The following is a 56,720-nucleotide window of genomic DNA, read 5'->3' on the forward strand; positions in this document are numbered from 1 at the left end:
CAGCCCGGCGGCGGGACCCGGGTAGTCGAGGCCGGCCAGCGGCTCGCCCCGAAGGGTGATCAACTCGCCGTCCACGGCGCGTACGACGTCCAGCAGTGTGATGTCGTCGGCGGACCGGCCGAGCCAGTAGCCGCCTTCGCAGCCTCGCTGGCTGCGGACCAGGCCGGCCCGTCGCAACTCGCCCACGACGGACTTCAGGAAGCGGAACGGGACGTGCTGCGAGGAGGCGATGGCCTCGCACGTGAGCGGGCGGGCGGGTTCGCGGGCGAGCTCCAGAAGGGCCCGGGTGGCGTAGTCCGCCTTCGCGGAGATATGCATGCGCTCATGATGCCCGACACGCTGTGCACCGACAGGGCCTCCACCGGTTCCTCACCTACATTGCGGGAACATTGCCGCAGGTGAAGCGCAATGGACACCTCTTGACATCCTTTTCCGGACCGCTCTAGCGTCCCCACCCATGAGCGAGCCGTTGACGACCCCCGGCGAAGGTTTCCACCCCCATCTCCCGGACGCCGGAGGGCAGTCCGAACGCCCCCTGCGCACCCGCCTGCACCACATCCGCGCCGACGCCCTCGACGGCGACACGGCGCAGACGGGAGGCATGCGCAGATTCGCCGCCGTCAGCGGCACCACCGTCGGCTCCGAGAAGCTGTGGATGGGACAGACCCATGTCGCCCCCTCCACCGCCTCCTCGGACCACCACCACGGAGAGTCCGAGACGGCGATCTATGTGGTGAGCGGACACCCCGAGTTCGTCTTCCTCGACGACTCGGGGGAACAGCCCGAGGAAGTGCGCCTGCGCACCTCACCCGGTGACTACATCTTCGTACCGCCGTTCGTCCCGCACCGCGAGGAGAACCCGGACCCCTCCGACGAGGCCGTCGTCGTCATCGCCCGCAGCACCCAGGAGGCGATCGTGGTCAATCTGCCGAGGCTGTACGTGCTGGGAGACGGGGAAGAGGCCTGACGGGCCGGGCCGGGCCGTTCGGTCGCGCGTCCTTGTGCGGCGCGGCGCCATCGGCCCCGGGGGCCCGGTGGCGCACCGTGCTCCGCGCTCCGCACCCGCGCGGGGGCGGCGGCCCCCGGTGGGTACGGTAGCCGGAAGATCGTCGCGACCCGCACCCCGCGAGTCCGCCGGACCCCGGAAGGAACCAACGAGATCATGCGCGTCATCGTGGCCCGCGGCCTGACGGAGCCGTTCTGATGAACGGCACCGAGACACCCGGCGCCGAGGAATCCGTCCTGGTGCACATCGACGGACGGGCCGCCCACCTCGTCCTCAACCGGCCGAAGGCCCTGAACGCCCTGAACCACGCGATGGTGCGCCGGATCGACCGGGCCCTCGCCGCCTGGGAGCACGATCCGTCGGTCGAGACGGTGGTCATCACCGGGGCGGGCGAGCGCGGCCTGTGCGCGGGTGGCGACATCCGGGTCGTCCACGACGACGCGCGCGACGGGGACGGCACCGCGTCCGCGGCGTTCTGGCGCGACGAGTACCACCTCAACGCCCGTATCGCCCGCTGTCCCAAGCCGTACGTCGCGGTGATGGACGGCATCGTCATGGGCGGCGGTGTCGGCATCTCCGCGCACGGCAGCGCGAGGGTCGTCACCGAGCGATCGCGCATCGCCATGCCCGAGACCGGCATCGGCTTCGTCCCCGACGTCGGCGGCACCCACCTGCTCGCCCTCGCCCCGGGCGAACTGGGTACCCATCTCGCCCTGACCGGTGCCTCCATCGGCGCCGGCGACGCACTGCTCTGCGGCCTCGCCGACCACTACCTGCCGTCCTCTTCGCTCCCGCGGTTCGTGGCCGACCTCGCGGATCTCCCGGTACCGGAGGCGCTGGCCCGCCACGCGCGGCCCGCGCCCCCGGGCGAGCTGGCGGAGCGGCGGGAGTGGATCGACGCCTGCTACACCGCCGACACGGTCGAGGAGATCATCCAGCGACTGCTCGCGGTCGGCGACCCGGCGGCGAAGGAGACCGCGGAGCTCCTCCTCGGGAAGTCGCCCACCGCCCTGAAGGTCACGCTGGTCGCCGTGCGCCGCGCACGGCGGCTCGGATCGCTGGAACGCGTACTGGACCAGGAGTACCGCGTCTCCTGCGCGGCCCTGTCCGCCCCCGACCTGGTGGAGGGCGTCCGCGCGCAGATCATCGACAAGGACCGCGACCCGCGCTGGTCCCCGGCCACGCTCGCCGAGGTCACCGACGCCGACGTCGAGCGCTTCTTCGCGCCCCTGGGCGAACGTGAACTCGGGCTCGCCGGACCCGGCACCGCTACGGAGAAGCACTGAGGTTCGGCCCGCGGGCGCGTCGCGTCCACACTCGGGCATACGGCCGAACCCGTCCGCAGGTTGCGTGCCGCAGGCCGAGTGTGAGCCGAACTCGACCCGCGGGCAGTCGAGTTGTGCGTCGCGAACGTCGAACCGCGTACGCCACCCACGTCCGGACGCACCCGAACGCGACGGCGCCGGCGGGTACTTCTCCGGGCGTCGGCCGAAACGGCACCGGTGCCCCGCCGTTCACGGAGGACCCGCCACCTGGGACGAGAGGAAGATCACGCCAGGTGGTGCGGTCTTGGCCAGGTACCCGGCACGCGGTACGGTCGGGTCCGATATTGATGACGTCAAGACGGAAGCCGGCGGAAATCCGGCACGGTCGCGCCACTGTGAACGAGACGCTCCAGCCATGCTGAGCGCCCCGTGAGTCAGACCCGTAGGCGTCATCCTGTGCACCACCGAGATGGGACGCGAACTCCCGAGGAGGTCCTGCCATGGCGCAGACCGTCGCTCCGCCGACAGCCACCACCCCCGCACTTCCCGCCAAGCTGCCGCTGAAGGCGATCGCTCCCTGGGCGGTCTTCTTCGGCATCCTGATGCTGGTCCTGCTGTACTTCGTCGGCGCCGAACAGGGCGCCACCTCCGTCGTCTCCGGCGAGGACGTCCACGAGTGGGTGCACGACGCCCGCCACCTGCTCGGTTTCCCCTGCCACTGACGCGAGGGACAGCACACACCCATGAACTCCGCAACGGTAAGAAACCTGCTCGTGCGCGGCATGCTCGCCGGGCTCGCCGCCGGTGTACTCGCCCTGGTCGTCGCCTACTTGCTCGGTGAACCGACCGTCGACAGCGCGATCGGCTTCGAAGAGGCCCACGCCCCCGCGCACGGGCACGAGGTCGAACTCGTCTCCCGCAGCCTCCAGTCCACCGCCGGCCTCGCCACCGGTGTCCTGATCTACGGCATCTCCTTCGGCGGCATCGCCGCGCTCGCCTACTGCTTCGCACTCGGCCGCGTGGGCCGCTTCAGCGCCCGCGCGACCGCGCTCCTGCTGTCCGGGACCGCGCTCCTCGCCGTGTACGTCGTGCCGTTCCTGAAGTACCCGGCCAACCCGCCGTCGGTCGGTGACCCGGACACCATCGGCAAGCGGACCACCCTGTACTTCCTGATGATGGTGCTCAGCGTGCTCCTGGCGGTCGGGGCCACCATCCTCGGCAAGCGCCTCGCGCCCGGTCTGGGCACCTGGTACGCCACCGTGGTCGCGGTGGCCGCGTTCGCCGTGGTGATCGGCCTGGCCTACGAGTTCCTGCCCGTGATCAACGAGGTTCCGGGTGACTTCCCGGCCACCCTGTTGTGGCGGTTCAGGCTCTCGGCTCTGGCCATCCAGGCCGTCCTGTGGGGCGGATTCGGGCTGGTCTTCGGCGAGTTGGCCGAGCGACTGCTGAACCCGAAGCCCGCGGCGGTCGCCGCCGGGCGAACGGCTCCGGCCGCGAGCTGAATCCCCCAGCACGCGAGAGAAGCGAGCCCCTCGGAACCATCCGGGGGGCTCGCTCGCGTCCTCGCGTCCTCGCGGACACCGGAGCGAGGGATGTCGTCAGGATCGACAGGTGTCCCGAACGCGGTGAGGCAGGCCCGAGGCCGGAATCACTCACCGAGCAGTCGTGCGACCTGTGCTGCATCCGGTCACAGCCGCTCGGCCGGCCGCGCGCAAAGCGGCACCGCCCGGCCGCGGCCGACGATTCCTTGAAAGGACAGCCTGAAGCGTCAATCGTTCGGTGGGTCAGACCCCCGAGCGATGCCGCAACCAATCCTCACAGTCGTTCTTACAGTGGCGCGCTCCACCTTGACGCCCTGAACCACGCCCGGAGCGCGCGCACCTCCTCAACGAGCGCGAGCATTTCCTGCCGGACGTCGTCGGTCGGTAGTTCCGCCGTGACCTCGACGGCGAGCTCCTCGAACCGTGCCTGTGCATAAGGCTCCCTTGTGATCCACAGGGGTGGCGCGGTAGAGAAGGAAGCCGGGATCGCGTGCAGGCCTATGGACAACGCCGCCAGCCCGTCCCTGGGGTGCCGATTGCGGGCGTCAGTAGCCAGTACCGCGCTTGACCTGGGCCCGCTCGGTCCCGTGGGTCGCACCCTTGGCGTCCAGAGTGCGGCACGCGTCGGCGATGTCCTGACCCAGGCGGTCGATCTGCTCGCGGCTCAGGGTCTCCTTGACCAGGGCGCGCATGATCTTCACCTTCTCCGCGTTGGGCGGGAGCGTGTACGCCGGCACCATCCAGCCGCGCTCGGCCGAGAGCTGCCAGGCCACGTCGGACTCGTCGTAGGAGTGCTTGCCGGCGAGACGGAAGGCGACCAGCGGCAGCTGCTCGAGGTCACTGCCGATCACTTCGAAGCGGCCGCCACTGCGCAGATTGTCCGCCAGGGCATGGGCGTTCTCCTGCATCATCTTCATGACGTAGGTGTAGCCCTGACGGCCAAGCCGGATGAAGTTGTAGTACTGCGCGAGCACCATCGACGCGCCGGTGGAGAAGTTCAGCGTGAACGTCGCGTCGGTCTTGCCCAGGTAGTTCTCCTGGAATACGAGGTGCTTGGGCAGGTCGGACTCCTCACGGAAGATCAGCCAGCCGATGCCGGGGTAGACCAGGCCGTACTTGTGTCCCGAGACGTTGATGGACCGGACCTGCTCGAGCCGGAAGTCCCATTTCGAGTCCGGGTAGAGGAAGGGCCACACGAAGGCGCCGCTGGCGCCGTCGACGTGGATCGGGATGTCGAGGTCCCGCTCCTTGCGGACGTCCCGCAGGAGCTTGTCGATCCCGACGACGTCGTCCTTGTGGCCGGTGAACGTGGTGCCGAGGACGGCGACGACGCCGATCGTGTTCTCGTCGAGGTGGGGCTCCACGTCCTCCGGGCCGATCGTGTACTTGCCCTCGGCGAGCGGGATGATCCGCGGTTCGACGTCGAAGTAGCGGCAGAACTTCTCCCACACGACGTGGACGTCTCCGCCGAAGACCAGGTTGGGCCGCTCGACGGACAGGTTGGCCGCCTGGCGGCGCTCGCGCCACTTCCACTTCAGCGACAGCGCGCCAAGCATGATCGCCTCGGACGATCCCTGGGTCCGACACCCGGTTGTCCTGCCCGGCGCGTTGAAGAGGTCGGCGAGCATGCGCACGCAACGCTGCTCGATCTCGGCGGAGATCGGGTACTCCGCATGGTCGATGAAATTGCGGTGGAGGTTCTCGGCGATCAGCCGTTGCGCCTCCGGCTCCATCCAGGTGGTGACGAACGTGGCGAGGTTGCGCTGCGGGTCACCCTCCATGGCGAGATCCACATCCACGAGCCTCATCGCGTCCGTCGCGGTCATGCCTTCCTCGGGGAAAGTCTCCGAGGGAGCGGGCGCGGTCAGGAAACGGTTACCGAACAGAGTTGCAGCGTCGCTCTTGGCCATGCCGGCGACTCAACCACGGCCGGCGAGGGAGCCATGCTCAGGACCTGTGGATGGGGCTCGGGATACACGCGAACGGCGTACCTTCGCGAGCGATCGACGACGTTCGCCAGCCGCGCGGAAGCCCGCGTTCCGATGGATGGACGGTGGAGAAAGCCGCAGGAGCCACCTCTTGAGGGTCTGAGCAACAGGTCGGAGTCGGATCGCGGATCCGGATTACGCAGCCAAATGCCGAACCAGCCCGACAAGGGTGATCACCCAGGCGACGACGGCGATCCAGAGCAGTGCCTGGCCCGGCGTCCGCAGCCAACCGACGGCCGCGGCGTCGGCGACGGCGACTGACAGGGTGGCGACGGCTGTCGTGCCCATCGGGAAGACCGTCGCCCAGCGCCCCATGTCGTAGTGCGGACGCAGCCGACGCACCCGTTCCAGCAGTTCGTCGGACGCGCCGGCCGGCGTCAGGCGCGGCGAGCGGACTTCGACGTTCAGCGGCGGATAGGTGTGGGCCACGCCTGGACGGTCGCCAGCCCGGCCGGCCGCCGCATCCGGATTTCCCCGGCACGGGTGGGAGCCGCGGTGGAGCACCCTGCCGTGAACGTGAACGCGGGCGGCGGCCGGGCTCCCGGCCCTCGACGCCCGTGCGCGTCAGCGGCGTTCGCCCCGCCATCGTCCCGTGCGTGTCAGCGGTCCTCGCCGCCGAACACCTTCAGAATGCGCTCCGCCGCGAGGGTGGCCGTCAACCCGCCCTCCCGTACCTGCCGTTCGAGGTCGGGGGTGACGGCCCGTACGGCCCGGTCGTTGTGCAGGCGGCCGAGGAGCTCGTCGCGGACCATCGTCCACGTCCAGTCGACCTGCTGGTCACGGCGCTTGTCGGCGAGGCGGCCCGTCGAGTCGAGCAGGGTGCGGTGCTGTTCCAGGCGGTCCCAGACGGTGTCCAGACCGGCCGACTCGCGGGCGCTGCAACTCAGCACCGGGGGAGTCCAGGCCGCGTCCCTGCCGTGCATCAGCCGCAGGGCGCCCGCCAGTTCACGCGCGGCGGACTGCGCGTCGCGCGCGTGCGGGCCGTCCGCCTTGTTGACGGCGATCACGTCGGCCAGCTCCAGGACGCCCTTCTTGATGCCCTGCAACTGGTCCCCGGTCCGGGCCAGCGTGAGCAGCAGGAAGGAGTCCACCATGTTCGCGACCGCGGTCTCCGACTGGCCCACCCCGACCGTCTCCACCAGCACCACGTCGTAGCCGGCCGCTTCCATCACCACGATCGACTCGCGGGTCGCCTTGGCCACCCCGCCCAGCGTGCCCGCGGTGGGGGAGGGGCGGATGAAGGCCGCCGGGTCCACGGCGAGGCGCTCCATACGGGTCTTGTCGCCGAGGATCGAGCCGCCGGTACGGCTGGAGGACGGGTCGACGGCGAGCACCGCGACCCGGTACCCCAGCGAGGTCAGCATGGTGCCGAAGGCGTCGATGAACGTCGACTTGCCCACGCCCGGCACCCCGCTGATGCCGATCCGCCGCGCCTTCCCGCTGTGCGGGAGCAGTTCGGTCAGCAACTCCTGCGCCAGCGCCCGGTGCTGGGGCCGGGTGGACTCGACGAGTGTGATGGCGCGGGCGATGAGCGCCCGCTTCCCGTCGAGTACACCCTTGACGTACGTGTCGAGTTCGATCACAGGTCGTGCCCGAGGCCGGCAGAGAGCCGCTGGACGAGGTCGTGGGCCGCGTCCGGGATCACCGTCCCGGGCGGGAACACGGCCGCGGCGCCCATCTCCAGGAGCGTCGGTACGTCCTGGGGCGGGATCACCCCGCCGACCACGATCATGATGTCCTCGCGGCCCTCCGCCGCCAGTTCCTCGCGCAGCGCCGGTACGAGGGTCAGGTGCCCCGCGGCCAGCGACGAGACGCCCACGATGTGCACGTCCGCCTCCACCGCCTGGCGGGCCACCTCGCCGGGCGTCTGGAACAGCGGGCCGACGTCGACGTCGAAGCCGAGGTCGGCGAACGCGGTCGCGATCACCTTCTGGCCGCGGTCGTGACCGTCCTGGCCCATCTTGGCGACCAGGATGCGCGGGCGCCGGCCCTCGGCCTCCTCGAACGCGTCCACCAGCGTGCGGGTGCGGTCCACGGACGGGGACTCCCCTGCCTCGTTGCGGTACACACCGGAGATCGTACGGATCTGGCCCGCGTGCCGCCCGTACACCTTCTCCAGGGCGTCGGAGATCTCCCCGACGGTGGCCATCGCGCGGGCCGCGCGCACCGCCAGCTCCAGCAGGTTGCCCTCACCGTCGGCCGCCCGCGTCAGGTCGTCCAGCGCCTCCTGGCACGCCCGCTCGTCGCGCTCCGCGCGCAGCCGCCGCAGCTTCTCGATCTGCTGGGTGCGTACGGAGGAGTTGTCGACCTTGAGGACGTCGATCTTCTCGTCGGTCTCGACGCGGTACTTGTTGACGCCGATGACCGGCTGGCGGCCGGAGTCGATGCGGGCCTGGGTACGGGCCGCCGCCTCCTCGATCCGGAGCTTGGGGATGCCGGCGTCGATGGCCTGAGCCATGCCGCCCGCCGCCTCGACCTCCTCGATGTGCTGCCAGGCGCGGCGCGCGAGGTCGTACGTCAGCTTCTCGATGTACGCGCTGCCGCCCCACGGGTCGATGACCCGGGTCGTGCCGGACTCCTGCTGGAGCAGCAACTGCGTGTTGCGGGCGATCCGCGCGGAGAAGTCGGTGGGCAGCGCGAGCGCCTCGTCCAGGGCGTTGGTGTGCAGCGACTGGGTGTGGCCCTGGGTGGCGGCCATGGCCTCCACACACGTACGCGTCACGTTGTTGAAGACGTCCTGCGCGGTCAGCGACCAGCCGGAGGTCTGCGAATGGGTGCGCAGGGAAAGCGACTTGGCGTTCTGCGGGTCGAACTGCTTCACCAGCTTCGCCCACAGCAGGCGCGCCGCCCGCAGCTTGGCGACCTCCATGAAGAAGTTCATGCCGATCGCCCAGAAGAAGGACAGCCGCGGCGCGAACGCGTCCACGTCCAGGCCCGCCTCGCGGCCCGCCCGGATGTACTCCACGCCGTCCGCGAGCGTGTACGCCAGCTCCAGGTCGGCCGTCGCGCCCGCCTCCTGGATGTGGTACCCGGAGATCGAGATGGAGTTGTAGCGCGGCATCCGCTGCGAGGTGTACGCGAAGATGTCGGAGATGATCCGCATCGACGGCTTCGGCGGATAGATGTAGGTGTTGCGGACCATGAACTCCTTCAGAATGTCGTTCTGAATGGTCCCGGCCAGCTTCTCGGGCGGCACGCCCTGCTCCTCGGCCGCCACGATGTACAGCGCGAGGACGGGCAGCACGGCGCCGTTCATCGTCATCGACACGGTCATCTTGTCCAGCGGGATGCCGTCGAAGAGCTGGCGCATGTCGTAGATGGAGTCGATGGCCACGCCCGCCATGCCGACGTCGCCCGTCACCCGCGGGTGGTCGCTGTCGTAACCCCGGTGCGTGGGCAGGTCGAAGGCGATCGACAGGCCCTTCTGGCCGGCCGCGAGGTTGCGGCGGTAGAAGGCGTTGGACTCCTCGGCGGTGGAGAATCCCGCGTACTGGCGGATCGTCCAGGGCTGGTTGACGTACATCGTCGGGTACGGACCGCGCAGATACGGAGCCATGCCCGGGTACGTGTCCAGGAAGTCCAGGCCTTCCGTGTCACGGCCGGTGTACAGCGGCTTGACCGCGATGCCCTCCGGGGTCTCCCAGACGGCCTCGCTCCCGCCCGTGGCCTTCTCTGCGGCGGCACTCCACTCGTCGGCGCTGCCTTCGGTGGTGGGCGTCCCCAGTTCGATTCCGGAGAAGTCGGGGATTCCCATCAGGACACTCCCATGCGGTCGAGGGTGGCGGAGAGGACGGCGACGGCGTCGCAGCCCGCGAAGACATAGGCGTCCACACCGGCGTACTGCCCGGGACGGCCCGCCAGGAACACATGCCGGGCACCCGCGGCCGTGAGGGCCGCGGCCGTGCTCGCGGCCTGCTCCTCGTACAGGGCGTCACTGGAGCACAGACAGGCCTCGGTGGCGCCGCTGTCCTCGAACGTGCCGTCCGTGACCGGCTCGATGCCGCCGGCCTGGAACAGGTTCGCGACGAACGTCGACCGTGCGGTGTGCGCGGCGGCGGGGCCGATCGTGGCCAGGTAGATCCGGGGACGGGCCCCGGTGGCGGCGAGGTGCGCGTCGGAGCGGGCCCGCAGCTCCTCGTACGCCTCGTCGCGCCGCACGCGCGGCAGGCCGCCGGACGGTGACTCGGGGGCGGGCAGGCGCTCCACCGGGCGCTCGGCCAGGTTCGGGAACTCGCTGACGCCGGTGATCGGTTCGCGCCGCTTGGCGAGCTTCACCGAGCGCGCCGCCCAGGTGTCCGCCAGGTCCTGGCCAAGACGCCCCGAGCGGAGTGCGGCGGCCTGGCCGCCGCTCTGCTCGATCCCCTGGAAGAACTCCCAGCCCGCGTGGGCGAGTTCGTCGGTGAGCTTCTCGACGTACCAGGAGCCGCCCGCCGGGTCGATCACCCGGGACAGGTGCGACTCCTCGATCAGGATCGTCGAGGTGTTGCGGGCGATGCGCCGCGCGAAGGCGTCCGGCAGGCCGAGAGCGTGGTCGAAGGGGAGCACGGTGACGGAGTCGGCGCCGGCGACCCCGGCCGCGAGCGTCGCGATGGTCGTGCGCAGCATGTTCACCCACGGGTCGCGGCGCGACATCATCACCGGCGAGGTCACGGCGTGCTGCACCTGCGCACCCGCGCCGGGCGCCCCGCACACCTCGGCGACCCGCGCCCACAGCCTGCGCGCCGCCCGGAGCTTGGCGATCGTCAGGAACTGGTCGGCGGTCGCCGCGTACCGGAACTCGATCTGCGCACAAGCCTGTTCGACGGACAGCCCGGCTCCGGTCAGTTCCCGCAGATAGGCGACACCGGTCGCCAGCGAGGCACCGAGCTCCTGCGCCGCCGAGCCGCCGGCCTCGTGGTACGGCAGCGCGTCCACGGTCAGCGCCCGCAGCCCGGGGTACTCCTGGGCACACCGCAGCGCGAGCGGGACGACCGTCGCGAAGTCCGTCGCGACCCCGGTACGGGCCTCATGGCCGAGGGGGTCGGCGCCGAGGCTGCCGCGCACCTCACCCGGCACGACACCGCGTTCCTCGTACAGCCGGAACAACTCCTGGGCGGCGGACACGACGTCGGGTCCCGCGTCGAGGACGACGGGCGCGAGGTCGAGGAAGACACCGTCGAGGACCGCTTCGAGCGACGCGACCGGAATGCCGCCCTCGCCGACGGCGAGCCACAGCGAGGTGACGCCGTTCTCCAGGTCTCCGAGCACCAGGGCGTTGTCGGCCGCCGTGTGACGCTGCCGTACGTCCCAGCCGCCGGCGGTGTTGCCCTCGGGGCGGCTTCCACGGACGAAGGGGGCGAATCCGGGGAAACCGGGATCGGTGGCCGAGTCGCGCGTGGTGTACAGCGGCCTGGTGGCGAGCCCGTCCTCGAGCGAGGTGGACAGCGCGTCCTCGGCTGTCGCGCTCGAGACCTCCTTGCCCGATTTGCGCAGCACGCCTTCTACCAGAAGCTGCCACTGGTCATGGGTCGCGGAAGGGAACTCGGCGGCCAGCGCGAGCCCGTCATTGGGCAGGACTGTCATGCTCGGATGCTAGGTCAGAGATCCGTGGCGACAGCAGAGGCGAAGCCTGTGACCTTGGCCTCTTGGTTCCGGTGACCCAGATCTCAGGCGCCTGATCGACACCCTCGGGCCCCTCTGACAGGGTGAACCGATGAGGATTCCCAGGCAGGCAGCCAGAGTCGCGGTACTGGACCCGGCGGGAGGTGTCTTCATGTTCCGGTACGACAACGAGGAAGTCGGGGTCCACTGGGCGTTGCCCGGTGGCGGAATGGATCCGGGTGAGACGCCGCTGCAAGCGGCCGAGCGCGAGTTGCGCGAGGAGACCGGGTGGGCGGACATCGAGCTCGGCGCCACTGTGCTGTGTCTTTGGGAGCACGACTTCACCCGGGCCGGTGTCCCCGTGCGCCAGCACGAGCACATCTTCCTCGCGTACGGGCCTCGCAGGGAACCGGTGGGCGAACTGGGCGAGGCGCACACGGCGGACGGGATCCTTCGGGGGAGATGGTGGTCGCCGGACGATCTTTCGAACGCGGGAGAGCCGCTCTGGCCGCCGCAGCTCCCGGAACTGCTGGCTGCCGTACGACGGGACGGCCCACCCGTGACGCCCGTCGACCTGGGCTTCGTGCCGAACGGGCCCATCGGCACCTCGCCCTGACCTCAGGCGGACGGCCCTCGCCGGGCGGGAAGCCCGCACACCTGCTTCGGTGAGCCGCTGACCGGCAGCCGGTCAGTACACGTCACGGACGTACCGCTTCTCGGCGGCGAGCTGCTTGACGTACGCGGCGGCGCCGTCCGGGCTGTGGCCGCCGTGGGTGGTGGCGATGTCCCGCAGCGCCCGGTCGACGTCCTTGGCCATACGGGAGGCGTCGCCGCACACGTAGAGGTGCGCCCCTTCCTGGAGCCAGGACCAGAGCTGGGGTCCGTGTTCGCGCATCCGGTCCTGGACGTAGACCTTGGCGCGCTGGTCGCGGGAGAACGCGGTGTCCAGGCGGGCGAGGGTGCCGTCGGCGAGGAACGCGGTCAGCTCGTCCTCGTAGTAGAAGTCGGTGGACCGGTGCTGTTCGCCGAAGAACAGCCAGTTGGGCGCGTGGTGGCCCAGGGCGCGGCGCTCGTGCAGGAAGCCGATGAACGGGGCGATCCCGGTGCCGGGGCCCACCATCACCATGGGCGTGCCGGGGTCGGCCGGCGGCCGGAACCGCGGCGAGGGCTGGACGAAGACCGGCACCGGGGTTCCGGGGGCCGCGTCGGCGAGAAAGGGCGAGCAGACGCCCTGGCGCGGTCGTCCGGCCGGACTCTCGTAGCGGACGACGGAGACCGTGAGCGAGACGAGGTGGGGGTCGGTCAGCGGGCTGGACGAAATGGAGTACAGGCGCGGCTGGAGCGGCCTCAGCACCTCGGCCCACTCCTGGGCACCGGCCCGGACGGGGTGTTCGGCGATGACGTCGACGGCCTGACGGCCCCAGGACCACTTGGCCAGTTCGTCCTTGTTGTCGGGGCGCAGCAGCTTCTTCAGTACCCGGTCATGGGTGCGCTCGGCGACGAACCGCAGCAGGTCGGGGGTGATCCGGGTGATGTCCAGACGGCGGCGCAGGGCGTCGTGGAAGGGGATCTCCGCGCCGCCGTCCAGGTTCACGCCGCTGTCCGGGGCGAGCCCTGTGGTGGCCAGCCATTCCGTGACGAGGTCCGGGGAGTTGACGGGGAGCACGCCGAGGGCGTCGCCGGCCCGGTACACGAGCGGGGTCTCGCTGTCGCGGGTGTCGAAGGTGAAGCGCCGTACCTCCTTGCCCGCTCCGGGCAGACTCAGCAACCGGTTGCCGGTGAGGCGGGTGGTGACGGGGGCCGCCTTCTTCGGCAGGGGCGCGGACGGCGGGGCCACGGGCACGGGGGACGGCCCTGGGACAGCGGGCGACGGGGGAGGCGGGGGCGCCGTGTCCGGCTCCGTGGCGTCGGCCAGGCGGCCGAGGACCTGGTCCAGCCAGGCGGTGGCCGAGGGGCCGTAGTCGGGTTCGCAGTCCGTGCGCGGGGCGAGCCGAACGGCGCCCAGTTCGTCCAGGCGCCGGTCGAGACGGCGGCCGTGGCCGCAGAAGTCGTCGTACGAGGAGTCGCCGAACGCCAGGACCGCGAAGCGCACGCCGTCCAGGCGGGGCGTGTCGGGCGCCGCCAGGGCGTCCCAGAACCCGGATCCGTTGTCGGGGGCGTCGCCGTCGCCGAAGGTACTGGTGATCAGGAGGATGTCGGCGTCGGCGGGCAGTTCCCCCGGGCGGGCGTCGTCCATGCCGACCAGGGTGGCCTTGTGCCCGGCGGTGGCGAGCCGGTCGGCGGCGGTCGTGGCGAACTCCTCGGCGTTCCCGGTCTGCGAGGCCCACAGGACGACGACCGACCGGACGGGGACGGGGACGGCGACCGGCGCGGCCGGGAGCGGCGGTCCCGGAGCGGCCCGGGAGTACATGCCGGCCAGTACACCGTTCACCCACAGCGCGTGCCCGGGGCTGAACGGTGCCCCCGGCGGCAGCACCGGCACGCCCGGTGCCCCGGCCGGCAGACCGGCGAGGAAACCGATCAGGTACTGCCGCTCGTGCTCGGCCAGCACCGGCGGTGGGGCGGGCTCCAGCCCGAAGACGTCCCCGGGTCCCGCGGGGAGGGCCTCGGGCACGGCCGGCCCCCCGGACACGGCGGCGGTCACGGCCCCGGGGCCCGTGACGGCACCGCCCGCGGCCGGAGTCACCACGGACACCGGGGCCGCCACCGACACCGGAGCCGCTACCGACACCGGAGTCGCCACCTTCGTCAGGGACACCGCGCAGACCTTGAACTCCGGCTGGAAGGACAGCGGGTCGACGGCGTCGCTGGTGACGGCGTTGACACTCAGGTACTCGCCGAACAGGTCGTTCCAGTGGAAGGGCGCGAAACAGCAGCCCGGCCGAACCCGGTCGCTCACCACGGCGGGCAGCACCGCCCGGCCGCGCCGGGACGCGACCTCCACCGAATCGCCGTCGGCGACACCGAGCACGACGGCGTCCTCCGGGTGCAGCTCCACGAAGGGCCCGGGGTTGAGCTTGTTGAGCTTGGCGACCCTGCCGGTCTTGGTGAGGGTGTGCCACTGGTGCTGCAACCGACCGGTGTTCAGGACGTACGGATAGTCGTCGTCCGGCATCTCGGCGGGAGCGATGTGCGGACGGGCGTGGAACACCGCCCGGCCGCTCGCCGTGGGGAAGACCGGCCCGCCGCCGTCCGGGCCCACATACCGGATCGGATTGCGGTCGGGGCCGTCCTCGCGCGCGGCGGGCCACTGCACCGGCGTGGACCGCAGCCGGTCGTAGGTGACACCCCGAAGGTCGTACCCGGTCTTCGGATTGCGGGCGCGCTTGATCTCCTCGAAGACCTCTTCCGCGCTGTCGTACGAGAAGCCCCGCTCGTATCCCATCGCGCGGGCGACAGCGGCGATGATCCGCCAGTCCGCCATCGCCTCCCCGGGGGGCTCCACCGCGGGCCGGGCGAGGGTGACATTGCGCTCGCTGTTGACGAGGACGCCCTCCGTCTCGGTCCACAGGGCCCCCGGCAGGACCACATCCGCGTACGCGTTGGTCTCCGTCTCGGCGAACACGTCCTGGGCGACGACGAACTCGGCCCGCTCCAGGCCCTCGATGACGGTCCTGCGGTTGGCCACGGAGGCGACAGGGTTGGTGCAGATGATCCAGCACGCCTTGATGTCCCCGTCGGCCATCTTCCGGAACATCTCGACCGTGCCCCGGCCGACCCCGTCCTCGCGGACCGTGCCCGGGGGCAGCTCCCACAGCTCCTCGACGAACGCGCGCTCCGCGGCGACCAGCACCGACCGCTGGCCGGGCAGTCCCGGACCCATGTACCCCATCTCGCGGCCGCCCATGGCGTTGGGCTGACCGGTGAGCGAGAAGGGACCGCTGCCGGGCCGGCAGATCGCGCCCGTCGCCAGATGCAGATTGACCAGCGCGTTGGTGTTCCAGGTGCCGTGCGTGGACTGGTTGAGACCCATGGTCCAGCAGCTCATCCATTCCCCGGCCTCGCCGATGAGCCGGGCCGCCTCGCGGATGTCGGCCTCCGGGACTCCGGTGATGTCCGCGACCGTGGCGGGCGGGTAGTCGGCCAGGAACTCCGGTATCGCCTCCCACCCCTCGGTGTGCGCGGCGATGAACTCGGGGTCTGTGTGCCCGTTCTCGTGCAGCAGGTGCAGCAGGCCGTTGAGCAGGGCCAGGTCCGTTCCTGGCCGGACCGGCAGGAACAGGTCCGCCTTGTCGGCGGTCGCGCTGCGCCGCGGGTCGACGACGATCAGCTTGGCGCCGCCCGATTTGACCCGGTCCATCATCCTCAGGAACAGGATGGGGTGACAGTCGGCCATGTTGGAACCGATGACGAAGAACACGTCGGCGTGCTCGAAGTCCTGGTACGAGCCGGGCGGGCCGTCCGCGCCGAGGGACAGCTTGTAGCCGGTGCCCGCGCTCGCCATGCACAGCCGGGAGTTCGACTCGATCTGGTTCGTCCTCACGAACCCCTTGGCCAGCTTGTTGGCCAGGTACTGGGCCTCCAGACTCATCTGCCCGGAGACGTAGAACGCGAACGCGTCCGGGCCGTGCTCGTCGATCACCGCCCGGAGGCGGCGCGCGGTCTCCGCGATCGCGGCGTCCACCGGTGCGGGTTCGGCCTGCGCCCCCCGCTCGGCACGCACCAGGGCGGACGTCAGCCGCCCCGGTGCGGCGAGCATGTCGGCCGTCGTCGCGCCCTTGGTGCACAGGCGCCCGAAGTTGGCGGGGTGCGTCTTGTCCCCGGATGCCTTCAGGACCGTTCGCCGCCCGTCGGGACCCGTCCCGATGTCCAGGACCATCCCGCAGCCGACACCGCAGTACGAGCAGACCGTCCGCACCTGCTGGGTGGTCGTGGTCACGAGCGGCCCCTCCGTGTGATCGGTACCTTCCTCCACCGACGCTACGAAGGGCCCATTACGCGGTTGTCACGCCGCTCGATCAACGGGGGTTACGCGCTCCACACACCCGCGCACCGGCGCTTGTGAGGTGTGGCCTGCGCGGATGTGACGAAGACCCGGAGCGCGCGGCGATCAACGCGCTTGCCGGGGTCGAATCGGAACTCCTACGGTGAACGGCATGACGGATGAATCCACCCGCGCGGCCCGGCTGCTGGACGCTCAGGCCAAGGCGGCGCTGCTCTTCGCGGAGATCGGGACGAGGCAGCTCGTCGCCGCCGGCCAGGGCGAACGCGCGGTGAGCGACAAGATCCGTGACCTGGCGAACGAGATGTTCGGGACCACCCACTACTGGCACAAACGGATCGTGCGGTCAGGACCGAACACGCTGCTGCCCTACCGTGAGAACCCGCCGGACCGGGTCATCGGCGCGGACGACATCGTCTTCGCCGACTTCGGGCCGATCTTCGAGGAGTTCGAGGCCGACTTCGGGCGGACCTTCGTACTCGGCGACGACCCCGTCAAGCACCGCCTGCGCGACGACCTGGCGGCCGTCTTCGCGGCCGGACGCCGCGCCTTCGAAGCGGACCCGGGGATCACCGGCAAGCGGCTCTACGCCGAGGTCGAACGGCTCGCGGCCGAAGCGGGCTGGGAACTGGGCGGCTGGCACGTCGGCCACCTGGTCGGCGAGTTCCCGCCCGAGTACAACGACTGGGAGGACGTCGACTCCCACATCGTGCCCGCCAACGACAGGCCGCTGCGCCGCACGGACGAAGCCGGGCAGCTCCTGCACTGGATCCTGGAGATCCATCTCATCGACCGGGGACGCGAGTTCGGTGGCTTCTACGAGGAACTGCTCGACCTCTGACACGGCACCGCCATCCACGAAGAGTCGGGCGCCCTCGCCGGTTCCGGTACGGCGACCGGGCCTCGGTGGGCCTGGTCCAGCTTGTTCCGGTCCTTTCCCAGGGGTAGCCGGCGCTCACGCGGCTGTCCCGCCGCGGGACACCCGACCCGCCCCGGGGCGCGCCCGGTCCCGTACCGGGCGCGCCGTCCAGGTCTCAGTAGCCGAGGCTCGTCGTGTACGCGCACTCGGTGTAGACATAGCCCGGCGACAGCTTGGCGGTGTCCGAGGCAGGGGTTTTTCCGGTCCCGCTGCGGGACTTGTGCACGAAGTAGGTGGTGCCGACGGGCAGCCGGATGGTCCGCTGCGGGTAGTGCCTGCCACTGTCACTGCACGGTTTGAAGCCGATCCTGAGCGTGCTGCCGAGCGTGTACGAGGCGCAGCTCCCGCAGGCCTTGAGGTCGAAGCTCCCGGTCACCGGTCCCGTGTACAGGACCGTGATGTCGTCGGGGCTGTCGTTCTTGACCGTGACGGTGATGCTCCCGCCCGATGCCGTGGTCGGCAGGCGCTTGCCGGCCGCGGGTACCGTCTGCGCGACCTCCGCGGCGATGGCTGTCTTCTGGGCGCGCGCCCGGTTCCTGTCGTGCGGGTTGTTCTTGGCGAAGTCGTTCATGGTCGTGACGGCGTCACTGAATTTCCCGTCCTTGTACTGGGCGACACCGCAGGCGTAGGCGCCCGAACGCGCGCTCCGCGAGGCCCGGTCGGCGTCCTTGCCGAGGGCGTCGGCGAGCCCGGCCTGCTCCCCGGGCAGTCCGCGGACCTGGGTGCCGAGGCCGTCGAGCCGCTGGACGGCGGCACAAGGGTCGTCCCCGCGGACGGACTTGACCGCGTGGTCGACCGCGGTCTTCACCGCCGGTTCCACCTTGCGCGCCTGTGCGGACGCGGGGAACGTCGACAGCAGCTCGCCGAACCGCGAGGTCCAGTCGGAGTCTCCGCCGCTGAGCGATGCCGCCGCGCACTCGTAGAGCGAGGTGGCCAGCCGGTCGTCGGGCCAGGCGGAGAGGTCTCCGAGTTCCTTCTTGCCGATGGTGCGCGGGACCGTGCGGAGGTACTTCAGCGGAGACACGGCGGAGCAGTAGTCCTGCCGCGCGTACGGTGCGCCGACCGTTGCGTAGTAGACCTTGAGCCGGCCGGGAACGCGCCGCGCCGCCCGTGAGCCCGGGTGGTCGTCGGTGAGCGCGCCATAGACACCCAGGGCGCGGCGGTAGCCGGCCTCGGCTGTCGCGAACGGCTGCTTCCCGGACTCCCTGACCAGCTTGTCCGCACGGTCGAGCCGGTCCAGGAGCATCTGCTCCGTGGCTTCGTCCCGTGCTCCGTCGTACAGGACGACTCCGGTGGCGGGCACCGCCAGCAGTACGACCCCGAGCGCGGCCGCGATCACGGCGCTGGGCAGCAGCGCCAACCGGGTCCGCAGCCCCACGGACGCGCCGTGCACGGCCGCGAGAGCGAGGAGGACCAGATAGAGGACGACTGTCGGACCGGGTACACCGTCCGGGTCCGCGGGCAGGGCCACCACGAGCAGGATCACCGTCGCGACCCAGCACACGGCCATCAGCCCCCAGCGGCGCACGACGGCGTAACCGAGCCCGAGCCCGCTGAGGTTCAGCAACGCCACCGCGAGGGCTCGCCACGGATTCGCGGGAGCGGGCGGCGGCGCGGTCGGCATCGGTGGAACGACGAAGTCGGAACGAGCACCTTGATGATCCCAGGACATGACGGTTCCCCCCGTCAATCACGCCCGAAGTTGCATGACTTGTCAGCGTACGGTCAGTAAGTGGCCGGCGACAGTACCTGCGTCCGGTGTCTACGACCCGTCCGCCACTCCGGACGGCAGGCGTCCCGTGGATTTCGTACAGGGGTGCCCACTCGGAGCGCGTCTCGCCCAACTGCCAACTATGGCAATCGACTTGCTCTTGCAAGTAACATGCAAAAAGCCTTGTCAGTCCTTACCTACCTGTGCCGTGGAGTCCCGTCGTGTCTCACCTGATGCCTGATGCCGGACCGCAGCGGGTCCTCGCGGCCTCGAACTTCGTCTACACCGTCGGCAGCGGTCTCTATCTGACCGCCGGGGTCCTGTACTTCACTCAGGCCGTCCACCTTCCGGCGGACCGAGTGGGGATCGGGCTCGGCGTCGCGGGTCTGGTCGCCCTCGCCCTCGGTGTGACGGTCGGTCACCTGGCGGACCGCCACGGAGCGCGCGGTGTCTACGCGGCCACGCTCGTGGTCCAGGCGCTGGCCACGGCCTGCTTCGTCCGGGCGGACAGCTTCTGGCCGTTCGTCCTCGTCGTCTGCTCGGCGACCGGGGCCAAGGCGGCGGGAACGGCCGCCCGCTCCCCACTCATCCGGCACTACGGCGGGGACCGGCCCCAGGAGTTCCGGGCCTATCTGCGCGCGGTCACCAATGTCGGCATCTCCGTCGGGGCGCTGGCCGCGGGATGGGTGGTTCAGGTGGGCACCCTGACCGCCTATCACCTCATGGTCGTCGGCAACGCGATCGCGTTCCTGGTCTCCGCGGCGCTGCTGCTCCTCCTCCCGCCCGTCGCGCCCGTCCCCGCCGTCGGCGGCCCTCGCCGGGGCGCGCTGCGGGACCGTCCCTACTTGCTGCTCAGCGCGCTGGACGGCGTCATGGCCATCCAGTTCAAGGTGCTCACCGTGGCCGTCCCGCTGTGGCTCGTCGGCGCCACCGCCGCCCCTCACTGGCTCGTCTCGGGCACCATGATCACCGGGACCGTGCTGGTGGTCCTGCTCCAGGTGCGGGTCAGCCGTGGCGTCGGTTCGCCCGCGGCCGGCGGTCGCGCCTACCGCCGGGCGGGAGGGGCCTTCCTCGTCTCGTGCTCGATGATCTCCCTGGCGGCCGGGCTGCGGGCATGGGCTGCCGCGGCCCTGCTCATCGCCGCGGTCGTGATCCACACGGTCGGCGAGCTGTGGCACTCCGCCGCGGGCTTCGAGGTGTCCTTCGCCCTCGCCCCGAAGCACGCCACCGGCCAGTACCTCGGTGTGTTCGGCCTGGGCGCCGGGCTGGCCGAGGCCGTCGGGCCAGGTCTTCTCATCGCGCTCTGCGTCATGTGGGGGCGCCCCGGCTGGTACGTCCTCGGAGCGCTGTTCGCCCTCACGGGATCGGCGGCGCCCTTCGCCGTCCGCTGGGCGGAGGACCGCCGGCGGGTACCGCGGCCGCACCTCGCCGTCCCGGACGCACGGAAGTCGAGCCGGATGAACGGAACTGCGATCGACATCACCTGACGGTCCCCGCAGCGGTAGTCGGAACCTTCGCCCGGTGCTGCTCACGGCCCGTCGGAGAGGTCCGGGCGCCGCAAGATCGACTTCTTGATCCCGATTCATGCCGTCTTGGCGGGCGGTTTGTGACAGTGAGGCATGCGCGGCCCGCTCGTCGACGCCTGCCGATGGCGCGTTCCGTGCGGGGCGGTGGAGGCGTCATGACACGCGTGTGGCGGCATTACCGGTCCACCTGGCGGCCCTTGCTCTCTGGTGAGTGGCGCTCTCGCCGTGTAACGTCGCTGGCAGATGTCGTGGTTCGCAGTACCTGCCCGCGCCGTGGTGCGGGCGTTTTGCTGTGCAGTGCCCGAGGACCAGGACGACTACCTCCGGGTCCGCGCGGTGCGGATCCGTCATCGAGTGAGAGGCACTGGCATGGCCAGCGGAACTGTCAAGTGGTTCAACGCCGAAAAGGGCTTCGGTTTCATCGCGCAGGACGGCGGCGGCCCCGACGTCTTCGCGCACTACTCCAACATCAACGCCAGTGGCTTCCGTGAGCTCCAGGAAGGCCAGGCCGTGACCTTCGACATCACGCAGGGCCAGAAGGGCCCGCAGGCGGAGAACATCACCCCCGCCTGATCTCGGCGTCACGCCGGCACGGTGCCTCAAAGAACATCCACGTTGAGGCACCGTGCATCACGGCAGGCCACGCAGGCCACGCAGTTCAATGTGGGCCTACGGCCAACGCGGGTTCCGCCGGCTCCCCGAGGGGGCGGCCGAGCCACGTAAAGACAGGTGTTACGGCGCGTGCGGCTCGCCCGTGGGGCGGGCACGCACCCCCTTTCCGGCGCCGGCGGCGCCGAACTTCCGACGACCCGACTCCAGCGGTCGTCTCACGTCCACGCTCGACGGCGCTCGCGCGGGGCCGTGGTGAGGCGTGCGAGTTCGCGCGGTTCCCCCGTCAGCAGTACCGAGCCGTCAGCGGTACCGAGCCGTCAGCGGTACTGAGCCGTCGGCGGTTTCACCCGCCGGGCTCCCGGGCCGTCAGTGGCCCCAGGTGTCAGCAACACCCGGCCGTCAGTTGTCTCCAGCCCCAGGGACTGCCTGACAATTCGCGTCTGCCCATCGGGTGTCGAAGCGAAATTGTCATACAGCCTTGGCGGCGGTTCGCCGCGCGACGCGTACGGCGCCGCGGTCCGGAATCCCCAGCCGCGCCGATCCGGCAGGCAGTCATCACCCGTCCGGCCCGTGCGGCGTCCCGAGCGGAGGCGGCGACTGCGGCACTCTGGCCGAGCGGACCTCCATCGATCCTCCCTCGCGCGGTTCCGCGTCGTAGCCGGCTGATGGGCTGTCAAGAACCGTATGTCGAGCGGCGATCGCCCGTCCGACCTGGACCTGTCACGGTGACGAGGCCGAATCGGAGCGGCGGTGTGTTACTCACTTTCGGGTGACGGCCGCATCCGGTGAGGTGATGGGCTGGATGCCCGAAAATAGTCTGGATGCTGTAGGAGTACGGGAGTTGACGATGACAGGCCACCACTCTTCAGCTTTCAGCAGTTAAAGGACTGATACAGGCGTCTGTAACCGACATGTTCGTAATTGGTAACAGGGGCCGGGTGTTGCCCGTCCCGGGCGGGGATGTGGAGCAACTTATGAGTCCTCGGCCACCGGGCCGGGAAACTCGCACAGGGTCGCACCGTGCAGGTTCTCCGCAGTGGAGCGCTCGCACGGGGTGTGCCGGCTCTCGAACCTTGAGGAGCATTCATGTCCGTTTCCACGTCTGTCACGGTCCGCCGTATGGTGGCCGCGGCCCTCGCGGCCGGCGCAATGGTCGGCTCGGCCACCGTGTCCGCCTCCGCCGCTGAGCCGCGTGCCGAGCGCACGCACGTAGCGATCAGCAGGGTCCAGGCCGACGCGCCGGGCTTCAACGACCGTTCGAGCCGTTCGCTGAACGCGGAGTGGGTGGAGATCACCAACTCCGCGCGCCGTGGCGTGAACCTGAACGGCTGGACGCTGTCGGACAAGGACGGCAACCGCTACACCTTCCGGCACTACACCCTGGCCGGCCGTTCCACCGTCCGTATCCACACGGGCTTCGGCCGTGACACCAACCGGGACCTCTTCCAGGACCGCCGCAACGAGGTGTGGGACAACCACTCCGACGTCGCCACCCTGAAGAACGACCATGGCCGCTTCGTCGACAGCGTCTCCTGGGGCCGGGGTCACGGTGACAACCGCGGTCACGGTGACAACCGGGGTCACGGTGACAACCGGGGTCACGGCGACAACCACGGCGGCGGGCACCACGGTCACTGAACATCCCCTGACGGCACGCCTGTTGCCGCACGGAGGTGAGACGACCGGCTGAGGGCCGGGCACAGCCGGCCCCGTGATCACGTGGCCTCTTGAACGGTCGTACCGAGGAAGACCCGCACCGCACGGTGCGGGTCTTCTGCGTCCGACGGGGGCGGTCCTTCCTCACCGGTCGGCCCGGCACAGCGCTTCGACGTCCCACGACTCACGGCGACCCCGGTCCGATCCCGAGACCGCTGAGCAGCAAGGTCACGTCCACCGCCGCGACCACCACCGCCGTCGCGAACGCCAGCCGCTCCCGGCGGCGCCCCAGCACCGTCCCCGTCACCGCGACCACGAGGACCAGCCCCAGCGCCGCCACCTCGCGCCTGCCCGGCGGTCCCGCGGGCCCCAGCGCCAGCAGCGCCGACGCGATCACCAGAGGCACCGGAAGCAGCAGTCGCGCACGATCCGGGCCCAGCCGCTGCGGCCACCCCCGTACCCCCATGGCCAGATCTCCGCGGATGTCCGGCAGGACATCGCCCAGATGCGCCCCGACACCCAGCAGCGCCCCCGCGCCGAGCACCCACCAGGCCGGCCACGGACGGCCCGGCAGCCCGAGCGCCACGAACGCCGGGAGCGCGGCGAACGCCAGCGCGTAGGGCACCCAGGACCAACGGGTGGCCTTGAGGCGCAGGTTGTACGCCCACCCCGCACCGACCGCGGCCACATGGACGACGCCGGCCCAGGGGCCGTAGAGGAGCGAGAGCGGCACGCACAGGGCCAGCGCCGCGTACGCCGCGGCCCACACCTGACGCACGCCGATCGCGCCGTCCACGACGGGCTTGCCACGGCGGCCCGCCGCGAAGTCCCGGCGCGCGTCGAAGGCGTCGTTGCACCAGCCGACCGACAACTGCCCCGTCATGACGGCGGCGCCGACCAGGACACACCCCCCGGTTCCCCTGCCGGCGATGACCGACAGCGCCGCCGCCAGCGAGGTGACGGCGGCGACGGGCCCGGGATGGCACGCCCGGACCAGCCCACCGATCCGGCCGCTTCCAGGTACCGCGGTGCCACCGGTCGTCGAGTGCTCGGGAGTACCCACTCGGCGATGGTAGGAGGCCTCGTGCACCCGGCCGGAGCGCGCCACGGGACGAACGGCCGGATGGGCGATCCCTGGTGACGAAGTGCCGGTCCGGGGAAGGCCTGATGGGCAGCACACCCCAGTCGGTTTCGGACGGGAGCCCTATGACGCGGATCGCCGCCGTTCACGGTGCCCTCGCGCCGCACCGCCACGACCAGTGCGAGATCACGGACATGGTGGCCCGCACCTGTCTGCCCGCGGGCACCGAGCGCGGTGTGCTCGACCGGCTGCACCGCGGTGCCAGGGTCATTGCACGCCATATGACGCTGCCGCTCGAACGGTACGAGGTGCTGGACGGCTTCGGCGCCGCGAACGACGTCTTCATCCAGGCCGCCACGGACATGGGGGCCAAGGCCGTCCGAGAGGCGTTGCGCCTGGCCGGGCTGTCCGCGACGGACGTGGACATGCTGATCTTCACCTCGGTCACGGGCATCGCGGCGCCCTCCATCGACGCCCGGGTGGCGGGCCGCCTCGGACTGCGGCCCGACGTCAAGAGACTGCCGATGTTCGGCCTGGGCTGTGCCGGAGGCGCGGCGGGACTGTCCCGAGCGCACGACTATCTGCTGGGCCGGCCCGACCAGGTGGCCGTGCTGCTGTCGGTCGAACTGTGCTCGCTCACGTTCCAGCGCGACGACGCCTCCCTCGCCAACATGGTCGCCACCGGGCTGTTCGGCGACGGAGCCGCGGCGGTGGTGGCCTGCGGTGCGCGCCGCGACGGCGAAGCCGGCGGCCCCACGATCGTGGACACGCGCAGCCGGCTGTATCCCGAGAGCGGCCGCGTCATGGGCTGGGAGATCAGGAGTTCGGGCTTCCAGGTCGTACTGGATCCGGAGATCCCCGACGTGGTGCGCCGTCATCTCGCCGATGACGTCGAGGGGTTCCTGGGCGACCACGGTCTGAAACCGAAGGACGTGAGCGCCTGGGTGTGCCACCCCGGTGGCCCCAGGGTCCTGGAGGCCGTCGGTGAAGCCCTCGACCTGCCCGACGGGGCCCTCGATGTGACCTGGCGTCATCTGGCGGACGTGGGCAACCTCTCCTCGTCGTCCGTGCTGCACGTGCTGCGCGACACCCTGGCCACCCGCCGCCCGCCCGCCGGTACGCCGGGTCTGCTGCTGGCGATGGGGCCGGGCTTCGCCTGCGAGCTGGTGCTGCTGCGCTGGTAGGCCGCCCGGCGAGCGACCGGGAGCGGCAGGAGAGGGAACGGCAGGAGAGGGAACGGCGGGAGACGGACACATGATCTGGTACGGACTGCTGGTGGCCGCCGTCGCCGCCGAACGGGTCGGCGAACTCGTCGTGGCCCGCCGCAACGAACGGTGGAGCCTCGCTCGCGGCGCGATCGAGGCGGGCCGGGGCCACTATCCGGCGATGGTCGCCCTGCACACCGCCCTGCTGATCGGCTGCCTGGTCGAGGTGGGACTGGCCGACCGGCCGTTCCTCCCGGCCCTCGCCTGGCCGATGCTGGCCGTGCTGGCCGGCGCCCAGGCGCTGCGCTGGTGGTGCATCCTCACCCTGGGGCCCCGCTGGAACACGCGGGTGATCGTCGTGCCCGGCCTGCCCCTGGTGGCCCGTGGCCCCTACCGGGTACTGCGTCACCCGAACTACGTGGCCGTCGTCGCGGAGGGGGTGGCGCTGCCGCTGGTGCACACCGCCTGGGTCACCGCGATCCTGTTCACGCTGGCCGACGCGGCCTTGCTGACCGTGCGCATCCGGTGCGAGAACCGGGCTCTGGACGCCGTGACGACCCCCTCGTTGACGTCCGCTCCGGCGTGATCGACGTCCTGGTGGCCGGTGGCGGCCCGGCCGGTCTGGCCGCCGCGGTCCACAGCGCGCTGGCGGGCCTGGAGACCGTGGTCGTCGAGCCACGGACGGCACCCGTGGACAAGGCCTGCGGGGAGGGTGTCATGCCCAGTGGCGTCGCCGCGTTGCGGGCCCTGGGCGTCGAGCCCACCGGCAGGGAATTGCTCGGCATCCGCTACGTGGACGGCGCGGCCCGAGCCGAAGCGCCCTTCCGCGGCGACAGCGGGCTCGGAATCCGCCGTACGGCACTCCACGCCGCCCTGCACCGGCGTGCTCTCGGCCTCGGCGTGCGGATCGTGTCCGGCAAGGCGGGGGAGGTGCGACAGACCACGGACAGCGTCACCGCCGCGGGGCTCACGGCACGCTGGCTGATCGCCGCCGACGGCCTGCACTCCGCCGTCCGCCGCGGACTGGGGCTGGAGCTGCCGAGCGCCGCACACCGTCGCTACGGACTGCGCAGGCACTACCGGGTCGAGCCGTGGACGGACTTCGTGGAGGTCCATTGGTCGGGGACCGGCGAGGCCTATGTGACACCCGTGGCGGACGACCTGGTGGGGGTCGCGGTCCTGAGCCGCGTGCGGCGCGGATACGACGAGCATCTTGCCGATTTCCCGGCGCTCACCGCGTCACTGCGCGGGACCGCGGCGACCGAGGTGCGGGGCGCGGGGCCGCTGCGGCAACGGGTGCGCCGCCGGGTCGCCGGACGCGTCCTGCTCGTCGGTGACGCGGCGGGCTACGTGGACGCCCTCACCGGCGAGGGCATCGCCCTCGGGCTGGCGACGGCCGGGGCCGCCGTCCGCTGTCTCGCGGCGGGACGCGCGGAGGACTACGAGCGGCAGTGGTCGCTGCTGACACGCCGCCATCGGCTGCTGACCGGAGCCCTGCTGACCGCGAGCCGCCGCCCCGGCACCGCCCGTCTGATCGTCCCGCTGGCGTCCCGGATGCCTCCGGTGTTCGCGGCCGCCGTCCGCGCCCTGCAATAGGGCGTACGGCGAGGTGATGCCGTGTGCTCGTTCGCGACCCGCGTGGTGAGGCGAGTTCTCCGTTCGACCGGAGACCTGTTCCGGCGGGGTCGATCGCACCGGCATCAGCGTCGCCGAGAAGGGTACTTGCGCCTCACGCCACGCCCCGCGCGAGGAAGTGAGGACGCCTTGAACGAGAGTCACCCGGACGGCCCTGAGCCCCGTGGTGGGCCGACACCGAAGCCCGTACCCAGGGATCCGCCCGATCAGCAGGCCGCACCCGGCGAAGACCCGTGGGACGCGGTCGGCGTACCCGAGCGGTGGGCCGAGGACGACGGGCCCGAGCCCGGGAATCCCGGTGCGGTGGGCTCCGAGGGGGGCCTCCCGGACCCGGGGATCCCCGACACGGACGAGGCAGGCACCGGCCGGAGAGGTGTCCCGAACTCCGGCAGCCACCGCCCGGAGCATCCCGTGCCCGACGAGTCGTCCGCCTGACGCGCCGGCGTGCCGTGGGAGGCCGACCGGGTGAGGCTGGGACGGCACGCGACCACGGCGAGAGGTGCCGAGACCGTGGCTCCGGGCGGCGGACCGGGCCGGCCGGCCGCCGTGGCGGGCGGGCTCGCGCCGCTCGCGGATCCGGTCCGCACCCGCGTCGGGTCCTCATGGCGGGCAGCGCCTGCGCCGAGGAGCCCGCGCACACCGTCGTACCCCAGCGGAAAGGAGAGTGATCCGATGGCCACCGTGTCTCTCACCGGAGGGTCCGAGGAGGACGTCGCCACCGTGTTCGGCGTCCTGCGGACGGCGTTCCCGACCGACCGGACGGCCGACGACGTTCCTCACGAGCAGCCGGGCGACCGCCCGCCCGTGTGGAGCGCGGACTTCGACCCGACCGAGGAACGGATACCGACCGGCCCCACCCCCTTGGAGGGATCGGTCAGCGCCACGTTGCAGGGCGGCTACGTCGCCGTGGACCGGCTCCGCGAGGCCCTGAGCGGCTCGTTCGCGGTCCAGGAACAGGGGACGGCGTCCGGAGACCAGGAGAAGGAGGTCGACCTGAGACTCCGGACGCGGGGCTAGAGAGGCGGTGGACCTTGGGCGTAGGGGAGTCCACCGAGTTGGGTCGGTAGGGCGGCGCCGCCCTACCGAGCAGGCGATGGAGAACGTGAAGGCCGATGTGGCCGAGATCAGGAGGAGTGCCCACCGATGAGTGAGAGGTCGAACGACGAGCAGGCCGCGGCCACGCCCGCCGAGGTGCGGGAGCAGGTCGAACGGACCCGCGCGGAACTCGGGGAGACGGTCCAGGCCCTGGCCGACAAGGCCGATGTGAAGGCCCGGGCCAAGGAGAAGACCGCCGAGGTCAGGGAGAGGACCGCCGAAGTCGCGGAGCAGGCCGCGGCGAAGGCGGGCGAGCTGAAGGCCAAGGCGGCCAAGGCCGCCCACTCGGTGCAGGAGAAGGTGCCCGACCCGGTCAAGGACAAGGCCGCCCAGGCCGCCGGGCAGGTTCGGGACAAAGCCGCGCAGGCCGGCGGCCAGGTTCGGGACAAGGCCGCGCAGGCGGGCGGCGTGTGGGAGGAGAAGGCGCCCGAGCCCTTGCGGCAGCACGCGGCCCAAGGCGCGCGCTTGGCAAGGGAGAACCGCGCCCTGATCGTGGCGGCCGTGGGTGCCGTCGCGGTCGTGTGGCTGGTGTCGCGCCACCGCAAGGGGTGAGGAGCGGGAGTCGTGGCGCGCCGCGCCCGGTGGCTCCGCCGCGCGGTGTCGCCCGCCGGTCCGCGGCCGGGAACCCGTGGAAGGAGGGAGGTCCCCGGCCCTCATGGGACGGGGACCTCCGCCGTCGCCCCCGTGCGGCCGGCACGGCGGCGGTCCCTGGCCCGTGGCGACGGAGGGCCGGGGCAGCCGTGAGACCGCGGGCCCTCGGGGTACTCGTGCCCCGTACGAGCCCGAGCCGGCCGGACCAGGAAGGGACCCGTCATGCCCGCAGGATCGAACAGGAAACGAGAGCGGCAGTACGAGCACATCAAGGAGAGCGCGCGGGAACGCGGAGAGTCCACGAGCCGGGCGAAGGAGATCGCGGCGCGCACCGTGAACAAGGAGCGGGCGAGGGCCGGAGAGTCGAGGACCGCCAGTGACGCGTCCCTGCGCGACCCGAAGTCGGCGTCGCAGCGGGGCGGGCTGCGCTCGCACTCCGGAGCGCAAGGGCCCACCAAGGACCAGTTGTACGAGGAGGCCAGGAAGCGCAAGGTCCACGGCCGCTCCTCGATGAACAAGCAGCAGCTGAAGAACGCGCTGGGCCGCTGACCCCGGTGGGACAGCGGCCCGGGTGAGACGGCCCTCGTGGCCGGCCCACCCGTGAGGCTGCCCGACGGCACGGTCCTCGCCTGCGGGGGCGTCGTGGAGTCAGCGGTTGCGGATGGCGCTGGTGGTGAAGAATCCGGTTGCCGCGGCGGCGACGAGAGCGCAGACGGACAACAGCATGGTTCGGCGCATGGGACGTCCTCTCGGGATGATCGTGGGTGGGCAGGCAGGATGCACAACGCCGGTCATGCCTTCGAGGGCTCGCAGCCGTCCCCTACGCCACCCGCATGGACGATCGGGGCCGGGCGAGGGCGGCGCGACAGGGAAGAGCGACAGGGAAGCGCGCACCCCGCGCGCGTGGTAACGGCTGTTACCATGCCGGTATGGCGAGGACACAAGTAGGCGCGAGGATCGACGAGGACGTCCTGGAGCTCGCCAGGGCCAGGGCCAAGGACCGCGGGCAGAGCGTCGGTGAATACCTCTCCCAGCTCGTGCTGGAGGACGCCGACGGCCTGCGCGCCCGCGGCCTGGACGCGGCCCGCCGCTTCCTCGACGAGCACCAGGACGTGTTCGACGAGGCCGAGACCGAAGACCTCGGGCGCGCCGCCCGGGAGGCGCACGCAGCGTGATGGACCTGCACATCGACGTCCCCTGGATCCTGCAGGTCGCCGAGATCGCCGGAGCGGGTGATCCGGCCCCCGACGACTACGGGGTGCCGGTGGCCGCGGTCGCCTGTCACCAGGCGCGACTGCTGGAGCAGCCCGTGTACGACGGCGTCTACGCCCGCGCCGCCGCCCTGGTGCACGTACTGGGCCGGTGCCGGTGGCTGGAGCGCTCCAACATGGCCGTCGCGGCGGCCACGGGTGTGATGTATCTGGAGGCCTCGGGCATCCCGGTGAAGCCCACCCGGGACGACGCCGTCGCGCTGCGCGATCTGCTCCGCGACCCCGCCTGCACCGCCGCGAGGATCGCCGAGCTGCTGCGTTCCTGGCCCGCGGTCACCTGATCCCCGGTGGCCGGTCGGCCGGGGCCGCCGGTGGCCGGGCCGGCCGTCTCCCGGGCGGTTCGGCCTTCGGGCGGGCCCGCTTCCCGGCGGGCCGGCCCGTTCAGCGGACGCGTGCCACTCCCGCGTAGATGCCGCTGTCCTCCGGCCTCGGCCTGCGCGCCGACGTGAACCACTCCGTCGCCGTGACCAGGCCCGGCTCGACGAGATCGAGGCCGTCGAAGAAGCGCTGCACCTCCGGCCGGGTACGGAAGCCGAGTTGGATGCCGCCCTTGGCGTACTCGGCGGTGACCTGTGCGGAGAGTTCGGGGAACAGGTCGGACGAGGCGTGCGACAGCACCAGGTAGCTCCCCGAGGGCAGCGTGTCGACCAGGTTGCGGACGATGGCGTGGGCGTCCTGCTCGTCGGGGACGAAGTGCATCAGCGCGATCAGTGACAAGGCGATCGGGCGGCTGAAGTCGAGTATGTGCCGGGCGTGCTCGACGATCTCCTGGGGCCGCCGCACATCGGCCTGGATGTAGTCCGTGACTCCCTCGGGCCGGCTCACGAGCAGTGCCTCGGCGTGACGCAGCACGATCGGGTCGTTGTCGGTGTAGACCACCTTCGCCTCGGGCGAGATGTCCTGGACGATCTGGTGGAGATTGGGCTGCGTGGGAATCCCGGTCCCGATGTCCAGGAACTGGTCGATGCCCTGCTCGGCGAGCCAGGCGGACGCCCGGTGCATGAACTCGCGGTTCTGCCGCGCCGCGTCCCTCGCCTCGGGCGGCAGTTTCTCTCCCACCGCCTCGTCGACCGGGTAGTTGTCCTTGCCGCCCAGCAGCCAGTCGTAGACCCGCGCGGGATGCGCCCTGCTGGTGTCGAGCGTTGGAAACGACTGTCGGTCGATCGTCATGTTTGCTCCCATCGCACCACGGAAACGCGGCAGGCCAAGTGTTCGATCATCCTACTCGGAAGCGTCATGTGTGCGGTACGGCAGGGGAGTTGGGCCGATGGGTGGCTGGGTATGCGAACTGCCTTTGCAGCAGGGGAAGTTGTCGGCCCCGGTTCAGGGCGACCGCTGGCGCCCCGCCTGCCCGGCACGCGTGTCCTGGCCGGCGGCGAGGTTCGTACGGACGGACTCCGTCGCCACGCCCCGTCGGCTCCCCGCTGACGACGGCGTCGGAGCCGGGGCCGAGCGGGGCCAGCGCCCGGTTGCGGTCGTCGGTCAGCTCGGTGACCCCCCGTACGTCCCGTCCGGTGCGCTGGTTCTGCAGCCTGAGGGCCAGTCGAGCACCACGACATGCCCGTGCTCCAGTACGGCCGACCGCCCACGGCTCAGCTCCGTCAGCCGCTCCGCCAGGCCCGTGGTGATCACACCGACGAGGGTCGAGACGCACAGCAGCGCCACCAGACCGAGGACCACCGACAGCAGCGTCCGCAGCGGCGTCCCGGTCACCTCGCCGAGCCGCAGGGTCTGGGCGCTCGGCCGCCCCACCGCCGCCGACCGCCCCGGAAGCGAGCGCGGGGAGCCGGGATCCGTCCACACCAGCAGCGCGCTCACCGGAACGACGACAGCCACCGGCTCCGTCGGCTCCGCCCGAGCCTCTGGAGTTCGGGTCCGCGACCGGTCGGCGGCCACGAGGCCGGGTCGGGGAAAAAGAGTTGGGCGGGGTGCCAGTCGGGCTGGTAGCTTGCCGCTGGCCGTGACGTCGTGCGAGGAGGTGAGACCCATGAACGCTGTACGCGGATGGGTGCTCCCCCTGTTGGTCACGGTTCGGCCCTTGCCCTAGGTGCCACCGGGAGCGCCTCGACAACCAGGCACTCCCGAAAGGCAAGACCTATGCATTCTCTGCAGTTCACCGCCGAGTCCTCGGCCAACGGAATGATCGAACGCGACTTCGTCGTGGGCGGGGTCCCCGGCGTCCTGTGGTCTCCGGCCTCCGGCGCCGACCGGGCGCCCCTGGTGCTGATGGGGCACGGGGGCGGTACGCACAAGAAGGCACCGGCCATGGCGGGCCGGGCCCAGCGCCTCGTGTCCGGCTGCGGCTTCCATGTCGCCGTCATCGACGCGCCCGGTCATGGAGACCGCCCCCGCACGGCGCACGACGAGCGGGAGATCGCCGAGCTGTTCCGGGCAAGGGCGGCGGGCGAACCGGAAGGTCCGATCGTCGTCCGCTACAACGCGTACCTGGCGGAGCTCGCCGTGCCGGAGTGGCGGGCGACCCTGGACGCCCTCCAGGCGCTTCCGGAGATCGGCGCCGACGGGCCGGTCGGCTACTTCGGCATCAACATGGGGACCGCGATCGGGGTACCGCTCGTGGCCGTCGAACCCAGGATCACCGCCGCTGTCCTCGGCCAGCACTGGCCCGACGTCCTGGCCGAGAAGGCGAAGCGGATCACCGTACCGATCGAGTTCGACCTGCAGTGGGACGACGAGCACATCCCGCGCGAGGCCGGTCTCGCACTGTTCGACGCCTTCGCCTCGAAGGAGAAGACGTTGCACGCCAACGCCGGCAGGCACAAGGAACTGCCCAGGTTCGAGGCCGACAGCGCGGTCCGGTTCTTCGCCCGGCACCTCGGCCGGGCCGGAGTCACATCGGCGACGTGATGTGACGTGGGGTGATCCGACCTGACGTACATCGGCGCCCGGCCCCGGCCGGGCGCCGATGTCGCCCGGCGTCCCGACAGGGCGTCACACCGGCACGGACTTGCGCCTCTTGCCCGTCCGCGCGGCCGGTCCGACGTCCGTACGGGGGCGGCGGCCACGGCCTGGTGGATCGGCCGGTCCGTGTCGCGCGGGACCTCTCGTGTCGGGTTTTGAACCGTGCTTTACACATCAACTGCAACCGCGGGGGAACGCAAGTAGTCCAACAGAACAGTGAGGCAGGCACGATTTGTGAGCCGGGGTAGATGTGAAGCGACGTAGCGGTATATCGATGGCACTCGTCATGGTTGCGGTGCTGGCGGGCACCAGCGCCTGTGGCGGGGGGACACCGAAAGCGAGTTCCGACGACGGAAAGGGCGGGACGGCGAAGCCGACGGCCAGCACCAAGCCGTCTCCACCGAAGCCCTCGGGGCCGCCGATGCTGCTGGAGACGATCACACCGCAGACCGGCGCCACGGTCGGCGTCGCGATGCCGATCTCGGTGATATTCACCAATCCGGTCGGCGCGAAGGCCCGCGCCGATGTCGAGAAGCACATGAAGGTGACCAGCTCTCAGCCGATGACGGGGGCGTGGCACTGGTTCGGGGACCGGCGCGCCGACTGGCGGCCCAAGTCGTACTGGGCATCCGGTACGAAGGTGAAGATCACCGCCGATCTGAAGGGTGTGACCAACGGCAACGGCCGTTACGGCACGCGTTCCTACGTGCACGACTTCACGGTCGGCGACGACGTCCGTGCGGATGTGTCGGTCACCGGGCACACCATGAAGGTCACGCGGAACGGCGCGCCCGTGCGGACGCTGTCGATCAACGCGGGGAGCGCCCAGTACCCCACGTGGAACGGCGTCATGGCGGTGATCGACAAGCAGGAGAAGGTCCACATGACCTCGTGCAGCGTCGGCATCAGCTGCACCAAGGGCGCCCCCAACTACTACGACCTGACCCTTCCCTGGGATGTCCACCTCACCCAGTCCGGCACCTACGTCCACTACTCGACCGGTGACCCGAACCCCGGCAGTGGCAGTGCCCGGGGCTCGCACGGCTGTGTCCACCTGTCGATGTCCGACGCCAAGTGGTTCTACGGCCAGGTCAAGCAGGGCGACCCGGTCTCCGTGACGGGCTCCCCGCGGGCGAAGGCCTCGGCCGACAACGGCTACGCCGCCTTCAACCTGAGCTGGGACCAGTGGCTGTCGGGCAGCGCGAGCGGGGCTTCCACCGCCGGCTGACGCGCGCGTCCGCCGACGGGCCCCTCGTGGCTGCCCGTCGGCGGACCGGGCGGCCACGGCGGCCCGGGTCCGGTCAGAAGAGCATGGCCAGATCGGCCGGCCGCACCCGGACCGTGACCGGGAGGGTGGCTTCGACCTCTCCGTCCGCGCCGTACGGCACGGGCCGGTCGGCCTCGATACGGATCTCACGGCCCCGAAGGATCACGACCTCGGGCCGCGCGGTGTGGGCGCCGGTCTTCAACTCGTTCATCAGGGTGAAGAACAGCCGGCGCGGGGCCTCCCGGATCATCACGACGTCCAGCAGGCCGTCGTCCGTCCGGGCGGCCGGGGCGATGATCCGTCCGGAGCCGTAGTAGGCGGAGTTGGCGGCCACGACGGTGTAGCCGCGGTGGAGGTGTTCGTCTCCGTCGACGGTGACCCGGTACGACACCGGACGCCAGCCGCCGACCGCGCGCAGACCGCCCGCGTAGTACGAGGCGGAACCGCGCAGCACGCGTGAATGGTTGGCGTGCCGATTGGCGAGCGCGTCGACGCCCGCGTACACGCTGCCCAGGACCACGGTCCGGGGGTGCACGGCCGATTCCACCTCGATGGTGTCCACGCGGCGCGGCTCGTGACGCAGCAGGACGTGGGCCAGGTCCGCGGCGGCGGTGGGCAGTCGGAGGGCGCGGGCGAAATCGTTGCCCCGGCCCGCCGGCACCAGACCGAGGACGGTGTCCGTGCCGCTGAGGGCACCGCCTATGCCGCCGGCGATCCCGTCACCGCCGACCGCGAGCACGATCCGGCCCTGCTCCCCGGCGCGGAGGGCGAGTTCCTGCGCGTGGGCCAGGCTGCGGCTGTACTCGGTGTCGAGTCCGGCCCCGGCCTCCCGCAGCAGGCGGGCGACCGGGAGCAGGGCCGCCGCCCCGGTTGAGCCGCCCGCGGTGGGGTTGACGACGGCCGTGAACTGTCGCATCGGTGTGCCTCCGGGCAGTGACGGTGGGACGGAGCGGGGCGAGGACGGAGCCTGACGACGTACCGGCGGCCCCGAGGCCGCCGGGAGACGCACGGCGGGGGTCAGTCGAGGGGCAGCAGGATCCCGGGATTGAGAAGGGCGTCCGGGTCCAGCCTCCGCTTGACGGCCCGCAGGGCCTCGATGCCGAGCGGCCCGGCCTCCCGGAGATACCCGTCGCGGTGGTCCGTTCCGACTCCGTGGTGGTGGCTGATGGTGCCGCCCGCGTTCAGGACGGCCTCGTTGGCGGCCTGCTTGGCCGGTGCCCAGTGGGCCACGGCGTCCTCACCCTGGGCGGAGACCACGGTGAAATAGAGCGAGGCACCGTTCTCGTAGACGTGCGAGATGTGGCACATCACCAGGGGCGGGGTTCCCGCCGCGGTGAGCGTCTCGGTCAGCGCGGCGCGCACGGCGGTGTAGAGCTCGGGGAGCCGTGACCAGAAGGCCGCGGTCTCCAGGGTCTCCGCGAAGGCCCCGGCGTCGAGCAGGGAGTCGCGCAGGTAGGGCGCCGAGTAGCGGCCGTGCGCCCAGCGTTCACCGGGCTCGGCTCCCAGGTAGGTCCCCCCGGCGGAGCGCAGGACCTCGGCGGCCCGCTCGCGGCGGTACGCGGTGTCCTCCTCGGTCCCCTCGTAGCCGGCGATCGCCGTGCATCCGGCGCCCGTGGGTGCCTCGGCCGAACCGATGGCGTCGGGCTGGGCGAGGCCGATGAAGGTCTCGGTCTCGTCGGAGAGCCGCAGCACCGTGGGGCGCGGTCCGTCCTGGGCGAGCCGGCGGAGCGCGGTGGCGCCCTCCTCGAAGGAGGCGAACCGCCACCCCTCGTAGATCCGGGTCCGGGGCAGCGGCCTGATCCGCACGGTGACGGAGGTGATGACGCCGAACGCGCCCTCGGAACCGAGGATCAGCTGACGCAGATCGGGGCCGGCCGCCGAGCGGGGCGCGCGTCCCGCGTCGAGGGTGCCCTCCGGGGTCGCGACGGTGAGACCGAGGACCATCTCGTCGAAGCGGCCGTACCCGGCGGAGGCCTGTCCGCTGGAGCGGGCCGCGGCGAACCCGCCGATGGTGGCCCACTCGTAGGACTGCGGGAAGTGTCCCAGAGTGAACCCGTACTCCGCGAGGAGCGCCTCCGCGTCGGGGGCGCGCAGGCCCGGCTGGAACGTGGCGGTCCGGGAGACGGGGTCGATGTCGAGCATGCCGTTCATGCGGCGCAGGTCGAGGGCGACGAAGGCGCTCCGCTCGGGCGCGAGGCCGCCGACGACCGAGGTACCGCCGCCGAACGGGACGACGGCGAGGCCGTGTTCGGCGCACGCGTGCAGCACGGCGAGCACCTCGTCGTGGGTGGCGGGCAGGACGACGGCGGCGGGGGCGTCCTCGACGTCGCCCGTGCGGATCTTCAGCAGGTCGGGCGTGGACTTGCCTCGGGTGTGCCTGATCCGGGTCTCCGCGTCGGTGAGCACATGGGCCGCACCGCCGACGGCGTCCGCCAGCGCCCGCAGGACGGGAGCCCGCGGGGGCTCGGGGACGGAGATCTGCGCAAGTTCGCGCACTTCGGTGTCCCGCGGCTTGACGCCGAGCAGGTCCCGCAGCAGGCCGGTCACCGAGTCGGGCAGCGGCGCCGCCTTGGCGGGGTCGCCCCAGCCACTCCACAGCATGTCCATGAACGTTGTCCTCATCGGTGGGTTCGTGAAGCGTCGTCTCCCGCACGGCCGCACAGGGCGTTACACTGTTACACATGACGCCTATTCGTCACAACCACTCGGAACGCCCGGACAGCGATCCCGTCCTCGACGCCGTACGCGACTGCGTCCTCGCGGTCGGAGTCCGGCGCACCACCCTGACCGACGTGGCCCGGCGGGCCGGCGTCTCGCGGATGACGCTCTACCGGCGCTGGCCCGACGTACGGTCGCTGGTCGGCGATCTGATGACCCGTGAGTGGGTCGACGTGGCGACCCGTGCCATGCCGGAGCGGAAGCCGGACCAGGACACGCGCTCCCTGATCGTGGACGGACTGGTGGCCGGGGTCGAGGCGTTCAGGGCCCACCCGCTCTTCTGCAAGATCATCGACGTCGACCCCGAACTGCTGCTGCCCTACGTACTGGACCGCCGCGGTGCCAGCCAGGAAGCCCTTCTGGGTCTCCTCGCCGACGCGCTGACGGAGGGGCACGCCGACGGATCGGTGCGGCGCGCCCCCACCCGGCGGCAGGCCCGTGCCGTGCTGCTCGTGGTCCAGTCCTTCACCCTGTCGCTGCGGACCATGACCGACGAGGACGACCCCGAACTGACCAGCGGCGCCTTCCTCGACGAGCTGCGCACCCTTCTGGAGAGGACCCTCACGCCATGAGCCCCACCAGCAGTCCGTCCGCCCCCGCGGCCCCGGTCCCCGGATCGTCGCTCTCCGCCGCCCGCCGCCGCCGTGAACTGGCCGAGGCCGTGGGCGGCGACGTGGTGGACGTCCTGGTCGTCGGACTCGGCGCCACCGGCGCCGGGGTCGCCCTGGACGCCGCCGCCCGAGGTCTCAGCGTCGTCGCCGTGGACGCCCACGACCTCGCCTTCGGCACCTCGCGCTGGAGTTCCAAGCTCATCCACGGCGGACTGCGCTACCTCGCCTCCGGCCAGCTCGACGTGGCCCACGAGAGCGCGGTCGAACGAGGCGTGCTGATGGCGCGGACCGCCCCGCACCTGGTGCGCGCCCAGCCCTTCGTACTGCCGCTGACGCCGCTGGTGTCACGCGGTCAGGCCTCCCTGGCCTGGGCCGGTTTCCGGGCCGGGGACACCCTGCGGCTGGCCGCCCGCACCTCCCGCGCCACGCTGCCCGCGCCGCGCCGGCTCTCCGCCGTGGAGGCCCGCCACCTGGCACCGTCCGTCCGCCCCGGCGGCCTGCGCGGCGGTCTGCTGTCCTGGGACGGAAAGGTGACCGACGACGCCCGGCTCGTCACCGCGCTCGCCCGCACCGCGGCCCTCCGCGGCGCGAAGATCCTCACCCGGGTCAGGGCGCTGGAGATCGGCGGGACCGGGGCCCGCGTCCGCGACGAACTCACCGGCGAGCAGGGCGAGATCAGGGCCCGGGCGGTGATCAACGCGTCCGGCGTGTGGGCGGGCGACCTCGTCGACGGCATCCGTATCCGCCCCTCGCGCGGAACCCATCTGGTGCTGCGCGCCGACCTGTTCGGGCCGCTGCCCGCAGGTCTGCACATCCCGATCCCGGGCGAGACCAATCGCTTCGTCCTCGTCCTGCCGCAGGACGACGGCCGTGTGTACGTCGGTCTGACCGACGAACCCGTCGACGGGGACGTACCGGACGTGCCCGACGTGCCCGAGTCGGACATCGGCTTCCTGCTGGACGTCCTGGGCTCCGCTCTGGACACTCCGGTCAGACGCCAGGACGTCGTCGGCGCCTTCGCGGGGCTGCGCCCGCTGCTGGACACCGCGCCGGCGCGCTCGGGGGAATCCCCCCGCACCTCGGACATCTCACGGCGGCACGCCGTCCTCACCTCCGACGACGGGGTGATCACCGTGGTCGGAGGGAAACTCACCACCTACCGGCGCATGGCACAGGACGCGGTCGACGCGGCGGTCGAGGCCCGAGGGCTCGGCGCCGGCCCCTCGACCACCGCCTCCCTGCCGCTGGTCGGAGCCGCGTTCCCGCACCGTCTCAGCTCGCTGGCCGCCCCCGGGCCGCTGATCCGTCGATACGGCGCCGAGGCCCCCGCCGTCCACGCGCTCGGCGCCCGCGATCCCCGGCTGAACGAGCCCGTGGCGCCCGGACACCCCGTCACGCGGGCCGCACTGCTCTGGGCCGTGCTGCACGAGGGCGCCCTCGACGAGGCCGACCTGCTGGACCGGCGTACCCGCGTCGGTCTGGTGCCGCAGGACCGGGCCGCCGCTGTGGCGGCCGCCCGGGAGGCACTCGACGAGGCCGCGGCCCGCCCCGCCTGACACACCACCACGGACACCCGGCGGACCGCCTGCAACCACCCCACCCCACACCCCGCACGCACACCGACAGGCCACAGCGCCACCGACACGCACTCCGACACCGCACCCAAGACTCGCTCGGGTACCGGCGGGGCGGTGAGGCGGTGAGGCGGCGGGGCAGTGAGGCGGCGAGGTGGCGGGGCCGTAAGGGCGGTGGGGTGGGGTCCATGGCGCGCTCCGTCGCAGCGTCCATTGGCGGCACGCGCATCGCGTGTCGGCCCGGCCGCGGCTGCCGGGGGGCCCGCGTTCCTGAGACTGGCCCCATGAGCGAAGAAGCCGGACCACCGGCGTCGGCCGAACGCCGCGAACGTCAGCAGACCGTCGTCATGGCGACCCTCACCGTCCTGGCGGGCGCGGCCGACGCGGTGAGCTTCCTGACCATGGGGCACGTCTTCACCGCGCTGGCCACCGGCAACCTGCTCTTCCTGTCCTTCGCCGTCGCCGGCGAAGGACAGGTACCGGTGGCCCGCCCAGCCATCGCCCTGATCGCCTTCGTCCTGGGAGCCGCGGCCGGGGCCCTCACCACCCGCGGTCTCGTCGCACGGCACCGGCACTGGTTCGCTGCCGCCCTGACCGTCGAAGGGGTGCTCCTCGCGCTCGCCGGTGCGACGGCCTTGTGGCGGAACGGTTCCGGGTCGCTCGCCGACCACCCGGACAACCTGGTCATCGCCATCGTCGGCTTCGCCATGGGCCTGCGCGCGGACACCGCCCTGCGGGCCGCCGTTCCCGGCATGCCGACCCTGCTCGTCCAGGTCTCGCTGGTCCGTCTCATCCACGGCCTCACCGGCGCCACTCCCGTGACCTCACGGAAGAGCACGATCCGGGTCCGGCTCGTCGCGACCGTGCTCGGCATCTTCGCGGGCGGCGCCCTCGGCACCCTCATGACGCCGTGGGGCACCGGCCACGCGCTGCTCGCCATCGCGGCCGCGGTGCTGATCATCGCCGCCCTCAACGTGCTCCTGGCGCGGTACGGCCTGCTCACGCCGGAACTCATCGGCTGAGACTCGGCGCGGACCGCGATGTCAGATCTCCGATGACCAATCCCTCGCGTCGCCCCGCGACGGACGGCTCCGCGGGGCCCCTCGGCAGGGCCGAGGCCCTGCTCCGTACGCTCCGTCCGGGGAGACGGCGCTGGCCCTCCACCACCAGGGGCTGGGGTACGCCGCGCTCAAGCCTTTGCCACGGTGGGGATTTCCTCGTGCGCCAGTCGCCCCAGCAATGCGCCGTAGAAGACGACGACGCCCACCCCGACCAGCCAGGACTGGACGACCAGGACGGTACCGAACGGGCCGTAGGTGACAGCGCTGGAGGCGATCAGCGGTGAGAAGACGAGACGGGAGAAGACCCGGAGCCCGAGCAGGCCCAGCGAGGTCAGGACCGCGCCGGGCAGCAGGGCCCTCGGTGCGACCCGTCCGCCGAGCAGCATCCACTGCGACCACCAGAAGAACAGGACGGCGCTCAGCGCAGCGGTCAGCGTGCCGGCGGCCGAGTGACGCCACAGCGTGGTGGTCGCGGTCACGTACAGGGAGCCGATCAGGACGGCGAGCCACAGCACCTGGCGCCATCGCGCGTACCAGCGGGCCGGAGGCAGGTCCCAGACCTTCTCGTAGCCCGTCTGTACCGCCGCCCCGAAGCTCAGGCCGAAGACGGCGAGGGCGGCGAGTCCGAACGCGGTCGTCGTCTGAAGTACCTGCGCGGGCCCCGCGAACAGCCGCGCGACCTGCTCTCTGGCGGCCCTCGACACACCGAGCCCGTCCCCCAGCCACTGCGCGAACCCCCGCCCGTGCGCCGGGTCGGCGGCGGAGACCACGATCAGGAGCGGCACCAGGGTCAGGAAGCCGAGCGCCGCGAAGCCCAGGGACCGCTGGGCCAGTTCGATGTCCCTGCCGAGGCGCAATCCCCGGCCGACCGGGGAATCGCGCAGCACCCGGCCCAGCCGTACCCGCGCGGCCGGTCGGTCGGGTTGGTCGTCCGCTGGTGGAGCCTTCTTCGGCATGCAGGTCGATTACCACAGATGGAGTCGGCGCCAACAGCTCTGAGGGAAGCCCGCGTTGGTCCCGCCCGGTGCCGGATCTCGACGAGGGCGGTCGCCGACGAGCCGTCCATGCCCCCGCGTCACGGGTGAGCCCGGCCGGACGTCGTGCGGCCCGGCCGGGCCCAGGGGTACCGAGGTGAGGTCAGCCCAGTGCGAACTTCTGGGCGGCGGAGCCGTTGCAGTCCCAGATCCGCAGGCGGGTTCCGTTGGCGGTGGCGCCGTCGGGGGAATCCAGGCAGCGGCCCGACTGCGGGTTGAGCAGGGAGCCGTCGGCCTGTTGCTGCCAGAGCTGTCCACCGGCCGAGCCGCAGTCCCAGAGTTCCACCAGGGTGCCGTTCGCGGTGGCGTTGCCGACGATGTCCAGGCAGCGGCCCAGGGTGTGCAGCTTTCCGTCCGAGCTGTGGAACCAGTGCTGGTCGACCGCGTACGACTGGCAGCCCCACAACTGTACGGCGGTGCCGTTGGACCCGTTGTCGTCACCGGCCACGTCGGCGCAGGTGCCGCCCGGTCCTGGGACGGGCGCTCCCGCGTTGACGGCGAACTTCTGGGCGGCGGAGCCGTTGCAGTCCCAGATCCGCAGGCGGGTTCCGTTGGCGGTGGCGCCGTTCGGGGAGTCCAGGCAGCGGCCCGACTGCGGGTTGAACAGCGAGCCGTCGGCGCGCTGCACCCACTTCTGGCCTCCCACCCCGTTGCAGTCCCAGAGCTCGACCTGGGTGCCGTTGGCGGTGCCGTTGCCGACGATGTCCAGGCAGCGGCCGATGGTGGCGAGGGACCCGTTGGCGTTGTGCGTCCAGTACTGGTCCTCGGCGTAGGACTGGCAGTTCCACAGTTGTACGGCGGTGCCGTTCACCCCGGTGTCGTCAGCCGCCACGTCGACGCACTGGTTTCCGGGGCCGGTGATGGTGGCCTGCGGGCCGTTCGGGATGTTGGTCTGGCCCGCGTAGCCGACCGAGACGATGTTCGCCTGCACGGAGTTCTCGGCCGCGTCGGTCGGATAGCCCGACACCATGACGCCCTCGAAGAAGGTCCCCATGTTCCAGTTGCTGTTGTCGCCGCCCGTGCCCAGGATGATGCCGCCCTCCTGCTGCATCGGCCGGTAGCCGCCCCGTGTGGGCAGCGCTCCGTCCCACCAGGTCGTCAGGCCGCCCGTTTGCGCGTTGCCTCCCTTGAGCGCGTACGTGGTCTGCCCGTTGTTCTTCAGGACGGCCGTGACGTACGTGCTGCTGTTGCCCTTGTTCGCGGTGTTGGAGCCGTTGTCGCCCTGGAACATGCCGTTCTCCAGGTCGGCCTCGATCCAGGGTCCTGAGCCGCTGCAGGGCGCGAAGTAGCAGGTGGTGGCGATCGACACGGCGTCCATGTGGCCGTTGCCGGTGTCGGCCGGGGTGGACTCCGCGTTGCCGTAGTCGAAGCAGCAGGCGGAGCCGACATGGGTGCCGCTGGCGACCATGTAGGCGCCCTCCGCCTGGCCGTTGACGGCGGCCCCGGAGGCGGCGCCGTGCGAGCGGTAGCCGACGCCGGGGGAGATCCAGATCCCGTACACCTTGTGGCCGCCCGCCGTGACCGACAGCTCACTCGCGTCCGCGCCCCGGTCCGCACCCATTCCGGCCGTGCCCGCGGGGCCGGGGAACAGGTCGTTGTGGCGGGACGTCTGGTCGTACACCTTCGAGATGCTGCAGGTGGTGTTCGCGCAGAAGCTGTCCTGCTGGGCGGCGTTCGCGTAGCCGCCGGCCGACAGCAGCCCGATGTCGGAGGCCGCGCCGTCGGAGGCGCGGGTGACTTGGTAGAGAGGGCCGTTGTACGCGGAGAACAGAGCGCGTGTCGTGCTGTGGGCGGCGACGCACGGGGTGCCCGCGCCGGCGTAGATGTCGCAGGGCTGTGATCCCGCGGCCTGGGCGACACCGGGCACGGCGACCAGGACGGTCAGCAGGAGGCCGAGGATGGCGGCGACGGACAGCAGGGCGCGACGAAGTCGGGCCGGTCGGGGCAGTGGCCCGGCCGCCGGATAGGGGAAGAGACGCGAGGACACAGATCTTCTTCTGTGCATGTGTGCTCCCAAGGTGGAGGGTGGAGCTACAACTCGCCCACGGGACAGCCGAGTTCAGGCTGCCTGACGACTGAGTCGGAAGTTACGCGCGCTGGTCGATTGCGTCAATATTTGTTGCTTTCCTTTCTGGTCGACCCTTCCCTGTGTCCGAACGTGTGGCTTTGCGGAGATCAGGGCGGGTGCGGCGGCCCGCCGTGCCGCGTTCCTGTCGCCGCACCGGCCGGCCGGTGCCGACCCCCGACGCATGCGGTGCCGACCCGTGACGCATGCGGTGACGCCGCCCTGTTCCGTCCGCGGCGCCCCGGGCGCCTCCCCGGCGGCTTCGACCGGCTTCGGCCGGATCGTCCCGTAAGTCGCCGGGTCCCCAGGGGGTGGCCCGAACCGCGGCGCGCGACCCGGAAATTGAAAAGCCTACGACGACCGAAAAGCGACTGCCGCGGCCCGCCGGAGTTTTTTTGACCGGCTCTGCTGTGCAACATTCGGGCGAGGTCGAGTAACACCCTTGGAGGGGAAACGCGTTGTCGCCCACCACGGGATCCGAACACCGGTCCCCGCACGTCCTCACACCATCCAGTGACGAATCCCTTACCATCGAATGGGCCGGTGGAAAAGGGAAGAACCTGCACACCCTGACCGCGTCCGGATTTCAAGTACCGCGCTGGTCGATCATCGGCCTCGACGTATTCGCGGAATTCTGCCGCGACAGCGGACTGGACGAGCGCCTGGCCCGGCTGCTCGCCGACGGCTGGGAGTCGAACCCCGGCCAAGTCGCCGCGGAGGCCGCACGTCTCATCGAGGCCGCGCCGCTCGACGACCACCTCACCGACGCCATCGGACTGGCCTACGGACTGGCCGGGGGCGGAGCCGTGGCCGTGCGTTCGTCCGGCGCGCAGGAGGACGGCGCACGCCACTCCTTCGCCGGCCAGTTCGACAGCTTCCTCAACATCCGCGGCCTCGGCGAGGTCATCGCCCATGTCCGCCGCTGCTGGGCCTCCGCCTTCTCCGAACGCTCCCTGCGCTACCGCGCGCGGCACCGACTGCCGCCCGACGCCGGCGGTGTCGCCGTCATCGTGCAGCGCATGGTCGCGGCCGAGCGAAGCGGCGTGCTGTTCACCGCCGACCCGACGACCGGACGCACCGACCGGCAGGTGGTCAGTGCCGTCCACGGGCTGGGGGAGGGGCTGGTCTCGGGCGCGGTCGACGCCGACACCGTCGTCCTCGACGCCACCACCGGCGAGGCGCTGACCACGGTGATCGGTGACCAACTGGAGCGCTACGACGCCGGATCGGGACCCGGCTGCCAGGTGTCGGCGGTCACCGGAGAGGACCGCGCCGCGCTGTCCCTGACGGCCGCCGACCTCGCCCGGCTGCACGAGGCCGGAGTCCGCGCCACCGCTCTCCTCGGCGCCCCCCAGGACATCGAATGGGCCATCGCCGAGGGCGCCTTGTGGATTCTGCAGAGCCGGCCGATCACCGCCCCCGCCCCGGTCGCGGGTCCCACGGCGGAGCCCGAGGGCGAGCTGCGGATCTGGGACAACTCCAACATCATCGAGAGTTTCAGCGGTGTCGTCTCGCCGCTCACCTACAGCTTCGCCGCCGACACCTACGCGAAGGTATACGACAGTTACGCCCGCGCCCTGGGCGTCCGCGGCGAACGACTGCGCGAGGTGCAGGAGTGGACCCCGCACCTGCTCGGCCATGTCCACGGACGGGTCTACTACAACCTCCTCCACTGGTACCGCATGGTCCGCCTCGCCCCGCTCTACCCGCTCAACCGGCGCGTCCTGGAGAAATCCCTGGGCGTCGCCGAGAGCATTTCCGACGAAGTCGCCGACACGCTCCATCCGTTCACACCCCGGCCCGGAGTGCGCGGCCAAGTCGCCCGCCTCGCCCGCACGGTGATCTTCGCCACGAGATTCCTCACCATCCGGAAATCCGTGGAGACGTTTCACCGAGATTTCTATCGCGCGTACGCGGTATTCAACAATGTCGACTACGACGCCCTGCCCGGCGACGAGACCTACCGCCGATTCCGGCGACTGCAGCGGGAACTCATCGAGAAATGGGGCCCGATGCAGACCCTCGACGCGACGATCCTGCTCTCCGTGGGCCTGCTCGCGCTGCTCACCCGCAGATGGCTGCCCGAGGCGCCCGAATGGTTCACCTGGGCCGCGGCGGCCCCCGGCGAAGCCGTGGAGTCCGCCGAACCGGTCTGGGCACTGCTTGAGTTGGCCGCACAGGCCCGCGCCGACACCGACATCCTGCGTCTGCTCGAACGCACCCCCGACGCCGAGGCCCACCGGGCACTGCGCGACGCCGGCCACACCCGGTTCCTGGCCGCCGTCGACGCGTACATCGCCGACTACGGCTACCGCAGCCCCGATGAACTCAAACTGGAGGTCCCCGACCTGCACGAGAACCCGGCAGGTCTGTTCGCACTGCTGCGCGACACCCTGCCGGACACCGCCGACGGCGGCACGCCGGACCGCGGCGGCGACGCCGACGCCTATCTCGACGAGCAACTGCGCGGCCCACGACGCCTGTTGTACGAACGGGTGCGGGGCAAGGCCCGCGCGGCGCTCGCCGACCGGGAACGGCTCAGGTTCTGCCGCACCCGCGCCTTCGGAGCGGCCAAGCGGATGCTGCGCGCCCTGGGCCGCGATCTGGCGCGCGCCGGGGCCATCGACGCCTGGGACGATGTGTTCCTGCTGCGCCTGGAGGAGATCCGGGGCGCCTACGAGGGCATGATCGCGCACACCGAACTGCGGGACCTCGTCGTCCTGCGGCGCAGGCAACAGGCCGCCGACGCCTCACTGCACGCACCCGCCCGCTTCACCACCCGGGGCGCCCCGTACTGGTCGGGCAACCTGGAACGCGCGGGCTGGACCGGCGGCCCGGCCGCGCGCAGCGGTGCCCGCGAGCTGAGCGGCGTCCCCTGCTGCCCCGGTGTCGCCGAAGGGCCCGCCGTGGTCACCGACTTCCCGCGCGACATCGGCGGCGGCATCCTGCTCGCCTACCGGACCGACCCCGGCTGGGTGACCGCGCTGTCCTCGGCGGCCGCCCTGGTCATCGAACGCGGCAGCCCCCTCACCCATGTCGCCGTCGTCGCACGGGAGTTGGGCATTCCGACGGTGGTCCAGGTCAAGGGAGCCACCACCGAGATCCGCACCGGTGCCCTGCTACGGGTCGACGGCGCCGCCGGGACGGTCACCGTCCTCGCCGACCCGCCCCCCGACACTCCGGCCGCCGACCCGGACAGCCCCCGAACGGAGACCCAGTGATCCTCACCGAGGACCGGCTGCAGGACCTGCTCGACAAGTCCCTGTCCGAACTGCCCCCTGGTACCGACTGGGCCGTGACCCTGGAGGGATCCATCGCGGAGGGGTTCGGCAACCCCTCCTCCGACATCGACTTCCTGCTCGTCGGCCGCTGCGACGACGACCTGCCCACCATGCCGTCGCTGCTGTTCGTGGACGGCAGGCGGGTGGAGATCCGCACCCGGACGGTGCGTCAACTCACCGACCAGTTCCAGGCGGTGGAGGAGGGCGCCGAACGGCCCGGCCGGCTCTCCGAGGATCTCCTCAACCGCTGCCAACGGGTCCTGCACAGCCACCCGCTGCGCGGCCACGCCCTCATCGAGGAGGTGAAGGCGACCCTGCCCGTGGAGCGGTTCCGCCGGATCACCGCGGACTGGTGGGCACACCGGGCCCGGCAGTCCCTGCGGCACGCGACGGCGCTGCTGTGCCTCGGCGAGCGCGAGGAGGCCGTCGACTGGACCCGCGCCGCCCTCGTGCAGAGCGTCAAGTCCTGGGCGGCCGGCCTGGGCGAGACCTATCTCGAACCCAAGTGGCTCTCCATGCAACTGGACCGGGCCGGCCGGGCGGACGTACGCGACCGCTACTGGGAACTGGAGGCGGCCGCCCTTGGGCCCGCCGACGCCGGCGCGGCACAGGAACACCTCACCGCCTGCCTCGACTTCGCCGAGGACCTCGGACTCACCGGCGTCCCCCGGCAGCCGGAGCGGCTCACCGTCGAACGCCGTGCCGGGGTCACCACCTGGCAGACCGGTGAACGGGTCCACGTCATCCGCGGCCGCCAGGACGTGTTCGCCCTCGGCGACGACGCCGGAGCCGTCTGGCGCTCCCTCGTCCTGGGCAGGCCGCTGCCCCGCGTACTGGCCGACACGGCGGGCAGCGGCGTCACCGACCCCGGCCCGCTGCTCGCCGCCTTCCTGCGCTACGGGCTGGTCCGCCTCGCCTGGAAGGGCGGCGGCACCGTCACCCCCGCACTGCCGCTCGCCGCCCCGCCCGGCCCCGTGACCCCGCCGCCCTCCACCGCACAGCCGCTGCTGTCCGTGCGCGGAGCGGCCGTCGGGGGACCCCGTGCCATCGACCTCATGCCCGTGCCGGCCGACCGCTTCGCCGCCGCCGCCATGGCCCTCGTGTGGTCCAACGTGGTCGTCGAGAACGCCGTCGAGGATCTGACCGGAGCGCTGCGACGCGGTCAGTGGCGGGTCGCCGAACTCACCGCGCGCCGCGCCGTGCACGCCGCGCTCCGCGGACTGGCCAGCGCCCACGGCGTCAACCCGCTGCCCGCCGACTCCGACCTCGTGCGCCGCACGGACCTGCTGCCGGCCGCCACCCGGTCGATCGGGGTGCGCGCCGGGGAACTGCTGCGGCTCGGCGTGCACTCGGCGAAGGAGGGTGACGCCCTGCTGACCGAGCTGCGCCTCTTCATCGTCCTGGTACGCGGCGCCATGGGAGCCGACTCCTTCCCGCTCTCCTTCGACTCCGCCGACACCTGGCGCGCGACCCTGCAACTGGGCCACGACTGGCTGCGCATCGGCGCCCACCTCGGCGCGGAGCTGCCGATCGAGGAGGCCCGCGACCTGCTGACCGGCAACGGGGCCCAGCCCCACCGGTCGCCGTGACGGCACCCGACTCCCGGACGGCACCCACCCGACGTACCGCGCGGAGGAATCACCGATGGCCGAGCCGATGACGTCCGACCCGATGGCATCCGACCCGATGACGGTGCTGGTGACCGGCGCCGGAGGCTTCGTGGGCGCCGAGGTGACCGCCCGGCTCACCGCCGCGGGCCACACCGTGCTGGCACTGCTGCACCGCAACAGCGACCTCGTACGCAACAACGGCAGAAGACTGGCTCCCGGTCCCGGCACCCTCACCCGGATCAATGGTGACATCACCCGCCCCGGCCTCGGACTGGGCGACGACGACCGGCGGCTCGCCGCCACCGCCGACCGCATCGTGCACTGCGCCGCCCTCACCGACTTCGGACTCCCCGAGGACCGGTACGAACGCGTCAACGTCGAGGGCACCCGGCACGTCCTGGACCTCGCCGTGGCAGCCCGCACCCCACTGGTGCACGTCAGCACCGCCTACGTGTGCGGGGAACGCGACGGCATCGCCCGCGAGGACGAACTCGACCTCGGCCAACGCCCCGGCAACGACTACGAGCAGAGCAAACTGGCCGCCGAGAGCCTGGTCCGCAAGGCCGCGGCGGACGGCCTGCCCGTGTGCGTGGTGCGCCCCAGCATCGTCACCGGCGCCACCCGCACCGGCCGTGTCCGCGACTTCAAGACCATCTATCCCGTGCTCCGGGTCCTCACCAGAGGCCTGGTGCGCACCGTGCCCGGCCACTACGACGCCGTCCTCGACCTGGTCCCGGTCGACCGCGTCGCCGACCTGGTCACCGAGGCCACCACCCGTTTCCAGGACGCCGAGGGCCGCACCCTGCACGCCGTCGGCCACGAACTGACCCTGCGGGACATGTCCGACGTCCTCGCCGAGTACCCGTCGTTCCACGTACCGCGGTTCGTCCCCCCGTCCGCGTTCTCCGCCCCGGCCCTGCCCGGCAGGGAACGCCCCTACTACGACCGCGTCGTCTCCCTGTACGCCCCCTACTTCAGGCGCCGCGTCCGCTTCGACGCCACCCACGCAGAGGCCTTCGGCCGCCGCCCGGCCGCCTCCGGCGGACGCCCCTACCTGCGCCGCCTCCTCGACCACTGCCTCGCGAGCGGCTACCTCGGCCCGGCCCCGCGCAGGCAGCCGGCCGCCGCCCGACCCGACGGGAGCACCCACCGATGACCCCCGCCCACCCCGCCGAGCCCTCGTACGGCATACCTGTCTCCCCCCTGCTCACCTGCCAACCCGACAAGCAACGGCTGTACGGCGCCGACACCTACTACCAGGAGAGCCACGGGCAACTCGCCGCCCTCACCGACGACATCACCGGCTTCGCCCACCGCCACGCCACGCTGCTGCTCAAGCCCGACGCCGTCGTGACCCGGGCACTCGACGCGGCCGTGGACTGGCTGACCGGGCGGGGCTTCAGGATCGTCGGCGCGGAGATCACCCGGCTGACCCGCACGATGATCCGTTCCCTGTGGTACTTCCAGTGGAATCTCGCCACCCCGTACCGCAGGCGGCTGGCCGCGCTCTTCCTGGAGGACGCCGACGCCCTCGTCCTGCTCGTCCGCCCCCTGCACGACCTGGACGTGCCCGCGTCGGTCGAGCTCACCCGGCTCAAAGGCCCTACGGACCCGGGCGCCCGCCGCCCCGGCCAACTGCGTCATCTCCTCGGCCGCTACAGCTACTTGCTGAACCTGGCGCACACGCCCGACGAACCCGCCGACGTGCTGCGCGAGTTGGCCGTCCACTTCGACGACACCACGCGCGACCGGCTGTTCCGCTCCGCCCTCGCCGACGAGGACCGCACCGCGCACGCCCGGGAACTGACCGGCCTGCTGTACGCCGCGAGCAAGCCCCGGGACCTCGAATTCGACCCCGCCGTCGCCCGGTTGCGCGACGCCGTGTCCCGGCACGGGGGCGCCGACCCGGCCGCCGGCCCGCGAACCCTGCTGGAGACCGCCTGGGAGCGGGGGACCGACCTCGACCCGTGGGACACCGTCATCGTCGGCTCCACGGTGCTCCCCATGCGGCAGCCCGGCCGGGCGCCCGTACTGGACAGCGCCGACGCGGACACCTGGCGCCGCCACCTGGAAACCGTCCGAGCCACCCCGAGCTGAGGAGCGGCCCATGCAGTTCACCCGGACACTTCCCAAGCAACTGGTGCACCGCTCCGCGGTCGCGGAGATCTTCCTGACCGACGCCGAGCGCCACGGCGAGGACGAGATACGCCTGGCCGCTCGGTTCCCCCGCCGCCACCCCTTCTACGACGACACGCTCGGCCTCCGCGCCCAGCATGATCCCTACCTGCTGCTGGAGGCCTGCCGGCAGGGCATCTTCGTCGTGGCCCACCGCTACCTCGGTGTGCCCCTGGGACACAAGTTCCTGCTGCGAGCGGTCGAGTTCGAGGCGCCGGACCAGACAGCCCTCACCCGCCGCGACCGCCCCACAGAGGCGGTCATCGCCGCCCGGATCGAGCAGCGGTTCCACACCCGGACCGGACCGCGGGGCCTGCGGCTGGCCTTCACGCTGACCATCGGCGCCCGCGAAGCACTGCTGGCCCGCATCGACTACTCCTGGATGCCGCCCGCGGAGTGGACGAGCCTGCGGGCCGGACAGCGCGACGCGCTGGGGCTGCCCGCCGTCCCCGTGGCCCTGCGCGGACCACGCGTCGCCCCGGCCCTCGTCGGCCGGCGTGCCCCGGCCAACACGGTCCTCTCCGCGCCGCGCGCCGCGGACGACGGCACCCACACCGCACGCGTGCTGGCCGAGACCACGCATCCGACCCTGTACGACCACTGGGTGGACCACGTGCCCGGGATGCTGGAGCTGGAGGCCTTCCGCCAACTCGCCCTGCGCGCCTCCCTGGCCGCCGGGACCGTGCGCACGTCCAGCGTGCTGCCCGTCGCCCTGGCCGCACGCTTCCGCCGCTTCGCCGAGATGGATCTGCCGCTGGAGTGCCGGACCGCACCGGTCCGGCCCGGCGCCGACATCGAGTGCACCCTGCGGCAGCCGGGCGGCCTGGCCGCCGAGGCCCGGATCCGGCTCGCCGACGCGGACACCGTCCGACCGGCCCGTGCCCTCTCCGCACCGACCGCGCACAAGGCCGCATGACCGCGCCCCCACCCACCCGACACGCACCCACCCGCCAGGCACCCACCCGACACGCACCCGACCGACACGCACCCACGCACCACGAACCCACGCACCACGAACCCACCCGGAGGGCCGCAGTGACCACCGTCGCCGTCCCGCACGTGCCCGCCCGACTGGGCCGCTTCGTGCTGCGCATGTTCCGGCCGCACGTCTACGTCACGTACGGACTGCTGTGGGTCCTCACGCTGGAGGGTTCGGCGGTGGCCGCGTCCGGCACGGCCTGGCGTCCGTCCGCCGCCACCTGGGTCCGGGTCGTCACCGTCGTACTGGCGCTGCTCTTCCTGCGGATGCTGGACGAGCAGAAGGACCTCGCCCACGACCGTGTCCACCACCCGGACCGGCCGCTCGTCACCGGCGCGATCACCGCGACCGAACTGCGCGGCGCGATGGCCGCGATCACCGTGGTGGTGACCGTCCTGAACGGCGCCCGCTCGGCCGTCGACGCCCTGCTGATCCTCGCCGTTCTCGGGTACGGACTGTTCCTCGCCGTACTGGAGCGGGTGTCGCCCGCGGTACGCGAACGACCCCTGCTCGGCCTGGCGGCCACCTACCCGGTGCAACTGCTGCTCGGCGGCTACGTCTACGGGTCGCTCGTCGCCACGGGGACGGTCACCGCGGACTGGCGGGGGCCCGCGCTGCTCGCCCTGTGCGCCTGCGTGCTCCTGCACTTCGAGTTCGCCCGCAAGACCGCCTGGGAGGCACCACCGGGCGCCCGCTTCTACTCGACCGCTCTCGGCCCCCGCCGCGCCGCCGTCGTGACCGCGGGCCTCGCGGCGGGCGCGGTCGGCTGCCAGGTGCTGGTGTTCGCGCCGCAGGGCCCGCTCGGGCTGCTGCCCTGCCTGGCGGTCATCCTCCCCGTCCGGGGCTTCCGGCGGTTCCTGGCCGCCGGGAGCGGTGGGTGGCCTCTGCCCACCGCCATCGGCTTTGTCGTGGCCACCTACCTGGGCCTCGTCCTCCGGGCGGTGCTGCTGCCGTGACCGATGAACTTCCCCTGTCCTGCGAGGAGTTGCTCACCACCACGCGGTCGGTGCGGCACGGCCTGGACCTGGACCGGCCGGTGGACCGGGACCTGGTCGAGGACTGCCTGCGCATTGCCCTGCAGGCTCCGAACGGCAGCAACCGGCAGAACTGGCGCTGGATCCTGCTCACCGACCCGCGGATCCGCGCGGAGGTGGCCGAGGTGTACCGGGCCGCGTTCTACGACCGTAACGCCGCCGCGCTGGAGCGGCTGCCGGAGCTTCCCGAGGCGCCGCGCTCCGTGCTCACCGCCGCCCGTGCGCTGGCCGACCGGCTGCACCGGGTGCCGGTCCTGGTGATCCCCTGTCTCGAAGTGGCCCAGGGAACGCTGCCGACGGGCAACCAGGCCGGCCTGTGGGCGTCGTTGCTGCCCGCGGCCTGGAGCTATGCGCTGGCCGCCCGCAGCCGCGGACTGGTCACCGCCTGGACGGCGGTCCACCTGGACCGCGAGCAGGAGGTCGCCGACCTGCTCGGTCTGCCGCCCACCGTCCGGCAGGGCGCCCTGCTGCCGACGGCCCACCCGCTGCGCGGCACGTTCCGGCCGGGCCCGCGGCTGCCGCTGGAGGAGGTCCTGCACCACGACGGCTGGCAGGGCGCCCGACCCGTCTGAAGCCTCCGGAGCGGAGCCGCCGGCGCGGGCCCGTCAGCCGACCTGCGGGCTGGGCGTCGGGGTGTCCGTGTGCACGTTCAGGTCGGGCCGCGCCGTGAGGACGACCAGGGGGGCGCCCGGCTGCGGCGGGGGCGGCGTGAGCTGGTCCTTGGGGAGCGTCGGCGGGGCGCTCTGCTGGGCGAGGACCTGGTCGAAGTTGATGGTGCCGGTCTTCTCCATCATCGTGATGTGGTCGAGGACCGTGTCGTTCGCGAGGTTCGCGAGATTGCGCACGAGCGTGTTCTCGGTGGTGGCCCGGACCTTGGCGATGACCAGGAAGATGCTGCCGTGGGTGACGCGCAGGATGTTGGCGGCGGTCGTGTCGAACTGCTTGCCGTTCTGCGCCACGGAGGTCGCCACGAACTGCTGCTGCTGCGGAGACGCCTGGTTCGGCAGGGTGATGTTCAGCTGCAGGGCGACCTTGCGGTCCATATCGTCGAGGCGGGCGTGCCCCACGATCAGGTGCTTGCCGGCCTCCCGCATCGCCGGTGTCGAGCCCTTCTTCAGCGCGATCTCACCCAACGGGTACTCCCACAGCCCGGCCGCGCGGACCTTGACGACGAAGTCGCGGTCGGCCTCGGTGAGCGGGCCCCACTGGGTGTTCGCGATGACGCGGGTCTGAGCGCTGGACGTGGTCTGGACGCCGAGCATGGTGGGGTAGACGAGAGCGGCGAGGGTCAGGGCCACGGCGCCGCCCACGAAGACCGTTCCTGCCATGTTGCGTGAGACGGGCATGATGCCTCCTGACGTGATGTTCGGGTATCGCAGGGGGTACGGCTGCCAGGGCCTCCGTGATCATGTCGCCGGGTAAAATCTGCCCGACGCCCTGTGGTTTGCGTCACAGCCCTGAGGCTCGGGTCCGCCGAAGTTTCCCATGGGCGGCCCGCGCGCCCACCCGGTACCGGGCAACGGGCGGGTTCGGCCGGGTCGTTCGGCCGGGGCGCCCGGTAGGGGTGTCCGCCCGACGTGTTCGCCGAGGTCTTCGCAGAGGTGCGCGCCGAGGTGTCCGGAGGGCCGACGGGCCGGCGGGTCCGGGGAAGGGAACTGCTCTCCATCAATCGATTGATCGGCGCCTGTCGTCCGCGTAGTCTCCCGCCATGCCCGACTCGCCACCCGCCACACCGGCCCCCGCGCCACCGCCCGCCGACGCCAGCCGTGAACGCATCATCGCGGCCGCCACCACCCTCTTCGCCGAGCACGGCTACGACGGCACCAGCACCCGCCGGATCGCCGCCGACGCGGGGCTGAACATGGCCACCGTCGCCTACCACGTCGGCGGGAAGCCGGACCTCTACCGGGAGGTCATGCTCCGGGCCCACCTCGCCGAGCAGCGGGTACTGACGGACGCGCTGGCCGCCTTCCGGGAGCTCGCGCCCACCGAGCCGGTCGCCGCCGTCACCGGCCTCGTCGACCGGTACCTGGACTTCTGTCTCGACCAGCCGCACATCCCGGCCCTGTGGATGCGCCGCTGGCTCTCCGACGCCGCCGAATTCGCGAATCTGGAGGCCGCGTACGCGCGCCCGCTGATCGAAGCGGTCCGCGACACCGTGCGCGAGGTCGTCCCGGCCGCACTGCCCGCCGGGACCGCCGCACCCGCCGACATCGAGATGACCGTCTGGACGGTGCTCTGGAGCACGCACGGCTTCTGCCGCTCGGGCATCCGTTCCGAGGTCCCGCGCTTTCGCGCCCACCTGCGCGGCCTCGTCCTGAGGGATCTCGGGCTCGCCGCCCGGGACCCGCGCGACCAGGGGCACGTATGACGACCGCCCTGGTCCCCCCGGCCACCGACGGCGAACTCACCCGGCGCCGGCTCCTCGTCTACGGCATCGGCTCGGTCGGCACGGGCATCTTCTCCACCGTCCCCGGCCTGCTGCTGCTCTACTTCATGACCGACGCGCTGGGCGTCCCCGCCGGAATCGCCGGACTCGTGGTCGCCCTGCCCAAGGCGTGGGACGCCGTCTTCAACCCCCTGGTCGGCGCCGCCAGCGACCGTGAGGCCGTCCGTACCGGCCGACGGACCCGACTGCTCGTCGCCGGCGGGCTCGCGCTGCCCGCCGCGTTCGCGGCGATGTTCCTGTCCCCGATGACCGGCACGGGTGCAGCGGTCTGGGTGACCGTCACCTTCGTACTGGCCGCGAGCGCCTTCTCACTGTTCCAGGTGCCCTACGTGGCCCTGCCCGCCGAGATGTCGTCCGTACCGGCCGTCCGCACCCGGATCATGGTCTGGCGGATCGTCTTCCTGACCCTGGGGATCCTCGTCGCGGGCGGCGCGGCCCCGCTCGTGGTCGGCGTCGCGGGCGGCGGCCGTACGGGGTACGGAGTGATGGGCGTGGCCGTGGGCCTTGTCATCGCCGCCGTCCTGATGGTGCCCGCCCTCGGTACCCGCTGGGTGCGCTCCCGACCCGGACTCGAGCCCCTCGGCCTGGTCGAGGCCTTCCGTACGGCACGCGGCAACCGGGCGTTCTTCGCGCTGCTCGCCTCGTTCGTGCTGCAGGCCGCCGCCGTCGCGATCATGCTCGCCGCCGCGCCCTACGTCGCCACCTACCGCCTAGGCGGCTACGGCCTGACCTCGATGCTCTTCGTCTGCCTGGTCGCACCCAGCGCCGTCGCCGTCCCGCTCTGGGCCAAGGCCGCCGGACGCTGGGGCAGACTGCGCTGCCTCACGGTCGCGACCTGCGGATACGCCGCCGGCGCGGCGGCCCTGCTCCCGGCGGCCGGCAGCGGCAGCGGCACCGTGGCGGTCGTCGCGACGCTCGCACTGTGCGGGCTGCTCGGCGTCTGCTACGCGGCCCTGCAGGTCCTGCCGCTCGCCCTTCTCCCCGACACCGTGCACGCCGACAAGGCCAGGACCGGCCAGGTCCAGTCCGGAGCGTTCACCGGACTGTGGACGGCCGGTGAGACCGTCGGCCTCGCCGCCGGACCGGGGGCCTACTCGATCGCCCTGGCCGCCACCGGCTTCGTCTCCTCGACCCTGGACCATCCGGTCGCCCAGACCGCCACCGCGCGAACCGGAATCCTTCTGGGCTTCAGCCTCGTCCCCGCCCTGCTCATGCTGCTCTCGCTGCCTGCCCTGCGCGCCTACGGCCGCCGCCGCGCCGCGCAAGAAACGGAAACCCCCTGATGACGACTCCCCAGCAGGCGACCGTCCCCGCGCGGGCCGCCCACCCCGGTCTGCCCGAGACGGGCCGCACCGGCGCCGACCTCCTCGCCGAACTCACCGTCCTCACCGCCGCCGACCTGCCCACCCGGGGCGGACACACCACCGCCTACGTCTACGACAGCGGCCGTCCCGAGGTCCGCGAAGCCGCCGAACGGGCCTACCTGACGATGATGGAGGTCAACGGCCTGGACCCGACGGCCTTCCCCAGCATCGTCACCCTCGAACGCCAGGTCGTCGGCGCGACGGCAGCCCGGCTCGGCGGCGACGACACCACCCCGGGCATCTTCACCAGCGGCGGAACCGAGTCGATCATTCTCGCGGTGAAGGCCGCCCGGGACGCCCGCCCCGATGTCCTCGCCCCGGAGATCGTCGTCCCGGTCACCGCCCACGCCGCCTTCCACAAGGCCGGCAGCTACCTGCGGGTCACCGTCCGCAGCGCACCCGTCGACCCCGAGACCTACCGCGCCGACCCGGCCGCGATGGCCGCGCTCTGCAACGAGAACACCGTCCTCGTCGTCGCCTCCGCTCCGTCCTACGCACACGGCGTCATCGACCCCGTCGCCGAGATAGCCGCCGACGCCGCCGCCCGGGGCATTCCCTGCCATGTCGACGCCTGCGTCGGCGGCTGGCTGCTGCCCTGGCTCGCCGAGGCCGGCGCGCCCGTCCCGCCCTTCGACCTCTCCGTCGCCGGTGTCACCTCGCTCTCCTGCGACCTGCACAAGTTCGGCTACGCCCCCAAGGGCGCCTCCGTACTGCTGTTCCGCGACGAGGCACTGCGCCTCAACGCCTATTACGCCTGCGCCGCCTGGCCCGGCTACAGCGTCGTCAACTCCACGATCCAGAGCAGCAAGGGAGCCGGACCCCTCGCCGGGGCATGGGCCACGCTGCAGGCCCTCGGCGCCGACGGCTACCGCGAACTCGGCCGTGCCGCGCTGGCGGCGACCCGGCGACTGATCGATGGCGTCGGGTCCATCGACGGCCTCACCGTCCTCGGCAC

48 protein-coding genes and 1 pseudogene (2 of these 49 cut by a window edge) are annotated in these 56,720 nt (G+C 71.8%); 33 read left to right on the plus strand and 16 right to left on the minus strand.

Annotated features, from left to right (window positions below):
* Positions 1–318, minus strand: the 5' portion of a protein-coding gene (locus OHT01_RS37655) for an RrF2 family transcriptional regulator (protein WP_328557598.1). Its footprint begins 117 nt before the window's first position; 318 of the gene's 435 nt are visible here — the first part of the coding sequence; the start codon lies at positions 316–318; the stop codon falls past the left edge of the window.
* A gap of 139 nt (positions 319–457) precedes the next feature.
* Here OHT01_RS37655 and OHT01_RS37660 point away from each other — a divergent pair, with 139 nt between their 5' ends.
* From OHT01_RS37660 to OHT01_RS37675, 4 genes are all read left to right on the plus strand, one after another.
* A complete protein-coding gene (locus tag OHT01_RS37660; RefSeq protein WP_328557599.1) occupies positions 458–967 on the plus strand; it encodes a cupin domain-containing protein in 510 nt (169 codons plus the stop codon).
* 236 nt (positions 968–1,203) lie between these two features.
* A complete protein-coding gene (locus OHT01_RS37665) occupies positions 1,204–2,292 on the plus strand; it encodes an enoyl-CoA hydratase/isomerase family protein (protein ID WP_328557600.1) in 1,089 nt (362 codons plus the stop codon).
* Positions 2,293–2,771: 479 nt separating this feature from the next.
* Positions 2,772–2,993: a CbtB domain-containing protein gene (locus OHT01_RS37670; protein ID WP_328557601.1), complete on the plus strand. Its 222-nt coding sequence runs from the start codon at positions 2,772–2,774 to the stop codon at positions 2,991–2,993.
* A 21-nt stretch (positions 2,994–3,014) separates the two neighbouring features.
* Positions 3,015–3,773: a CbtA family protein gene (locus tag OHT01_RS37675; protein WP_328557602.1), complete on the plus strand. Its 759-nt coding sequence runs from the start codon at positions 3,015–3,017 to the stop codon at positions 3,771–3,773.
* Positions 3,774–4,357: 584 nt separating this feature from the next.
* Here the strand turns inward: OHT01_RS37675 and OHT01_RS37680 are convergent.
* The 5 genes from OHT01_RS37680 to OHT01_RS37700 all read right to left on the minus strand — a co-directional run bounded on the left by OHT01_RS37680 (position 4,358) and on the right by OHT01_RS37700 (position 11,362).
* Entirely contained in the window at positions 4,358–5,722 is a 1,365-nt protein-coding gene (locus OHT01_RS37680) for a glutamate decarboxylase (protein WP_328557603.1), read from the minus strand.
* 213 nt (positions 5,723–5,935) lie between these two features.
* On the minus strand, positions 5,936–6,229 hold the full coding sequence (locus OHT01_RS37685) for a hypothetical protein (RefSeq protein ID WP_328557604.1): 294 nt from the start codon (positions 6,227–6,229) through the stop codon (positions 5,936–5,938).
* A 170-nt stretch (positions 6,230–6,399) separates the two neighbouring features.
* A complete protein-coding gene (gene meaB / locus OHT01_RS37690; protein ID WP_328557605.1) occupies positions 6,400–7,383 on the minus strand; it encodes a methylmalonyl Co-A mutase-associated GTPase MeaB in 984 nt (327 codons plus the stop codon).
* Positions 7,380–9,554, minus strand: a complete 2,175-nt coding sequence (gene scpA, locus OHT01_RS37695; RefSeq protein ID WP_328557606.1) for a methylmalonyl-CoA mutase — start codon at positions 9,552–9,554, stop codon at positions 7,380–7,382. The genes meaB and scpA overlap by 4 nt, the downstream gene beginning before the upstream one ends.
* Positions 9,554–11,362 carry a methylmalonyl-CoA mutase family protein gene (locus OHT01_RS37700; RefSeq protein ID WP_328557607.1) on the minus strand — a complete coding sequence of 603 codons (1,809 nt, stop codon included), beginning with the start codon at positions 11,360–11,362 and terminating at the stop codon, positions 9,554–9,556. The genes scpA and OHT01_RS37700 overlap by 1 nt, the downstream gene beginning before the upstream one ends.
* A gap of 130 nt (positions 11,363–11,492) precedes the next feature.
* On the opposite strand from OHT01_RS37700, the gene OHT01_RS37705 reads away from it, so the two are divergent.
* On the plus strand, positions 11,493–11,996 hold the full coding sequence (locus OHT01_RS37705) for an NUDIX hydrolase (RefSeq protein ID WP_328557608.1): 504 nt from the start codon (positions 11,493–11,495) through the stop codon (positions 11,994–11,996).
* A gap of 72 nt (positions 11,997–12,068) precedes the next feature.
* Here the strand turns inward: OHT01_RS37705 and OHT01_RS37710 are convergent, their stop codons facing one another.
* On the minus strand, positions 12,069–16,199 hold the full coding sequence (locus tag OHT01_RS37710) for a molybdopterin-dependent oxidoreductase (RefSeq protein ID WP_443043566.1): 4,131 nt from the start codon (positions 16,197–16,199) through the stop codon (positions 12,069–12,071).
* Between the two features lie 277 nt (positions 16,200–16,476).
* Here OHT01_RS37710 and OHT01_RS37715 point away from each other — a divergent pair, with 277 nt between their 5' ends.
* Positions 16,477–17,163 (plus strand): M24 family metallopeptidase, encoded by a 687-nt coding sequence (locus tag OHT01_RS37715; protein ID WP_328557610.1) that lies wholly within the window; start codon positions 16,477–16,479, stop codon positions 17,161–17,163.
* 193 nt (positions 17,164–17,356) lie between these two features.
* On the opposite strand, the gene OHT01_RS37720 is transcribed toward OHT01_RS37715, so the two are convergent.
* On the minus strand, positions 17,357–18,865 hold the full coding sequence (locus OHT01_RS37720) for a hypothetical protein (RefSeq protein WP_328557611.1): 1,509 nt from the start codon (positions 18,863–18,865) through the stop codon (positions 17,357–17,359).
* Between the two features lie 308 nt (positions 18,866–19,173).
* On the opposite strand from OHT01_RS37720, the gene OHT01_RS37725 reads away from it, so the two are divergent.
* The 3 genes from OHT01_RS37725 to OHT01_RS37735 all read left to right on the plus strand — a co-directional run bounded on the left by OHT01_RS37725 (position 19,174) and on the right by OHT01_RS37735 (position 22,728).
* A complete protein-coding gene (locus OHT01_RS37725; RefSeq protein WP_328557612.1) occupies positions 19,174–20,439 on the plus strand; it encodes an MFS transporter in 1,266 nt (421 codons plus the stop codon).
* 408 nt (positions 20,440–20,847) lie between these two features.
* On the plus strand, positions 20,848–21,051 hold the full coding sequence (locus OHT01_RS37730) for a cold-shock protein (RefSeq protein WP_037751662.1): 204 nt from the start codon (positions 20,848–20,850) through the stop codon (positions 21,049–21,051).
* A gap of 1,125 nt (positions 21,052–22,176) precedes the next feature.
* Positions 22,177–22,728, plus strand: coding sequence for a lamin tail domain-containing protein (locus OHT01_RS37735; RefSeq protein WP_328557613.1), 552 nt, complete (start codon positions 22,177–22,179; stop codon positions 22,726–22,728).
* A 202-nt stretch (positions 22,729–22,930) separates the two neighbouring features.
* Here OHT01_RS37735 and OHT01_RS37740 read toward each other — a convergent pair whose 3' ends face one another.
* A complete protein-coding gene (locus tag OHT01_RS37740; RefSeq protein WP_328557614.1) occupies positions 22,931–23,809 on the minus strand; it encodes a UbiA family prenyltransferase in 879 nt (292 codons plus the stop codon).
* Between the two features lie 143 nt (positions 23,810–23,952).
* On the opposite strand from OHT01_RS37740, the gene OHT01_RS37745 reads away from it, so the two are divergent.
* The 9 genes from OHT01_RS37745 to OHT01_RS37780 all read left to right on the plus strand — a co-directional run bounded on the left by OHT01_RS37745 (position 23,953) and on the right by OHT01_RS37780 (position 29,905).
* Entirely contained in the window at positions 23,953–25,011 is a 1,059-nt protein-coding gene (locus OHT01_RS37745; protein WP_328558402.1) for a type III polyketide synthase, read from the plus strand.
* Positions 25,012–25,081: 70 nt separating this feature from the next.
* Positions 25,082–25,618 (plus strand): isoprenylcysteine carboxyl methyltransferase family protein, encoded by a 537-nt coding sequence (locus tag OHT01_RS37750; RefSeq protein WP_328557615.1) that lies wholly within the window; start codon positions 25,082–25,084, stop codon positions 25,616–25,618.
* Complete coding sequence (locus OHT01_RS37755) at positions 25,615–26,628, plus strand: NAD(P)/FAD-dependent oxidoreductase (RefSeq protein WP_328557616.1); 1,014 nt, start codon at positions 25,615–25,617, stop codon at positions 26,626–26,628. The genes OHT01_RS37750 and OHT01_RS37755 overlap by 4 nt, the downstream gene beginning before the upstream one ends.
* Before the next feature lie 168 nt (positions 26,629–26,796).
* Positions 26,797–27,102, plus strand: a complete 306-nt coding sequence (locus OHT01_RS40295; protein WP_443043493.1) for a hypothetical protein — start codon at positions 26,797–26,799, stop codon at positions 27,100–27,102.
* A 237-nt stretch (positions 27,103–27,339) separates the two neighbouring features.
* Entirely contained in the window at positions 27,340–27,684 is a 345-nt protein-coding gene (locus OHT01_RS37760; protein WP_328557617.1) for a hypothetical protein, read from the plus strand.
* A 126-nt stretch (positions 27,685–27,810) separates the two neighbouring features.
* Positions 27,811–28,314, plus strand: coding sequence for a DUF3618 domain-containing protein (locus OHT01_RS37765; protein WP_328557618.1), 504 nt, complete (start codon positions 27,811–27,813; stop codon positions 28,312–28,314).
* Positions 28,315–28,575: 261 nt separating this feature from the next.
* Entirely contained in the window at positions 28,576–28,902 is a 327-nt protein-coding gene (locus tag OHT01_RS37770; RefSeq protein ID WP_328557619.1) for a plasmid stabilization protein, read from the plus strand.
* A 380-nt stretch (positions 28,903–29,282) separates the two neighbouring features.
* A complete protein-coding gene (locus tag OHT01_RS37775; protein WP_328557620.1) occupies positions 29,283–29,528 on the plus strand; it encodes a hypothetical protein in 246 nt (81 codons plus the stop codon).
* Entirely contained in the window at positions 29,528–29,905 is a 378-nt protein-coding gene (locus tag OHT01_RS37780) for a fic family toxin-antitoxin system, toxin component (protein WP_328558403.1), read from the plus strand. The genes OHT01_RS37775 and OHT01_RS37780 overlap by 1 nt, the downstream gene beginning before the upstream one ends.
* A gap of 100 nt (positions 29,906–30,005) precedes the next feature.
* On the opposite strand, the gene OHT01_RS37785 is transcribed toward OHT01_RS37780, so the two are convergent.
* Complete coding sequence (locus OHT01_RS37785; RefSeq protein WP_328557621.1) at positions 30,006–30,794, minus strand: SAM-dependent methyltransferase; 789 nt, start codon at positions 30,792–30,794, stop codon at positions 30,006–30,008.
* A gap of 369 nt (positions 30,795–31,163) precedes the next feature.
* Positions 31,164–31,460: pseudogene (locus OHT01_RS37790) on the minus strand (NAD-binding lipoprotein); the annotation flags it as partial.
* Between the two features lie 261 nt (positions 31,461–31,721).
* On the opposite strand from OHT01_RS37790, the gene OHT01_RS37795 reads away from it, so the two are divergent.
* Both OHT01_RS37795 and OHT01_RS37800 read left to right on the plus strand, forming a co-directional pair.
* On the plus strand, positions 31,722–32,489 hold the full coding sequence (locus tag OHT01_RS37795; protein ID WP_328557622.1) for an alpha/beta hydrolase: 768 nt from the start codon (positions 31,722–31,724) through the stop codon (positions 32,487–32,489).
* Between the two features lie 328 nt (positions 32,490–32,817).
* Entirely contained in the window at positions 32,818–33,771 is a 954-nt protein-coding gene (locus OHT01_RS37800; protein ID WP_328557623.1) for a L,D-transpeptidase, read from the plus strand.
* Positions 33,772–33,844: 73 nt separating this feature from the next.
* On the opposite strand, the gene OHT01_RS37805 is transcribed toward OHT01_RS37800, so the two are convergent.
* Positions 33,845–34,726, minus strand: a complete 882-nt coding sequence (locus OHT01_RS37805) for a diacylglycerol kinase family protein (protein WP_328557624.1) — start codon at positions 34,724–34,726, stop codon at positions 33,845–33,847.
* A gap of 101 nt (positions 34,727–34,827) precedes the next feature.
* A complete protein-coding gene (locus OHT01_RS37810; protein ID WP_328558404.1) occupies positions 34,828–36,417 on the minus strand; it encodes an FAD-binding oxidoreductase in 1,590 nt (529 codons plus the stop codon).
* 74 nt (positions 36,418–36,491) lie between these two features.
* Between OHT01_RS37810 and OHT01_RS37815 the strand changes: the two genes are divergently transcribed.
* The 3 genes from OHT01_RS37815 to OHT01_RS37825 all read left to right on the plus strand — a co-directional run bounded on the left by OHT01_RS37815 (position 36,492) and on the right by OHT01_RS37825 (position 39,735).
* Positions 36,492–37,100, plus strand: coding sequence for a TetR/AcrR family transcriptional regulator (locus OHT01_RS37815; protein ID WP_328557625.1), 609 nt, complete (start codon positions 36,492–36,494; stop codon positions 37,098–37,100).
* Complete coding sequence (locus tag OHT01_RS37820) at positions 37,097–38,695, plus strand: glycerol-3-phosphate dehydrogenase/oxidase (protein WP_328557626.1); 1,599 nt, start codon at positions 37,097–37,099, stop codon at positions 38,693–38,695. The genes OHT01_RS37815 and OHT01_RS37820 overlap by 4 nt, the downstream gene beginning before the upstream one ends.
* A gap of 302 nt (positions 38,696–38,997) precedes the next feature.
* Positions 38,998–39,735, plus strand: coding sequence for a YoaK family protein (locus tag OHT01_RS37825; protein ID WP_328557627.1), 738 nt, complete (start codon positions 38,998–39,000; stop codon positions 39,733–39,735).
* A 167-nt stretch (positions 39,736–39,902) separates the two neighbouring features.
* Here OHT01_RS37825 and OHT01_RS37830 read toward each other — a convergent pair whose 3' ends face one another.
* Complete coding sequence (locus OHT01_RS37830) at positions 39,903–40,730, minus strand: YhjD/YihY/BrkB family envelope integrity protein (protein WP_328557628.1); 828 nt, start codon at positions 40,728–40,730, stop codon at positions 39,903–39,905.
* 181 nt (positions 40,731–40,911) lie between these two features.
* Positions 40,912–42,795, minus strand: coding sequence for an arabinofuranosidase catalytic domain-containing protein (locus OHT01_RS37835; RefSeq protein ID WP_328557629.1), 1,884 nt, complete (start codon positions 42,793–42,795; stop codon positions 40,912–40,914).
* A gap of 536 nt (positions 42,796–43,331) precedes the next feature.
* On the opposite strand from OHT01_RS37835, the gene OHT01_RS37840 reads away from it, so the two are divergent.
* The 7 genes from OHT01_RS37840 to OHT01_RS37870 all read left to right on the plus strand — a co-directional run bounded on the left by OHT01_RS37840 (position 43,332) and on the right by OHT01_RS37870 (position 52,524).
* Positions 43,332–46,094 carry a phosphoenolpyruvate synthase gene (locus tag OHT01_RS37840; protein ID WP_328557630.1) on the plus strand — a complete coding sequence of 921 codons (2,763 nt, stop codon included), beginning with the start codon at positions 43,332–43,334 and terminating at the stop codon, positions 46,092–46,094.
* Entirely contained in the window at positions 46,091–47,743 is a 1,653-nt protein-coding gene (locus tag OHT01_RS37845; RefSeq protein ID WP_328557631.1) for a nucleotidyltransferase domain-containing protein, read from the plus strand. Before OHT01_RS37840 ends, OHT01_RS37845 begins: the two co-directional genes overlap by 4 nt.
* 55 nt (positions 47,744–47,798) lie before the next feature.
* Entirely contained in the window at positions 47,799–48,920 is a 1,122-nt protein-coding gene (locus tag OHT01_RS37850; RefSeq protein ID WP_328557632.1) for an SDR family oxidoreductase, read from the plus strand.
* Positions 48,917–49,861 (plus strand): nucleoside-diphosphate kinase, encoded by a 945-nt coding sequence (locus OHT01_RS37855; protein WP_328557633.1) that lies wholly within the window; start codon positions 48,917–48,919, stop codon positions 49,859–49,861. The genes OHT01_RS37850 and OHT01_RS37855 overlap by 4 nt, the downstream gene beginning before the upstream one ends.
* A gap of 10 nt (positions 49,862–49,871) precedes the next feature.
* Entirely contained in the window at positions 49,872–50,855 is a 984-nt protein-coding gene (locus tag OHT01_RS37860; RefSeq protein WP_328557634.1) for a ScbA/BarX family gamma-butyrolactone biosynthesis protein, read from the plus strand.
* A gap of 119 nt (positions 50,856–50,974) precedes the next feature.
* Positions 50,975–51,874, plus strand: a complete 900-nt coding sequence (locus OHT01_RS37865) for a hypothetical protein (RefSeq protein ID WP_328557635.1) — start codon at positions 50,975–50,977, stop codon at positions 51,872–51,874.
* Positions 51,871–52,524, plus strand: a complete 654-nt coding sequence (locus OHT01_RS37870; protein ID WP_328557636.1) for a nitroreductase family protein — start codon at positions 51,871–51,873, stop codon at positions 52,522–52,524. The genes OHT01_RS37865 and OHT01_RS37870 overlap by 4 nt, the downstream gene beginning before the upstream one ends.
* A gap of 33 nt (positions 52,525–52,557) precedes the next feature.
* On the opposite strand, the gene OHT01_RS37875 is transcribed toward OHT01_RS37870, so the two are convergent.
* Positions 52,558–53,298, minus strand: coding sequence for a DUF4142 domain-containing protein (locus OHT01_RS37875; RefSeq protein ID WP_328557637.1), 741 nt, complete (start codon positions 53,296–53,298; stop codon positions 52,558–52,560).
* Between the two features lie 362 nt (positions 53,299–53,660).
* On the opposite strand from OHT01_RS37875, the gene OHT01_RS37880 reads away from it, so the two are divergent.
* The 3 genes in view from OHT01_RS37880 to OHT01_RS37890 are tightly spaced (each overlapping or abutting the next) and all read left to right on the plus strand, a layout consistent with a single transcriptional unit that may run on beyond the window.
* Positions 53,661–54,323 (plus strand): TetR/AcrR family transcriptional regulator, encoded by a 663-nt coding sequence (locus OHT01_RS37880; protein ID WP_328557638.1) that lies wholly within the window; start codon positions 53,661–53,663, stop codon positions 54,321–54,323.
* Complete coding sequence (locus OHT01_RS37885) at positions 54,320–55,684, plus strand: MFS transporter (RefSeq protein ID WP_328557639.1); 1,365 nt, start codon at positions 54,320–54,322, stop codon at positions 55,682–55,684. The genes OHT01_RS37880 and OHT01_RS37885 overlap by 4 nt, the downstream gene beginning before the upstream one ends.
* A protein-coding gene (locus OHT01_RS37890) for a pyridoxal phosphate-dependent decarboxylase family protein (protein ID WP_328557640.1) crosses the window boundary here: on the plus strand, positions 55,684–56,720 show its 5' portion. It continues 466 nt past the right edge of the window; the window shows 1,037 of its 1,503 coding nt (coding positions 1–1,037); the start codon lies at positions 55,684–55,686; its stop codon lies off the right edge, out of view. The genes OHT01_RS37885 and OHT01_RS37890 overlap by 1 nt, the downstream gene beginning before the upstream one ends.

The sequence above is a fragment of the Streptomyces sp. NBC_00358 genome (genome assembly GCF_036099295.1).
Lineage (GTDB): Bacteria > Actinomycetota > Actinomycetes > Streptomycetales > Streptomycetaceae > Streptomyces.

What these genes read in the sequence shown, in the direction of transcription:
- OHT01_RS37680 (WP_328557603.1), bottom strand. Translation starts at nt 5,722, where the DNA reads ATGGCCAAGAGCGACGCTGCAACTCTGTTCGGTAACCGTTTCCTGACC.
- OHT01_RS37660 (WP_328557599.1), top strand. Translation starts at nt 458, where the DNA reads ATGAGCGAGCCGTTGACGACCCCCGGCGAAGGTTTCCACCCCCATCTC.
- OHT01_RS37770 (WP_328557619.1), top strand. Translation starts at nt 28,576, where the DNA reads ATGCCCGCAGGATCGAACAGGAAACGAGAGCGGCAGTACGAGCACATC.
- OHT01_RS37810 (WP_328558404.1), bottom strand. Translation starts at nt 36,417, where the DNA reads ATGGACATGCTGTGGAGTGGCTGGGGCGACCCCGCCAAGGCGGCGCCG.
- OHT01_RS37710 (WP_443043566.1), bottom strand. Translation starts at nt 16,199, where the DNA reads ATGGTCCTGGACATCGGGACGGGTCCCGACGGGCGGCGAACGGTCCTG.
- OHT01_RS37765 (WP_328557618.1), top strand. Translation starts at nt 27,811, where the DNA reads ATGAGTGAGAGGTCGAACGACGAGCAGGCCGCGGCCACGCCCGCCGAG.
- OHT01_RS37885 (WP_328557639.1), top strand. Translation starts at nt 54,320, where the DNA reads ATGACGACCGCCCTGGTCCCCCCGGCCACCGACGGCGAACTCACCCGG.
- OHT01_RS37700 (WP_328557607.1), bottom strand. Translation starts at nt 11,362, where the DNA reads ATGACAGTCCTGCCCAATGACGGGCTCGCGCTGGCCGCCGAGTTCCCT.
- OHT01_RS37875 (WP_328557637.1), bottom strand. Translation starts at nt 53,298, where the DNA reads ATGCCCGTCTCACGCAACATGGCAGGAACGGTCTTCGTGGGCGGCGCC.
- OHT01_RS37800 (WP_328557623.1), top strand. Translation starts at nt 32,818, where the DNA reads ATGGCACTCGTCATGGTTGCGGTGCTGGCGGGCACCAGCGCCTGTGGC.
- OHT01_RS37820 (WP_328557626.1), top strand. Translation starts at nt 37,097, where the DNA reads ATGAGCCCCACCAGCAGTCCGTCCGCCCCCGCGGCCCCGGTCCCCGGA.
- OHT01_RS37760 (WP_328557617.1), top strand. Translation starts at nt 27,340, where the DNA reads ATGGCCACCGTGTCTCTCACCGGAGGGTCCGAGGAGGACGTCGCCACC.
- OHT01_RS37825 (WP_328557627.1), top strand. Translation starts at nt 38,998, where the DNA reads ATGAGCGAAGAAGCCGGACCACCGGCGTCGGCCGAACGCCGCGAACGT.
- OHT01_RS37850 (WP_328557632.1), top strand. Translation starts at nt 47,799, where the DNA reads ATGGCCGAGCCGATGACGTCCGACCCGATGGCATCCGACCCGATGACG.
- OHT01_RS37675 (WP_328557602.1), top strand. Translation starts at nt 3,015, where the DNA reads ATGAACTCCGCAACGGTAAGAAACCTGCTCGTGCGCGGCATGCTCGCC.
- OHT01_RS37720 (WP_328557611.1), bottom strand. Translation starts at nt 18,865, where the DNA reads ATGCCGACCGCGCCGCCGCCCGCTCCCGCGAATCCGTGGCGAGCCCTC.
- OHT01_RS37670 (WP_328557601.1), top strand. Translation starts at nt 2,772, where the DNA reads ATGGCGCAGACCGTCGCTCCGCCGACAGCCACCACCCCCGCACTTCCC.
- OHT01_RS37730 (WP_037751662.1), top strand. Translation starts at nt 20,848, where the DNA reads ATGGCCAGCGGAACTGTCAAGTGGTTCAACGCCGAAAAGGGCTTCGGT.
- OHT01_RS37705 (WP_328557608.1), top strand. Translation starts at nt 11,493, where the DNA reads ATGAGGATTCCCAGGCAGGCAGCCAGAGTCGCGGTACTGGACCCGGCG.
- OHT01_RS37805 (WP_328557624.1), bottom strand. Translation starts at nt 34,726, where the DNA reads ATGCGACAGTTCACGGCCGTCGTCAACCCCACCGCGGGCGGCTCAACC.
- OHT01_RS37775 (WP_328557620.1), top strand. Translation starts at nt 29,283, where the DNA reads ATGGCGAGGACACAAGTAGGCGCGAGGATCGACGAGGACGTCCTGGAG.
- OHT01_RS37745 (WP_328558402.1), top strand. Translation starts at nt 23,953, where the DNA reads ATGACGCGGATCGCCGCCGTTCACGGTGCCCTCGCGCCGCACCGCCAC.
- OHT01_RS37855 (WP_328557633.1), top strand. Translation starts at nt 48,917, where the DNA reads ATGACCCCCGCCCACCCCGCCGAGCCCTCGTACGGCATACCTGTCTCC.
- OHT01_RS37880 (WP_328557638.1), top strand. Translation starts at nt 53,661, where the DNA reads ATGCCCGACTCGCCACCCGCCACACCGGCCCCCGCGCCACCGCCCGCC.
- OHT01_RS37780 (WP_328558403.1), top strand. Translation starts at nt 29,528, where the DNA reads ATGGACCTGCACATCGACGTCCCCTGGATCCTGCAGGTCGCCGAGATC.
- OHT01_RS37750 (WP_328557615.1), top strand. Translation starts at nt 25,082, where the DNA reads ATGATCTGGTACGGACTGCTGGTGGCCGCCGTCGCCGCCGAACGGGTC.
- OHT01_RS37785 (WP_328557621.1), bottom strand. Translation starts at nt 30,794, where the DNA reads ATGACGATCGACCGACAGTCGTTTCCAACGCTCGACACCAGCAGGGCG.
- OHT01_RS37665 (WP_328557600.1), top strand. Translation starts at nt 1,204, where the DNA reads ATGAACGGCACCGAGACACCCGGCGCCGAGGAATCCGTCCTGGTGCAC.
- OHT01_RS37830 (WP_328557628.1), bottom strand. Translation starts at nt 40,730, where the DNA reads ATGCCGAAGAAGGCTCCACCAGCGGACGACCAACCCGACCGACCGGCC.
- OHT01_RS37735 (WP_328557613.1), top strand. Translation starts at nt 22,177, where the DNA reads ATGTCCGTTTCCACGTCTGTCACGGTCCGCCGTATGGTGGCCGCGGCC.
- OHT01_RS37860 (WP_328557634.1), top strand. Translation starts at nt 49,872, where the DNA reads ATGCAGTTCACCCGGACACTTCCCAAGCAACTGGTGCACCGCTCCGCG.
- OHT01_RS37815 (WP_328557625.1), top strand. Translation starts at nt 36,492, where the DNA reads ATGACGCCTATTCGTCACAACCACTCGGAACGCCCGGACAGCGATCCC.
- scpA (WP_328557606.1), bottom strand. Translation starts at nt 9,554, where the DNA reads ATGGGAATCCCCGACTTCTCCGGAATCGAACTGGGGACGCCCACCACC.
- OHT01_RS37715 (WP_328557610.1), top strand. Translation starts at nt 16,477, where the DNA reads ATGACGGATGAATCCACCCGCGCGGCCCGGCTGCTGGACGCTCAGGCC.
- OHT01_RS37795 (WP_328557622.1), top strand. Translation starts at nt 31,722, where the DNA reads ATGCATTCTCTGCAGTTCACCGCCGAGTCCTCGGCCAACGGAATGATC.